The sequence below is a fragment of the Streptomyces sp. NPDC002776 genome (assembly GCF_053592195.1).
This window is the reverse complement of sequence record NZ_JBSFVG010000005.1, coordinates 348889-405112: the sequence shown is the minus strand read 5'-3', so window position 1 is coordinate 405112 and position 56224 is coordinate 348889. Positions and strand designations below refer to the sequence as shown.

Sequence of the window (56224 nt, the reverse complement as noted above, 5' to 3'; positions counted from 1 at the left end):
GGTCTCGGTGGTCCCGGTGGTCCGGTCGGTGGTGGCGGAGCCGCTGTCGTCGTCGCCTGAGTCGCCGCAGCCCGCGACGAGTGCCGCCGCGCCCGTGGCGAGGAGGATGGTGCGCCGGTTCGGACGGATGGTCATGTCGTCACTCCGAGTGTGGGGCGGAACCAGGGGGCGCGGGGCCGGTCGGACCAGCATCTTGGCACTGAAAGCACCGAAGAAGAAGCAACCCGGGAGGCAATGCCATAAATCGCGCAAGCCCGGCGGACCCGCACCGCATCTCAGCGGGCGGGCGTCGCGCCCCGGTCCGCCGGGCGCTGACTAGGCTGGACGCGCACAGAGCGATCCGTACAGCAGCAAGGGAGCCAAGCCGTGGCGGTACGAGCGGTCCGGGGTGCCGTCCAACTCGACGTGGACGAGGCCGGCCACATGGACGAGCGGGTCGGAGCCCTGCTCACCGCCGTCCTCGAACGCAACGGCCTGACCACGGACGACCTGATCAGCATCTGGTTCACGGCCACCCCCGATCTGCACAGCGACTTCCCCGCGGCCGCCGCCCGCAAGCTCGGCATCGTCGACGTGCCCCTGATCTGCGCGCAGGAGCTGGACATCGAGGGCGCCATGCCCCGCGTGGTCCGTGTCCTCGCGCACATCGAGGCCGACCTGCCCCGGGCCGAGGTCGCCCATGTCTACCTCGGCGCCGCGGCCGCCCTGCGCAAGGACATCGCCCAGTGAGAACCGCACTCGTCATCGGCACCGGCCTCATCGGCACGTCCGCCGCGCTCGCCCTGGTGAGCCGTGGCGTCGTCGTCCACCTCGCCGACCACGACCCCGAGCAGGCCCGCACGGCCGCCGCCCTCGGCGCCGGCACGGCCGAGGCGCCCGAGGCCCCGGTGGACCTCGCGATCGTCGCCGCGCCGCCCGCCCATGTGGCCGGGGTGCTGGCCGACGCCATGCGGCGCGGGGTGGCCCGGGGCTACCTGGACGTGGCGAGCGTCAAGGGCGGTCCGCGCCGCGAGCTCCAGGCACTGGGGCTCGACCTCGCGGCGTACATCGGTACCCACCCGATGTCGGGCCGTGAGAAGTCCGGCCCGCTGGCCGCCTCCGGCGACCTGTTCGAGGGCCGCCCCTGGGTGCTCACCCCGACCCGGGACACCGACACCGAGGTCCTGAACCTCGCCCTGGAGCTGGTCTCGCACTGCCGGGCGGTGCCGGTCGTCATGGACGCCGACGCCCACGACCGGGCCGTGGCGCTGGTCTCCCACATGCCGCACCTGGTCTCCAGCATGGTCGCCGCGCGGCTGGAGAACGCCGAGGAAGCGGCCGTACGGCTGTGCGGCCAGGGCATCCGGGACGTGACGCGGATCGCGGCCTCCGACCCCCGGATGTGGATCGACATCCTCTCCGCGAACCCGGGGCCGGTCGCCGACCTCCTCGCGGACGTCTCCGCGGACCTCGACGAGACGGTGCAGGCACTGCGGGCGCTGCAGTCCTCCGACGAGGCCAAGCGCCGCGAGGGCACGGCCGGTATCGAGGACGTCCTGCGCCGCGGGAACGCCGGGCAGGTCCGGGTGCCGGGCAAGCACGGGTCCGCGCCGCGGGTGTACGACACCGTGGCGGTCCTGATCGACGACCAGCCGGGCCAGCTGGCCCGCATCTTCGCCGACGCAGGCCGGGCCGGGGTCAACATCGAGGACGTCCGCATCGAGCACGCGACGGGTCAGCAGGCCGGTCTGGTCCAGCTGATGGTGGAGCCGAACGCGGTGCCGGTGCTGACGGCGGCGCTGCGGGAGCGGGGCTGGGCGATCCGCCAGTGAGGCGCGCGCGTCCGGACGAGTGACCCGCACCCAGTAACCTTGTGCGGGGCACCCTCGCGCCCCTACACCCCTCCGCACCGCACCAGGAAGGTGTCCTCCCGTGGAAAACGGCGCCGCCCAGCCCGTGATTGTCGCCATCGACGGCCCCTCCGGCACGGGTAAGTCGACCACCTCCAAGGCCGTCGCCGCCCAGCTCGGCCTGAGCTACCTCGACACCGGCGCCCAGTACCGGGCGATCACCTGGTGGATGGTGACCAACGGCATCGACATCGACGATCCGCACGCCATCGCCGCCGTGGCCGGGAAGCCCGACCTCGTCTCCGGCACCGACCCGGAGAAGCCGACGATCACCGTCGACGGCATCGACGTCGCCGCCCCGATCCGCACCCAGGAGGTCACCTCCCAGGTCAGCGCGGTCAGCGCGGTGCCCGAGGTGCGGGCGCGGATCACCGAGCTGCAGCGCTCGATCGCGGCGTCCGCGGAGGGTGGCATCGTCGTCGAGGGCCGGGACATCGGCACCACGGTGCTGCCGGACGCCGATCTGAAGATCTTCCTCACCGCCTCCCCGGAGGCGCGCGCCGCCCGCCGCAGCGGTGAGCTCAAGGGCGCCGACGTGCACGCCACCCGCGAGGCCCTGATCAAGCGGGACGCGGCCGACTCCAGCCGCAAGACCTCGCCGCTGGCCAAGGCCGACGACGCGGTCGAGGTGGACACCACCGAGCTCACCCTCGCGCAGGTCATCGAGTGCGTCGTGACCCTCGTCGAGGAGAAGCGGGCCGGGAAGTGACGGCACCGTCGGAGCGGGGTGCGGAGGTAGGGCGGCGCATCGGCGTCGGCCTGATGTACGGGCTGTGGAAGCCGCGGGTCCTGGGTGCCTGGAAGGTCCCCGCGACCGGCCCGGTGATCCTCGCCGTCAACCATTCGCACGTCATCGACGGCCCGATGGTCATCGGCGTGGCGCCCCGGCCGTCGCACTTCCTGGTCAAGAAGGAAGCGTTCGTCGGCCCGCTCGATCCCTTCATGCGGGCCGTCGGCCAGCTGAAGGTGGACCGCTCGACCGCCGACCGTACGGCCATCACCCAGGCGCTGGACGTGCTGGCGTTCGGCGGCGTGCTCGGGATCTTCCCCGAGGGCACCCGCGGCGAGGGCGACTTCGCCGCTCTGCGGGCCGGGCTCGCGTACTTCGCGGTGCGCAGCGGCGCCCCGATCGTCCCGGTCGCCGTACTGGGAAGCACCGAGCGGCCCGGACGGTTGATAAAGGCGCTGCCCGCGCTGCGCTCCCGCGTCGACGTCGTCTTCGGCGACCCCTTCGAGGCGGGCGACGGCAGCGGACGGCGCACCCGCACGGCGCTGGACGAGGCGACCGTGCGCATCCAGAAGCAGCTGACCGAGCACCTGGAAAACGCCAGGCGGCTCACCGGTCGCTAGGCGACACTTGAGTAGTGGATCACCCGAAACGGGGGGTTCCACCGATCACCACACTGAACGAGGTACGGACTTCATGAACGACCAGATCCCCTCCGAGGGCTCGGGCGAGGCGCACGACCACGGAGCACTTGGCGACGCCGAGTACGCGGAGTTCATGGAGCTCGCCGCGGAAGAGGGCTTCGACCCGGAGGACGTCGAGGGCGCCCTCGAAGCGGCGGGTCACGGCCCGCTGCCCGTGCTCGCCGTCGTCGGCCGTCCGAATGTCGGCAAGTCGACCCTCGTCAACCGCATCATCGGGCGCCGCGAGGCCGTCGTCGAGGACAAGCCCGGCGTCACCCGTGACCGGGTTACCTACGAGGCCGAATGGGCGGGCCGCCGCTTCAAGGTCGTCGACACCGGCGGCTGGGAGCAGGACGTCCTCGGCATCGACGCCTCCGTCGCCGCCCAGGCCGAGTACGCCATCGAGGCCGCCGACGCCGTCGTCTTCGTCGTCGACGCCAAGGTCGGCGCCACCGACACCGACGAGGCGGTCGTACGTCTGCTGCGCAAGGCCGGCAAGCCCGTGGTGCTGTGCGCCAACAAGGTGGACGGCCCGAGCGGCGAGGCGGACGCCTCGTACCTGTGGGCCCTCGGGCTCGGCGAGCCGCACCCGGTCTCGGCGCTGCACGGCCGCGGCACCGGCGACATGCTGGACGCCGTGCTGGAGGTGCTGCCGGACGCCCCGGAGCAGACCTTCGGCACCGCGGTCGGCGGCCCCCGCCGCATCGCCCTGATCGGCCGCCCGAACGTCGGCAAGTCCTCGCTGCTGAACAAGGTGGCGGGCGAGGAGCGCGTCGTCGTCAACGAGATCGCGGGCACCACCCGGGACCCGGTCGACGAGCTGATCGAACTCGGCGGTGTCACCTGGAAGTTCGTCGACACGGCCGGTATCCGCAAGCGCGTCCACCTCCAGCAGGGTGCCGACTACTACGCCTCGCTGCGCACCGCCGCCGCGGTCGAGAAGGCCGAGGTGGCGGTCATTCTGATCGACGCCTCCGAGAACATCTCGGTGCAGGACCAGCGCATCGTGACGATGGCCGTCGAGGCCGGACGCGCGGTGGTCCTGGCCTTCAACAAGTGGGACACCCTCGACGAGGAGCGCCGCTACTACCTGGAGCGGGAGATCGAGACCGAGCTCGGCCAGGTGGTGTGGGCGCCGCGGGTGAACGTCTCCGCGCGCACCGGCCGGCACATGGAGAAGCTGGTCCCGGCGATCGAGACGGCCCTGGCGGGCTGGGAGACCCGGGTCCCGACCGGCCGCCTCAACGCCTTCCTCGGTGAGCTGGTCGCCGCCCACCCGCACCCGATCCGGGGCGGCAAGCAGCCGCGCATCCTCTTCGGCACCCAGGCCGGCACCAAGCCGCCGCGGTTCGTGCTCTTCGCCTCCGGCTTCATCGAGGCGGGCTACCGGCGCTTCATCGAGCGCCGGCTGCGCGAGGAGTTCAGCTTCGAGGGCACCCCGATCCACATCTCGGTCCGGGTCCGCGAGAAGCGCGGCAAGAAGAAGTAGGCGTACGACGAAGAGGGCGGCCCCGGAAGGGACCGCCCTCTTCGTCGTTCAGATGCCTCTGCGGGGAACGGGCTCCAGCGCCGGATGCGTTCCCGTCCCCTGCGGCCCGATGTGTCCGACCCGCTGCCACTGCGACTGCCGGGCACTGTGCGCGCCCGCGCTGTAGGCGCTGTACGAACTGGAGAAGGACCCCGACCGGTGACCGCCGTACGAGCCCGAACTGTGCGGGATGCTCCCGAAGGCGGTGAACCCCAGCTCCTCCTCGCCGCTGCGGTCACCCGGCAGCGTCCGGAAGGACTTGACGTACTCGGCGTAGAGCGCGTCGTAGATCGGCGTGGCCGATGGCGAAACATCGTATGCGTGCACGTATGTCCAAACGACCGGGCACAGCAAGGGATGCGGCCGGGGCGCGGGCCTTCGGGGGCGCTCAGGTCCCGGCGAGAGGCAGTGCGGAAGCGACCAACTTGCCGTTGGCCGCGGCCTTGTCCAGCGCGTCCCGCAGCAGGTCCTCCCGCGGCTGCCGTCCGATGGTCCCCACCGGGGCCGCGAACATCAGCACCTGCTGGTGCTTGTTGGCCGCGGTCCGCCATCCCTCGGTGACCTGGAGCGGCTGGTGCGCCTGCCACCAGGCCACCGGCTGGCCGCCGTTGGTGCCCGGCTGGAGCACCGCGTGCAGCTGCCCCATGGCGAGCAGCACCGACCAGCCGTGCAGCACCGGCGGCACCGAGTCGATGGCCGTCACCGGCATGAACCCCTGCTCGATGAGCAGCGGCAGGAAGTCGTCGCCGAGGGCGGTGGACCCGGGCCGGACGATGGGCCCGGTCGGCTCCACGACCAGCGCCGGGTGCAACTCCCCGGCGATCAGGATGAGTCCGCTGGTCACGCCGAGCACCGCCTGCTCGGGTACGACCTTCTCCGGCTCCAGGTCGACCTGGTCGCCGGTGATGGACCGCACGGCCCCCTTGAGCTGCTCCTCGGTGACCTGGACGACCTGCGAGGGCAGGCAGCCGGCGTGGGCGAAGGCGAGGACGGCGGTCTCGTCCCCGATGAACAGGACGGTGCTGGTGCGCTCCTGTTCGGAGTCGCCCGGGGTGCGGCAGGACGTGCAGTCGTAACTGCCGGGGGCGTTCTCTCCGGCGAGCAGCCGGTCGGCTTCTTCGTCGCCGATCTCGGCGCGTACCTCGTCGCTGACGTCGAGCATGCGCGGCACGGGTGGCTCCCTCGGGATGTGGTGCGTGGCGCGGCCGGGTGGCTCCCGGCCCGTGAACCGGGTGGGCCCCGGGCTCATGAAGAAGACAACGGGTGAGCTGCGGCGGGAGTCACGCCTCAGGGCGAACGGAATCGAACCAGGCAAGGGGCTCGGTCACCTGGGGGCGGAATCGGGCATTCGTGGTCAAGTCCGCTCTAGGTCACGGCAGTTGGTTCCGCTGGGTGAGCGACAGGTCGACGAGGTGATGGGTCGACAAATCGTGAAATCGGCGAATGAAATGGGACGTCGAAGAACGGCACCCTCCGGCCCCGTCGGTCCGCCGACCGGGTGGGGCCCCCGCGCGCACCGACGCGCCGGGACGGCGCCGCGCGTGGCGCTGCTTAGCGTGGGCCGATGATCCGCACGCCGATCACGCTCGCCCTCGCGGCCGCCCTGCTGCCCCTCCTCGCCCCCGGCGCCGCCCACGCGGCACCGCCTCCGACGGCCTCCGCACCGGCGGCCCCGCTCCCGCCCTACGCCTGCGCCAAGGACCAGTGGCCCTGGGGCTGTATCGCCGAGTGCGAGAGCAGCGGACGCTGGCACATCAACACCGGCAACGGCTTCTACGGCGGACTGCAGTTCTGGCAGCCCACGTGGAAGGCGTTCGGCGGCCTGAAGTACGCCCCGCGCGCGGATCTCGCCACGCGGCAGCAGCAGATCACGGTCGCCCAGAAGGTGCTCGCCGTCCAGGGCTGGAAGGCCTGGCCCGTCTGTTCGAAGCGGTACGGGCTCAAGGGCCGGATGCACACGGTGAAACCCGGCGACACGCTCTCGTCGGTCGCCCGCATGTACGGCATCAAGGGCGGCTGGCCGGCCCTCTACAAGGCCAACAAGAAGACCGTCGGCCCCTCCCCGGACCGGCTCCGGCCGGACATGCTGCTGGTCATTCCGAAGAGCGCGACCCGCTCCGCCGCGCTCTGAGGCCCGCCCCGGGCGGATCCCGCGGCTCAGTGGCCTCACCGCTGAACACCACCGCGCCGCGGCGCAGTTCGTACACCAGCGTCGGCCGGTCGCGCGGCACGGGCGGCAGCCGCTGCTCGGCGAGGACCACGCACGCGTCCAGCCCGGCGAGCAGTCCGTACGTCCGGGCCGCCACCGCGGGCGCCATGCCCTGCGCCGGTTCGTCCACGAGCAGCACGCGCGGGCGGGCCAGCAGGGCCCGGGAGAGGGCCAGCATGCGCTGCTCGCCGCCGGAGAGGGTGCCCGCCCGGCGGGGGAGCAGCGCCTCCAGGGGCGGGTAGGCGGCCAGGGCCGCATCGAGGGCTTGGGCGGTCAGTTCGAGATTCTCGCGGACGGTGAGCGAGCCGAAGACCGCCTGCCGGTCCGGGACCAGGCACAGGCCCCGGCGGGCCCGCTCGTACGCCGGTACGCGGGTCACGTCCACGCCGTTCCACACCACCGCGCCCCCGGACAGCGGGACGGTCCCGGCCAGGGCGCGCAGGGCGGTCGTACGACCCGATCCGTTGCGGCCGAGGAGCACGGTCAGGCCCGGGGCAGGCGCGGCGAGGGTGATGCCGTGCAGGGCTTCCAGGGGGCCGTAACGCACGCGCGCGTGGCGCAGGGAGAGGGTCATACGGGGGTCTCCCGGGCGTCCAGTGCGTCGAGGACGTGGGCCGGGGGGCCCGAGGCGACGATGCGGCCGGCCGTCATGACGTGCACGACGTCCGCGAGGTCGGCCACCAGGTCCAGGTCGTGCTCCACGACGAGCAGGGCCGTGCCGTCGGCGGCGAGCGCCTTGAGGAGGCGGGCCAGGGCGGCGACCTCCCCGGTGTCCAGGCCCGCCGCGGGTTCGTCCAGGAGCAGGACGCGAGGGCTCCCGGCCAGGACCCGTGCGAGCTCGACCCGGCGGAGGGTGCCGGTGGGCAGGCCGGCGGCGGGGGCGTCCCACACGGAGTCGAGGCCCAGCAGGCGCAGGGCTCGGTCCACGGCCGCCGGGTCGCCGACGCGGCCCTGCTCCGCGCCGACGCGGATGTTCTCGGCCACGGTGAGGGCAGGGAAGACGGCCAGTTGCTGGAAGGTGCGGGCGATGCCGAGGCGGGCGCGGGTGTGGGCGGGGAGCCGGGTGATGTCCCGGTCGCCGTAGCGGATCCGGCCGTGGGCGGGGCGGAGAGTGCCCGCTAGGCAGTGGAAGAGGGTGCTCTTCCCGGCGCCGTTCGGGCCGACGATCGCGGTGATCCGCGCGGGGGCCACCTGGAGGTCCACGCCGTCGAGGGCCCGGAAGCCGCCGTAGCCGGCCCGGAGGGCGTGGGCGCTGAGGATCGGCCTGTCGGATGTGGGTGGCTGCCGGGAGGGTCTGGGGGAGTGGGCGGCCACGGCCGACGGTGCGGGTGCGACCGGCGCGGGGCCGGTGGCGGTCCTCCGCAGGTACCGGCGTACCGCCTCTCCCCGCTCCGTCAGCCTCGCCCGTCCCGCCGGCCGCAGCCGGGTCGCCGCGCTCCGCAGGGCCTCGTACGGGCCGCCCGGGAAGCGGCCCACCAGGACCGCCAGGACGCCGATCAGGGTCGCCGCCACCCCGCCCCGCGCCCCGGCGTCCAGGCCCACCAGCAGGGCCGCCGCGGCCAGCGCGCCCAGGGTGCTGTCGGCGCCGAGGACCACCACCGCGGCGAACCAGAGCAGGCCCCGGACCGGGTCGAAGGCGGCGGGGTCGAAGGCCCGCAGCCCCATGCCGAGCATGCCGCCGCCCAGGGCGGCCAGCGCCGCGCCCGAGACGAAGGCCGCGAGTTTCAGGGCCGGGACACGCACTCCGGAGGCCGACGCGCCCGACTCGTGGTCGCGCAGGGCCGCGAGGGCCCGCCCGGTACGGCCCGTGCGCAGCGCGCGGGCCGCCAGGAGGGCCGCGCCCAGCAGGGCCAACTCCAGGACGTAGTAGGCGCGGTCGTCGTCGAAGCCCGCCGGGCGGCCGAGCGCCAGGCCCGAGGTCGCGTACGGCTGCGCGAAGACGAAGCGGCTCACCCCGACACCCACCGCGAACGTCGCCAGCGCCAGCGCCAGGCCTTTGCGGCTGATCGCGGGCCAGCCGGTCAGCAGCCCCAGGGGGGCCACCAGCAGCACCGCCAGCGCCAGCGCCGCCAGTTCGGGCAGGCGGGGCAGGCCCGGGAACCGGCCCGCCGCCAGCAGGGCAGTGAAGAGGGCGCCCAAACCCGCGTAGGCCGCCTGACCGAGGGAGATCTGGCCGCCGCGGCCGGTGACCACCACCAGGGAGAGCAGCACCACGGCCAGCGCCGGTACCTGGACCGAGGTGTGCAGGTCCGCGCCCGCGAAGCCCAGCGGAAGCAGGAACAGCACCCACGCCACGATCCAGGCGCCCAGCGGCGTCGGCACGCGCGCGGTGGCCGTGCGGGGCAGGGCGTCGCGGGTGCCGACGCGGGGGAGGGCCAGCGCCGCGATCAGCAGCGCCACCACGAACAGGTTCGCGCCCACCGCCTGCAGCAGCGGCTCGCCCCAGCCCCGCGGATGCAGCCGCGTCACCTGGCTCTGCGCCACGCCGATGCCGAGCGCCGTCACCACCGCGACCGGCAGGCTCCGCATCCGGGCGGCCACCGCCACCGCCACGACCTCCATCACCAGCAGCGGCAGTCCGTACGGGTCCAGACGGACATAAGGGGCCAGCAGCACGCCGGTCAGGCCCGCCGTGAACGAGCCGAACGCCCAGCCCGCCGCGGCCACCCGGTCCGCGTCGATCCCGCCCAGCCCGGCGAGCTGCCGGTCGTCCACGACCGCGCGCAGCTCCCGCCCGAACCGGGTCCACCGGATGACCGCACCGACCGCCGCCGCCAGCACCAGGACCACCGCCAGCTGTCCCCAGGGGTCCGCCGCCACCAGCAGCTCCGGCGCGTCGTCCCGCGCCCCCTGCCCCCACAGCAGCGCCGCCCCGCCCACCAGCAGCACGAACACCCCGATCGACGCCACCAGCGTCTGCGCCGGGTCACCGCCGAGGACGGACAGCGGACGGAAGACGAACCGTTCCAGCGCCATCCCGATCGCGGGCGCCAGCACGAGCAGGGTCATCGCGGCCCCCGCCCACAGGGGCCAGCCCCACTCCACCACGAGCTGCCGCAGCGCATAGGCGCACACCATGGCGACGGCCCCGTGCGCGAAGTTGAGCACCCCCGTCGCGCGATAGGTGACGACCAGGCCGATCCCGGTGAGGGCGGCGGCGCTGCCGACCGACAGGCCGGCCAGGGTGAGGTCGTACGTCAGGGACGACATCAGTCGTCCGCCGTGGCGGGCTCACAGATCGGGCAGGGCCCCAGGTCGCCGCTGCCGACCAGCTTGGCGTCCACCGGCACCGCCTCCGCCCTCCCGCTCACCAGCGGGCAGTCCGCGCGGTGGAAGAGCGTGCCGCCCGGCACCATCAGCCGGTCCCCGCTGACCGCGAGGGGCGCGGCCGGCGAGGACCCCGACGCCTCGGCGTCCGGCGCTTCGGCGGCCACGAGCAGGCCGTACAGCTCCTCCACGCGTGCGGCGGCGAGCGCGTTGCGGCCCTGGGTGAGCAGCACCGCCGCGGCGACGATCAGCGCGGCGCCGGGGACCGTGCAGGAGGCGAGATAGGGCAGTTGCCGCTCGGCGAACCGCTCGCCCGAGACGCCGTACCAGCCGAGTACGCAGAGCACCGCGCCCGCGGCGAGAGCGGCCCAGCCGGCCCACAGGACGGGATGCACGGTCCGCAGTCGGGCTGTCCGCATCTGTGGCTCCTCAGGCTTCACACGTCATGTGTCTGTCCATGCCAGCCGATGGCTTGCACTATGCCTTCTGTCAGCTGACCCTGAAAGAACCGGGCGTGCACGGCCCGGACCGACACCCGGTGGTGAGCCAGATGGTTCTCGGGAGCGACCTCAGTCGGCGGAACACAGGACGCGGTACGGCACTGGCGGCCGCCCTGCTTCTCTTCCTCGCCCCGGCCCTCGCGGCCTGCGGCGACGACGAGGGAGGCGGCTCGGACGCCACTCCGCCCGCCCCTTCGGCCGAGCGGACGACGAGCGCCCCCGCGGCGACCGCGCCCGCCGACGCCGGGGCGGCCGAGCAGGAGATCGAGCGGAACTGGCAGAAGTTCTTCGACCCCGACACCTCCCTGGAGGACAAGGAGACCGTCCTGGAGAACGGCGACCGGATGGCCCCGGTGCTCCGGGCGTTCAGCGGCGACGAGCGGGGCGGACAGGTCGGGGCGCGGGTCAGCGAGGTCGCCTTCACCTCGCCGACCGAGGCGGACGTGACGTACACGCTCACCCTGAACGGCGCCACCGCCCTGCCGGACGCCGCGGGGACGGCCGTGGAGCAGGACGGCACCTGGAAGGTGTCCGCCAAGACGCTGTGCGCGCTGGTGCAACTGAGCGGCAATGGCTCGGCCTCGCCGGTCCCGGGCTGCTGAGGCCGTTGTCGCGGTGCTGCTGCTCGTCCTGAGCGCGGCCTGCGGCAGCCGGCTTCCGGAGAGCGACTTCGAGGACCGCGGGAGTCGGGCTCCCGCGCGGGACACCGCCCCGATCCGGGTCGGTGTGATCACCAGCGCCACCAGCCCGGTCGGCGGCGACGCCTTCACCGGCCCGCGCGACGGGGCGAAGGCCTACTTCGAGCGGCTCAACGCGCGCGGGGGCATCGACGGCCGCCCGGTCGAGGTGCGGCTGTGCGACGACGGGGGCAGCGGCGTCGGCAACAACGAGTGCGTACACCGGCTGATCGACGAGGACCGGGTGGTCGCCCTGGTCGCCACCACGGTCCTCGACTACGCGGGCGCCTCCCGCGTCTCCCGCGCGCGCGTGCCCGACATCGGCGGCCAGCCCATCGGCGCCGCCTACGACACCTGGCCGCACCTGTACGGCATCTACGGCAGCCTGGCGCCCCGCGACGGCACGGCCGGCTGGGACGGCAAGCTCTACGGCGGCACCGAGGTCTACCGCTACTTCAAGCGCGAGCACGGCGCCCGTACCGCCGCCGTCGTCTCCTACAACCAGGCCGCGTCCGCCTCCTGGGCCCGGCTCGTCGAGCGGGGTCTGCGGGCCGAGGGCTACGAGGTGGTCACCGAGCAGGTCGACTTCGCGCTGCCCAACTTCCGCGCCGTCGCGGCCGATCTGAAGGAGCGGGGCGCCGACCTCGTCTTCGACGCCATCGACAGCCACGGCAACGCCCGGCTGTGCGCGGCCCTGGACGACGCCGGCGTCGAGCTGACCGCCAAGGTGACGAACGTACAGAACTGGACCTCCACCGTGGCGGACGACTACAAGGACGCCCCGCGCTGCCGCAACGCCCTCTGGGCGACCGGGTCCAGCCGCAACTTCGAGGACACCGGCCACCAGGCCGTACGGGAGTTCCGGGAGGCCACCGAGGGGCTGAAGACGCATGCGCAGTGGCAGCTGGAGGGGTGGGCGGCCGCACGGTGGTTCACGGAAGCCGCACGGTCCTGCGCGAGGACGGGCGTCACGCGCGCGTGCGTCGACGGCTGGATGAGCCGCAGCCAGGGCTGGACCGCCGGCGGTCTGCTGCTCCCCGTCCGCTTCGAGCGGCTGGCCGAGCCGCCCGCGACCCGCCGGACGTGTCTGTCGGTGGCGCGCTGGACGGACGACCGGGGCTGGGTCTCCCAGGGGGACATGGACCGCACGTGCTTCGCGGTTCCGCAGTTGTCCTACACGCCCTGAGCGAGGGGCGCCCGGGGCCGGTGTGACAGTCAGTTGCCTGGTTATATCCGCGAGTTGAGCATTGCGGACCGTTACTGTCCGGTTGCGCTGGCAGACTCTGCGCCATGTTGGACACCTCGGCACGACTGCTGCGCCTGCTCTCGCTCCTCCAGGCCCACCGGGACTGGTCCGGCGCGCAACTCGCCGACCGTCTCGGGGTGACCCCCCGCACGGTCCGGCGGGACGTGGAGCGGCTGCGCGAGCTCGGCTACCCGGTCAACGCCAGCCCGGGCACCGGCGGCGGGTACCAGCTGGGCGCGGGCGCCGAGTTGCCGCCGCTGCTCCTGGACGACGACGAGGCGGTCGCCGTCGCGGTAGGGCTGCGCACGGCCGCGGGACAGGGCATCGAGGGCATCGGGGAGACCTCGGTGCGGGCCCTCACCAAGCTGGAGCAGGTCCTGCCGAACCGGCTGCGCCACAGGATCAGCGCCCTCAACGCCTTCACCGTGCCGATGCTGCGCGGACAGCCCTCCCCCGTCGACCCCGGCCTCCTCACCGAACTGGCCCATCTGTGCCGGGACGCCGAGCGGCTGCGCTTCGAGTACCGGGGCCACGACGGCACGCTCACCCGCCGCAGAGCCGAACCGCACCGCCTGGTCTGCACCGAGCGCCGCTGGTACCTGGTGGCCTGGGACCTCGACCGGGACGACTGGCGCATCTTCCGCGCCGACCGCATCACGCCCAAGCCCCCGCACGGCCCCCGCTTCACCCCGCGCCGCCCGCCCGCCGACGACCTCGCCGCCTATGTCTCCCAGGGCGTCTCCACGCGCGCGTACGCCACCCACGCCCTGGTCCGGCTGCTGGTGCCCCTGCGGGAGGCCGCCGAGCACATCTCGCCCTCCGCCGGTGTGCTGGAACCCGAGGGCCCGCGCAGCTGTCTGCTGCGCACCGGAGCGGCGAGCCTGGATGTGATGGTGATCCATGTGATGCTGCTGGGCTTCGAGTTCGAGGTGCTGGAGCCCGTCGAGCTCACGGACGCGATCAGGACCGCCCGGGACCGGCTTTCCCGGGCTCTGGAGCGAGCGCCGCGTACCTGGGAGGGGGCGGATCGAAGGCCGGGGACGCCGAGCGGATCCGGCGCGGAGTGGTGAACCGGTGCGCGGAGAAAGGAGTCCGGGGGAATTTTCTCGGCGCTTTCCGACCGGTATAGGGGACGCCTCCGGGACATGCGGGAATTGCGTTCGAATTCCTGTGAAAGACGTGGGCGATCGCTCGTACGTGTGAGTGAGCCGGGTCGAAACGCGTGTCGTGATCCTGTGACAGAAGCGTGACCGGCCAGGGATGAGTGACAGGGCGTGGGCGCTGCGCTGGCCCCGGCCGCCGCCCAGGGCCTAGCGTGGCGGCATGGCACCGATACCGACACCCCCCGCCGAACCCCAGGACCAGCCGGACGGCTACCTCGGCCTGGACGCCGACCGAGCCGAGCAACTCGCCCGCGAACGGGGCTGGACGACCGTACGGTCGCTGCCGCCGGGCGCGATCATCACCATGGAGTACCGCGTGGGACGGCTGAACTTCGAGGTGCGGGACGGCCTGGTGACCCGGGCCTGGAAGGGCTGACGCAGCGCGACGGCCCCGGCTCCTCGCGCAGAGGAACCGGGGCCGTCGCCGCGGGGTGGCTGTGCGTACCGGGCCCCGCTGTCCTGCGGTGGCTAGCCGCCCGTGAGGGGGCGGGCCGCCGACGTCGTACCGCGCGTGACGCGGTCGGTCTGCGGTGGTCGGCGGCTGCCGGCCGGGGTGACCGGAGTGCGCTCCGAGCGGGCCGTGTGCGGCCCCGGCGCCAGATGGACCGGCGCCCGCGGCGAACGGGCCGTGGGGGAGACGTCCTGCGCCGAGTCGCGCGGCTTGACCCGCACCGGGACCTCGACCGGAGCGGCCGGCACGGCTGCCGTACCGGCGCGGCGGGCCCGCAGCCGGTCGCGCAGATCGAAGATCACCGACTCGGCGCGGGCGATCAGCGGCTCGAACCAGGGCAGCGCCAGCAGGATCAGCAGGCCGGCGGCCCAGCCGAGGAGCACATCGCTCAGCCAGTGCGTACCGAGATACACCGTGGACAGGCCCACGCCCAGCGAGGTCACCGCCGACAGGGCGGACAGCCACCGGCGGGCCGCCGGGGTGGAGGCCAGATACGCCAGGATTCCCCAGGTCACCACGGCGTTGGCGGTGTGGCCGCTGGGGAATATATCGCCGCCCAGCCACATCTCGTTGGAGCCCACGGTGGTCGCGTAGTGCGGTCCGAGACGGCCCATGCCGAGCTTGGCGGCGCCGACCGTGACGTTCAGCAGCAGCAGCGAGGTGGCGAGCGCGAGCAGCGGCCGCAGGGTGTGCTGCCGCCAGGAGCGCCAGCCCAGCCAGGCCGCGATCATCACGGCGGTGGGGCCGCGCTGGCCGAGGACCACGTAGTAGTCGACGAATGCGTGGATCTCCGACCACTGCTGGTAGGGCCGGAAGAACATGACCTGCCAGTCGAGCCGGACCAGCCACGAGGTGATCACCACGGCCCACACGATGGCCCCGTAGAAGGCCAGGGTCGCCGCGAAAAGGGCGACCCTGTGCCGGCTCATCCTCGGCACATCGATGTGGGCCGGCCGTTCCGGCTCGCGGTCCAGCCTCGCGAACACCCGGTCCAGACGGGTGAGGTTTCGTTCGGTACGCACCCAATCGACGTTACAGCGAGTGAGCTCTCAACCCCGTCGATACCGCCGGTTTGTGATGACGATGTGATGTGGGATTCATCTCAAGGAGGGCCTTATTTCCTACGACTTCGCAATCAGCGGGCGCCGCGCCCTTCAATTCCTTTGATCATTCCAGAGCACCGTTTTATGGGGCTTACGAATTCGTTCACCGGAAGCCGGCCCGGAATTCTCCCGCCGATCATCACGGCGGACCCGAGCCGTTCAGCCAGAACGCCCCGTAGCCCGCCGAGGCCAGCGCGATCAGCGCCAGGATCGTGGCCGACCGGTGTATGCGCAGCCGGGCCAGGGCCACGGCGAGGGGCAGGAGCAGCGGGAAGGCGGGCAGCAGCAGACGCGGCTTCGAGCCGAAGTAGCTCGACGCGCACAGGGCGAGCGCCAGGACGGCACCCGCGTACACCAGCAGGGGCAGCGGCTGGCGCTGCCGGACGCAGACGACGTACAGCCACACCACGAGGCCGACCCCGACGAGCAGGGCCAGCCCGGCGAGGGCCTGCGGAAACGAGGTGAACTTGGCGGCGACGAAACGGGCGAAGGCGTAGCCGCCGTCGAAGCCGTTGCGCCAGCCGGCCTGGACCTCGAGATAGCCGAGTGGGCCCTTGCCGGTGTGGTGGCCGACCCACAGCACGTAGCCGACGGCTCCCAGGGGCGCGAGGAGCATGCCCAGGGCGCGCCGGGTGACGGACGCGCCCGGTGGGGGAGGGCCGCCGGTGGAGGAGGGGGCGTGCCCGGAGCCGTGCGCGCGGTCGGCGGGCGCCGCGCTTCGCTCTCGCACGAACGAGGCAATACCGGCCGCCCACACCGCCGCCACGACGGCGAGCCCGACCGGACGGGTCAGGCCGGCCAGCAGGGCCAGGGTGCCGGCGGTCACCCAGCGGCCCGTCAGCACCGCGTACAGCGACCAGGCCGCCAGCGCGGTGAACAGTGACTCGCTGTACGCCATCGACTGCACGATCCCGACCGGCAGCACCGCCCACAGCAGCACCGCGCAGACCCCCGCGCGGCGCCCGTACAGGCGGTCGGCGACCGCGAAGATCCCCCAGGCCGCGGCGAGCGAGGCGAGCGCCGTGACCAGGAACCCGGCGTCCGCGTACGACAGGGGTGCGACCGCCGCGAACAGCCGCTCCAGCCAGGGCAGCAGCGGAAAGAACGCCAGGTTCGAGTGCACGTCGCCGTTGGGCAGCCGCACCTCGTAGCCGTATCCCAGCTCGGCGACCCTGGTGTACCAGAGCGAGTCCCAGCGGGCGGTCAGCAGCGTGTACGCGCTCTTGTCGCGCGCCGCGCTCCACAGGGCCAGGACGAGCAGGCCCAGGGCACGCACGGCGGCGTACCCCAGGAGGGTTGGCGCCGCGCGTCGCACGCGCGCGGAAAGATCGGTCACGGGCTCGATTATCTGGGGGAGGCCACACGGGGCGGCCCGCCGGGGCGTGCCGACGGGCCTGCTCGGCGGGTGAGGGGAAGTGGCGTACGCCACACGTGTTCCGTCCGGAGTCTGAGAGCTCCACCACTAGGCACCGGCACGGACTCGCGTACTCTGACGAGTCACTCGCTTCGTTGCGCGGGCCGGAGACCACCGCTCCTCTCCGGCCGAGTCACGGGGAGTCCCCACCCCGTGAGCCCGCCGAACGCGAGGGAACATCTGGGAGGTACGTACATGTCCGGGACGACCACGGCCGCTGCGCTGCGCCGTCGGGCGGCCGGGGCCGGTGCCAACCGCTGGGTCGTCCTCGTGGTCCTCTGCGCCAGCCTGCTGCTGGTCGCCGTCGACGCCACCGTGCTGCACGTGGCGGTGCCCGCCGTCACCGAGGACCTCAGGCCCGGCGGTATAGAACTGCTCTGGATCGTCGACGTCTACCCCCTCGTCTGCGCCTCGCTGCTGATCCTCTTCGGCACGCTGGGCGACCGCGTGGGCCGCAGACGGATCCTGCTCCTCGGATACGCCCTGTTCGGCGTCGCCTCCGCGCTGGCCGCCCTCGCCGACACCGCCCAGGTGCTGATCGCGGCGCGGGCGCTGCTCGGGGTCGGCGGCGCGATGATCATGCCGGCCACCCTCTCGATCCTCCGCCAGGTCTTCCCCGACCGGCGTGAGCGCGCGCTCGCCATCGGCATCTGGAGCGCGGTCGCCGCGGTCGGCGCGGCCGTCGGACCGCTGCTCGGCGGCTTCCTGCTGGAGCACTTCTGGTGGGGCTCGGTCTTCCTCGTCAACATCCCCCTGATGCTGGTCAGCCTGCCGGTGGGCCGGCTGCTGCTGCCCGAGTCCAAGGGCGACGGCCGCGGTCCCTGGGACGTGGTCGGCGCGCTGATGGCGGCGGCCGGCCTCTTCGGGGCCGTGCTCGGCGTCAAGCGGCTCGGCGGCGGCGACTTCGACGGCGCCGGCGTGCTGCCCCTGCTGGTGGGCGCCGCCCTGCTGGTCCTGTTCGTCCGACGCCAGCGGCGCCGCGCGCATCCCCTGGTGGACCTGCGGATGTTCGCCCGCCCCGCGTTCAGCACCTCGGTGGGCTGCATCGTGCTGGCGATGCTCGCGCTGGTCGGCCTGGAGCTGATCGCGGCGCAGTATCTGCAACTGGTCCTCGGCCTGTCGCCGCTGGAGACCGGGCTGCGGCTGCTGCCGCTGACCTTCGCGGCGATGGGCGCGGGGCTCGCCGGAGCACGGATGCTGCGCCGGTTCGGGCCGCGGCGGATGGTGTGCTCGGGGTTCTGTCTGACGGCGTTCGCGGTGGTGCTGCTGACGGCGATGGGCGGCACGGACGATCCCGCGCTGATGCTGTCCGGGTTCGTCCTGCTGGGCTTCGGTCTGGAGACCACGCTGTTCGGGGCGTACGAGTCGATGCTGAGCGAGGCACCGCCGGAGCAGGCGGGCGGCGCGGCGGCGATCGGCGAGACCTCCTACCAGCTGGGCGCGGGCATCGGCATCGCGCTGCTGGGCACCGTGATGAACGCGGCGTACGCGCCCGGTCTGTCCTCCGTGCCCGGCGTGCCCGCCTCCGCGTCCGCGTCCGCGAGTCATTCGCTGGGCGAGGCCTACGAGGTGGCCGGGCAGCTGGGCGGCGCCGCCGGGGAGACCCTGCGCGAGGCGGCGCGCAACTGCTTCGTCCATGGGCTGCATGTGACGCTGCTGGTCAGTGCCGGGCTGCTGCTGCTCGGCGCGGTGATGGCGCTGAGGCTGCCGCGCGCCATGAGCTGCGAGCCGACGGCCGCGGTGGAGGTCCCGGCGCCGCGCGAGGTCGCGGAGTCCCGGGTCACGGCCTGACCCCCTGGACGGGGTGGAAGACTGCGTCGTAACGTCGGCCTTCAACCCGTGACTAGCGCTGCTAGTTTTGAGCTGCCGGAGGGTCTCCCATGCCGTTGCCCCCGTTCGATCCCGCCGATCCGCTGGGGATCGACGACCTCCTTCAGCCCGAGGACCTCGCGGTCCGCGACACCGTACGCCGCTGGGCCGCCGACCGCGTCCTGCCGTACGTGGCCGAGTGGTACGAGACCGGGGAAGTGCCCGGCATCCGTGAACTGGCCCGTGAGCTCGGCTCCATCGGCGCCCTCGGGATGTCGCTGAGCGGCTACGGCTGCGCGGGCGCCTCCGCCGTCCAGTACGGGCTCGCCTGTCTGGAGCTGGAGGCCGCCGACTCCGGCATCCGGTCCCTGGTCTCGGTGCAGGGCTCCCTCGCCATGTACGCCATCCACCGCTACGGCAGCGAGGAGCAGAAGCAGAACTGGCTGCCCCGGATGGCCTCCGGCGAGGTCATCGGCTGCTTCGGGCTCACCGAGCCGGACCACGGCTCCGACCCCGCCTCCATGCGGACGTACGCCAAACGCGACGGCGGCGACTGGGTCCTGACGGGCCGCAAGATGTGGATCACCAACGGATCCGTCGCCGGGGTCGCCGTCGTCTGGGCGCAGACCGAGGACGGCATGCGCGGTTTCGTCGTGCCGACGGACAGCCCCGGCTTCTCGGCCCCCGTGATCAAGCACAAGCTGTCCCTGCGCGCCTCGGTGACGAGCGAACTGGTGCTGGACGAGGTGCGGCTGCCCGCCGACGCGGTCCTGCCCGAGGTCACCGGCCTGCGCGGACCGCTCAGTTGCCTCTCGCACGCGCGCTACGGCATCGTATGGGGTTCCATGGGCGCGGCTCGCTCCTGTTTCGAGACCGCGGTCGAGTACGCGAAGTCACGGGAGCAGTTCGGGCGGCCCATCGGTGGCTTCCAGCTCACCCAGGCCAAACTCGCCGACATGGCGGTCGAACTGCACAAGGGGATTCTGCTCGCCCACCATCTGGGGCGGCGCATGGACGCCGGCCGCCTGCGTCCCGAGCAGGTCAGCTTCGGCAAGCTCAACAACGTCCGGGAGGCCATCGACATCTGCCGTACGGCGCGGACGATCCTCGGTGCCAACGGGATCTCGCTGGAGTACCCGATCATGCGGCACGCGACGAACCTCGAATCGGTGCTCACCTACGAGGGCACCGTCGAGATGCACCAGCTCGTGCTGGGCAAGGCGCTCACCGGACTCGATGCCTTCCGGTGAACCCCGAGGGGGCAGGGCCGGCGATCGGCCCTGCCTCAGCTCTGATTGAAGAAACCGTCCGTCCGGTGGGCGGCCGGCTCACCGTTGATGATCTCCGTGTCGGCCGGGGTCAGCAGGAACACCCGGGTGGAGACGCGCTCGATGGAACCGCGCAGACCGAAGATCAGGCCGGCCGCGAAGTCCACGACGCGCTTGGCGTCGCCGGCCTCCATGGCCGTGAGGTTCATGATGACCGGGACACCGTCCCGGAACAGCTCGCCGATGGCCCGGGCGTCCCGGAAGCTGTCCGGGGTCACCGTGCCGATCCGGCGGCCCTTCTCCTCGGCGACGTCGGCCGCCACCTTGACCCTCGGGTCGGTGACCCAGGCATCCCCGGAATCGGTCCCCTCGGAGTAGTCGTCGTCGTAGTAACGCTCGTCATCGTTGTCGTCAACGAGGCCCAGCCAGGCACTCGCCTTGCGCACCGATCCCATGGACGCCTCCTCTCACAGCGGTCTTGCTTGCTTTCCGCATCCCTATGGTCATCCATGATGCGGACGGCGCGCCAAGTGAATAGACGCCGCGCGGGGGGTTTGTGACGGTACTGGTGCACAGCGCATACGTCGAGAGCCCAAGCGCGCCAAGGGGCCTGCCACGCATGGCTGCTGACTGTGAGTGAAATATGATTCTTCGCGGCGTATGGGTGAGGCGCGGGGCGTACGGGTGAAGCGGGAGGGTGTGAAAGCGGCCACGGAGGTGGCCGATACGATGCGGCGGCTCAATGTCGTACGAACCACGGGGGAGCGTCGTGTTCGGAATAGTCAGGCCCTGCCGCCATCGGCTCGGGGAGCGTCTCGCCGGTCAGTGGATGGCTCATCTGTGCGGTCTCTGCCTGGCGTTGCGCGGGGACCACGGGCAGTTCGCACGGGTGGTGACGAACTACGACGGGCTGCTGATCTCCGTTCTGACGGAGGCTCAGGCCGGTGCGGACGAAGGGCTGCGGCGTACGGCCGGGCCGTGTCCGCTGCGCGGGATGCGGACCGCGTCCGTCGCGCGCGGGGAGGGGGCACGGCTGGCGGCGGCGGTGTCGCTGGTGCTGGCCTCCGCGAAGGTACGTGACCATCTCGCCGACGGGGACGGCCTGCTGGCGCGCAAGCCGGTGGCGGTGGCCGCGCGCCGGGTCGCTTCCAGCTGGGGCGCCGCGGGGGCGCGCGGTGGCCTTGCCGTGGGGTTCGACACCGGGCTGCTGGTCGACGCGGTGGACCGGCAGGTCGGGATCGAGGCGCTGGCCGGGCCGGGGACCTCGCTGCTGGTGGTGACCGAGCCGACCGAGACGGCGACGGCGGCGGCCTTCGCGCATACGGCGGTGCTGGCGGGGCGTCCGCTCAACGCCGAGCCGCTCGCCGAGGCGGGGCGGCTGTTCGGGCGGCTGGCGCATCTGCTGGACGCCGTGGAGGACAGGGAGGCCGACGCGGCGTCGGGGGCGTGGAATCCGCTGACCGCTACGGGGACGTCCCTGGCGGAGGCCCGGCGGCTGGCCGATGACGCGCTGCACGGGATCCGGCTGGCGCTGCGCGAGGTGTCCTTCACCGATCCGAAGCTGGCGCATCTGCTGCTGGTGCACGAGCTGCGTCGGTCGGTGGACCGGGCGTTCGGCGGCCCGTCGTGCTCGCACATGGCGGGGCCGTACGCGCCGCCCGGGGGTCCGGGTGGCCCGCCGCTGCCCCCGGAGCCGCCTCGGCGGGATCGCCGGGGACTGCTCGCGGGGTGCGCCGTATGGGCCGGATTGGCTTGTACCTGTCAGATGTGTTGCGGGGAATTCGAGGACCCCTGGTCGCGGCAGCGCCGGGAAGGGCTCTGCAACAGTTGCGATTGCAGCGGGTGCGGCGACTGCTGCAGCTGCTGCGATTGTTGCGGGAACTGCTGTGACAGCTGCGGCTGCGACGGCTGCGATTGTGGGTGCAACTGCTGAGCGGAGCCGCCGTCGAACGCCCGCAACCAGGGCGGCAGCGCAGGTCGTTCAAAAATTGACGGCCGAAAGGCGCTCTTGCGCGGGCCGGGCGTGCCGCCGAATACTCCCCCACAGCGCTTGTCAGGGGCACGGCGTGTTCGGAATCCGGACACCCCGGCTCCTGGCTGCGCCTCACGGGCCCGAAACCCCACGAGGGCCCCCGACTTCCCATGTGGAGGAACGAAAAGTGAGGATCAAGCGCACCACCCCCCGCAGTGGCATGACGAGACGGACCCGGCTGATCGCCGTATCGACCGGCCTCGTAGCCGCCGCAGCCGTCGCGATCCCCAGCGCGACCGCGGCCGACGCCCCCACCACCTTCAGCTCCGCCGAGCTGAAGAGCGCGAGCAGCTCCGTGCTCAAGGCCGACGTGCCGGGCACCGCCTGGGCCGTCGACAGCAAGACCAACCGTGTCGTGGTCACCGTCGACAGCACGGTCTCCAAGGCCGAGATCGCCAAGATCCGGCAGCAGGCGGGCAGCGACGCCGACGCCCTGACCATCAAGCACACCCCGGGCAAGTTCCAGAAGTACATCGCCGGCGGTGACGCCATCTATGCGAGTAGCTGGCGCTGCTCCCTCGGCTTCAACGTCCGCAACAGCGCGGGCGCCGACTACTTCCTGACCGCCGGTCACTGCACCGACGGCGCGGGCACCTGGTACGCCAACTCCGGCCGTACGACGGTCCTCGGACCGACCGCCGGTTCCAGCTTCCCGACGAACGACTACGGTCTGGTGCGCTACACCAACACCTCGATCGCCAAGTCGGGCACCGCCGGCAACACGGACATCGTCCGGGCGGCCAACCCGAGCGTGGGCACCAGCGTCATCCGTGACGGCTCCACCACCGGTATCCGCACCGGCCGGGTCACCGCTCTCAACGCGACCGTCAACTACGGTGGCGGTGACGTCGTCTACGGCATGATCCAGACCAACGTCTGCGCCGAGCCCGGCGACTCCGGTGGCCCGCTCTACGGCAGCAACGGCACCGCGTACGGTCTGACCTCCGGCGGCAGTGGCAACTGCTCCTCCGGCGGCACGACCTTCTTCCAGCCCGTCGTGGAGGCCCTGAACGCCTACGGGATGAGCGTCCACTAGAGACACCCCGCTCTCCGCTCCGCAGCCGGCAGCAACCGAGCCCCCGCACGCAGTGCCGTGCGGGGGCTCACCCATGTCCGAGGCGCGAAAGGCGATTTCAGGACAGGAGCAGACCTCACGCGCCGCATACGAGTTACTCGCTCGTAGTGTTTGCAGTGCGAAGCCGCCTGGGGTGACCGTGCACGGTCAAGGCGGCGGGGGTGCGGTGTGGTGGCCGTGTGCACGTCCGGAAGTCGACCTTGTGTGCGGCCTGTGCGCCTCGGAATAGTAGGCGCCGATCAACCGGCACGGACGCGGCTTTTTGCTGTACGCCGCCTCCGTGTCCGTACGCCTTCCGGTTCGCGGGGCCCCCACAGCCTCCGGACCGACCCCCCACAGGAGGACGTGAGTTGAAGCACCGACGCATACCCAAGCGGCGGGCCGCCGCGGCAGGTGCGGGCATCGCCGCACTGGTGGCCGCGGGTGTCACCTTCCAGACTGCGAACGCCAGTGAGCCCTCGCCGGACGCCACGCCCGAGACCCTGTCGGTCACGGCGGCCGGAAAGCTCGCCTCGACGCTGGTCGAGGATCTCGGGACCGCCGCGGCCGGCACCTACTACGACGCGCAGGACAAGAACCTCGTCGTGAACGTGCTGGACAAGGCCGCGGCCGAAACCGTCGAGGCGGCCGGCGCCGAGGCGCGGGTCGTGGCGAACTCCCTGGCGGAGCTCAGGAGCGCGCGCGGCACGCTCAAGCAGGACGCGACCATTCCGGGCACCTCCTGGGTGACCGACCCGACCACCAACAGAATCGTCGTCACGGCCGACCGCACGGTCTCCGACGCCGAGTGGCGCAAGCTCGGCGAGGTCGTCGACGGGCTCGGATCGGTGGCGGAACTCCAGCGCACCAAGGGGGAGTTCAAGCCCTTCATCGCGGGCGGTGACGCCATCACCGACGGCAGCGGCCGGTGCTCCCTCGGCTTCAACGTGGTCAAGGGCGGTGAGCCGTACTTCCTGACCGCGGGGCACTGCACCGAGGGCATCACCAACTGGCGGGACGCGCAGGGGAACGCGCTCGGGGCCAACGAGGTGTCCAGCTTCCCGGACAACGACTACGGCCTGGTCAAGTACGCGGGTGAGGTCGAGCACCCGAGCGAGGTCAACCTCTACAACGGTTCCACGCAGGCGATCTCCGGTGCGGCCGAGGCCACGGTCGGCATGGAGGTCACCCGGAGCGGCTCGACCACGCAGGTGCACTCGGGGAAGGTGACCGGGCTCGACGCCACGGTGAACTACGGCAACGGGGACATCGTCAACGGGCTGATCCAGACCGATGTCTGTGCCGAGCCCGGGGACAGTGGCGGCTCGCTGTTCTCCGGTGACAAGGCGATCGGTCTCACGTCCGGGGGGAGCGGTGACTGCACCTCCGGTGGGGAGACGTTCTTCCAGTCGGTGACGGAGGCGCTGTCCGCGACGGGTACGCAGATCGGCTGACGGTTCTTTCCGCTTCGTGAAGTCCCGCCCCTCGCGCGAGGGGCGGGGCTTTTGCGTGCGGCGGGTGTCTGTCGTTCGTGGCGGGTGTGTGTCCCTTTCTGGCGGGGCTACCTTGCCTCCGTCGGTAGTCGTTCGTCCTTCCGCTTCTTGCGCCGCGTTGCCGCCAGCAGGGTGATCGCGATGCCTGCCGCCGCCCAGGCCGACAGGACCAGCAGGGCGGCCGTCGTGGCGTTGCCGTCGAAGTAGGCGATCGAGCGGGCCACCCAGGTGCCGGCGCCCGGGGGGAGCGCCGGGCCGATCGCCTGCCAGAACGGTGGCAGGAGCGGCAGCGGCAGGGCGCCGCCCGCGCTCGGGTTGCCCGCGATCACCACGAGCAGGATCGCCAGGCCGATGCCGACGATGCCGAAGACCCCCTGGAGGGCGAGCGTGGCCGCCCCCACCGCGAAGGTGACCAGGGCGCCGAGCCCCCACAGCGCCACGACGCTGCCGGGCAGCGCGTCCAGGATCGGCCCCACGATCACCGCACCGCCCAGCCCGCCGGCGATCGCCACCAGCGCCATCACGACCAGCCGGATCACCGCACGGCGCGGGTTGGCGGGCCGGGCGCCGGTGCTGATGGCCAGGATCGAGGCGCACAGATAGCCCCCGACGCACCAGCCGACGACCACGTAGAAGGACGACAGCCCGTCGAAGTCGTCCGGTGAGGCCGGGGCCACGTCCACCGTCCGGAGGGTCCGCTGCTGGGAGGACTCCAGGGTGGTGAGGTACCGCTCCAGGGTGGTGGCGAGGACGGCGCCGCCGCCGCTCGCGACCAGGAGGGTGTCGGTGGTCCGGGCCGGGTCGACGATCAGCGCCCCGTCGATGTCCCGGTTCATGATCTGCTCCCGGGCCGTCGCCTCGTCGGCGACCGTGCGCGGGTCCAGCGGTGAGCCGGGCAGCCGGTCCAGCCGGGTCACCGCCTGCTCGGCCGCGGCCCCCGGCGCGACCACACCGAACGGCACGTCCTTCGCCTTCGGATCATGGAGGGCTCCCACATAGGACGCGATGAACAGCAGCTGGAGGGCGATCACGCCGAGGACGAGCAGCGTGGCACGCGGGGTGACCGCGTCCTTCACCTCACCGAGAAAGCCGTTCTGTGTCATGTCCCCACAGTCCGAGGGGGAGGGCGTTTCCGCAGGTGGGGGAGGGCCGAACGGTTGTCGTACAAGCGTTCGAGTTTTGGTCTATGGTGGAGATGAGGCAGTCGGGAACTGATGTTCGATATCGGAGGTGTGGATGCCCGGGTTCACGCATCTGCACACCGTCTCCGGGTTCTCCCTGCGCTACGGCGCCTCGCATCCGGAGCGGCTGGCCGAGCGTGCCGCCGAACGGGGCATGGACGCCCTCGCCCTCACCGACCGCGACACCCTCGCGGGCACGGTCCGCTTCGCCAAGGCCTGCGCGAAGGCGGGGGTGCGCCCCCTGTTCGGCACGGAGCTGGCGGTGGAGCCCGTCGAGCCCCTGCGGGAGGAGAAGCGCCGCGCCCCGGTGCGCGGGGGCGCCTTCGTCGACGAGTCGACACCCCGGGTCGCCTTCCTCGCCCGGGACGGCGCCCGCGGCTGGGCCGACCTCTGCAGAATCGTCACCGCATCGCACGCCGGCGACGGCTCACCGCTGCTGCCCCGGGCCGCCAACCGGGGCGACGGCCTGACCGTCCTGCTCGGTCCCGACTCCGACGTCGGCCGCGCCCTCGCCGCCGGCCGCCCCGACCGCGCGGCCCGGCTGCTGGCCCCCTGGCGGGAGGTCTACGGCGACGCGCTGCGCCTGGAAACCGTCTGGCACGGCCGCAACGGCACCGGACCCGGCTCCCTGCGCCTTGCCGCGCGTACCGTCGGCTTCGCCGCCGAGCAGGGGATCCGGCCGGTGCTCAGCAACGCCGTCCGCTACGCCGACCCCGGCCAGGGCCCGGTCGCCGACGTCCTGGACGCCGCCCGCCGGCTCGTCCCCATCGACCCCACCAAGGAACTGGACTCCGGTGAGGCCTGGCTCAAGGACCCCGGGGCCATGCTGCACGCCGCCGAGCGGATCGTGGAGGCCGCGGGCTTCCGGCGCGACACCGCCCACCGGCTGCTGGAGCAGACGCGGGCGACGGCCGCCGAGTGCCTGGTCGACCCCGAGGACGACCTCGGCATCGGCACCGTCCACTTCCCCGAACCGCACCTCGTCGGCGCGGGGCACCGTACCGCCCAGCGGGTGCTCGCCTCCCGGGCGGCGGCGGGCATGGTGCGCAAGGGGTATGCCGGCCGGCGCGCCTACTGGGAGCGGATGCACCGGGAGCTGGACATCATCGCCCATCACGGCTTCGCCACCTACTTCCTGACGGTCGGTCAAGTGGTGGACGACGTACGGGACATGGGCATCCGAGTCGCCGCGCGCGGCTCCGGCGCGGGCTCGCTCGTCAACCATCTCCTCGGCATCGCGCAGGCCGACCCCGTCGAGCACGGGCTGCTGATGGAGCGCTTCCTGTCCAAGCGCCGGCTCGTCCTGCCCGACATCGACATCGACGTGGAGTCCGCCCGCCGTCTGGAGGTCTACCGCGCGATCATCGGCCGGTTCGGCACCGAGCGGGTGGCGACGGTCGCGATGCCGGAGACCTACCGGGTGCGCCACGCCATCCGGGACGTGGGCGCGGCCCTGTCGATGGACCCCGCCGACATCGACCGCATCGCCAAGTCCTTCCCGCACATCCGGGCCCGCGACGCCCGGGCCGCGCTGGCGGAACTGCCCGAACTGCGCGCGCTGGCGGGGGAGAAGGAGAAGTACGGGCGGCTGTGGGAGCTGACCGAGGCCCTGGACGCCCTGCCGCGCGGAGTCGCCATGCACCCCTGCGGCGTGCTCCTCTCCGACGCCTCCCTGCTCGCCCGTACGCCGGTCATGCCGACCAGTGGCGAGGGCTTTCCCATGGCGCAGTTCGACAAGGACGACGTGGAGGACCTCGGGCTGCTCAAGCTGGACGTGCTCGGGGTGCGGATGCAGTCGGCGATGGCGCACGCGGTCGCGGAGGTGGAGCGGGCGACGGGGGAGCGGATCGACCTGGACGGAGTGGCGCCGGGCGATCCGGCGACGTACGAACTCATCCGCTCCACCGAGACGCTCGGCTGCTTCCAGATCGAGTCGCCGGGGCAACGGGATCTGGTCGGGCGGCTTCAGCCGGCCACCTTCCACGATCTCGTCGTCGACATCTCGCTCTTCCGGCCGGGGCCGGTCGCCGCCGACATGGTGCGGCCGTTCATCGAGGCCCGGCACGGGCGGGCGCCGGTCCGCTGTCCGCACCCGGATCTGGAGGAGCCGCTGAAGGGGACGTACGGAGTCGTCGTCTTCCATGAGCAGATCATCGACATCGTCGACATCATGACCGGCTGCGGACGCGCCGAGGCGGACCGGGTGCGGCGCGGGCTCTCCGACCCGGAGTCGCAGGGGCGGATCCGGTTCTGGTTCGCGCAGCACGCGGCGGCCAAGGGGTACGACGCCGAGACGATCCAGCGGACCTGGGAGATCGTCGAGGCCTTCGGGTCGTACGGCTTCTGCAAGGCGCACGCGGTCGCCTTCGCCGTACCGACGTACCAGTCGGCCTGGCTGAAGGCGCACCACCCGGCCGCCTTCTACGCCGGGCTGCTCACCCACGACCCCGGGATGTACCCGAAGCGGCTGCTGCTGGCGGACGCGCGGCGGCGGGGGGTGCCGATCCTGCCGTTGGACGTGAACCGGTCCGCGGTCACCCACCGTATCGAACTGGTGTCCGAATCCCCGGCGGTGTGGGGGCTGCGGCTCGCCCTCTCCGACGTGCACGGCATCAGCGAGGCCGAGGCGGCGCGGATCGCGGCCGGGCAGCCCTACGCCTCCCTGCTGGACTTCTGGGAGCGGGCGCGGCCGAGCCGGCCCCTGGCCGGACGGCTCGCGCGGGTCGGCGCGCTGGACGCCTTCGGCGCCAACCGGCGTGATCTGCAACTGCACTTGACCGAGCTGCACCGGGGAGCGCGCGGGGCGGGCGGTGGCCAGCTCCCGCTGGCGGGCGGGCGGAAGACCGCGCCCGCCGGGCTGCCCGATCTGTCCTCCGCCGAGAAGCTCAGCGCCGAGCTGGGTGTGCTGTCCATGGACGCCTCGCGCAATCTGATGGACGACCACCGGGAGTTCCTGGAGGAGTTGGGCGTGGTCAGCGCGCGCCGGTTGCGCGAGGCGCGGCACGGGGAGACGGTGCTGGTGGCGGGCGCCAAGGCGGCCACCCAGACGCCGCCGATCCGGTCCGGCAAGCGGGTCATCTTCTCCACTCTCGACGACGGCACGGGCCTGGTCGACCTCGCCTTCTTCGACGACTCCCACGACGCCTGCGCGCACACCGTCTTCCACTCCTGGCTGCTGCTGGTGCGCGGGGTCGTCCAGCGGCGCGGGCCGCGCAGCCTCAGCGTGGTGGGCGCCGCCGCGTGGAACCTCGCCGAGCTGGCCGAACTGCGGGCGCAGGGCGGCCTCGACGTGGTCGCGGCGCGGCTCGCGGAGCCCGTGCCCGAGGGAAGGGGCGACGCCACCGGCGGCCGGCGCATCCAGCTGCCGACCGGATACGAGATGCATCCGTGGGCCGATCTGCGTCCCGCGGGTCAGGAGCCCTCGCAGACAAGGAAGTTGTGGCACCAGAGTCCGGGGAGTGCGGGATGACCATCCTCTGCGTACGTTTCCACCTGCCGCCGATGTACGAGGCGGCGCTGCCCGGCCTGCTCGGGTTGCTGGAGGAGTTCACGCCCGTCGTCGAGGCGTTGCCGCCGGACGGGGCGCTGGCCGATCTGCGGGGTGCCGAGCGGTACTTCGGGCGCAGCGCGGTGGAGCTGGCCTCGGTGATCCGGGTACGGGCGCTCGCCCGGTACGGCGTGGACTGTGTGATCGGGGCGGGGCCGGGGACGATGCTGGCGCGGATGGCGCTGCGGGAGGCCCGGCCCGGGGTGACCTGTGCCGTCCCCGAGGAGCGGGACGGCGTGGTGGAGTTCCTCGCGGACAAGCCCGTCACCGCGCTGCCGGGGGTCGGGACGGCCACGGCCCGCACGCTGTGCGAGTACGGCCTGGACAGCCTCGGCCGGGTCGCCGCCGCGCCACTCTCCACGCTTCAGCGGCTGGTCGGCGCGAAGGCGGGGCGCGAGCTGCACGAGAAGGCGAACGGGGTGGACCGCGGGCGGGTGGTGCCGAACGGGGCGGCGCGCTCCCTCGTCACCGAACGGCCCTTCGAACGCGACGAGTTGGATGCCGACCGGCACCGTCGCGCGCTGCTCTCGGCGGCGGAGGAGCTGGGGGCCCGGCTGCGGGCGCTGGACAAGGTGTGCGGGACGCTGACGCTGACCGTGCGGTACGCGGACCGGTCGGCGACGACGCGCAGCCGGTCGCTGAAGGAGCCGACCGCGCACTCCGCCGCGCTGACCCGGGTGGCGTACGGGATGTACGAGGGGCTGGGGCTGCAGCGCGCCCGGGTGCGGGTGCTGGCGCTGCGGGCGGAGGGGCTCGACCCCGCCGAGCAGGCCTCCCATCAGCTCAGCTTCGACCCTGTCGACGAGAAGGTCCGCAGGATCGAGGAGGTCGCGGACCGGGCCCGGGCGAAGTTCGGCCCCCGGGCGATCATGCCGGGGACGCTGGCGGCGTGAGCGGCCAGGGTGCGCTCCGAACTGTTGTCGGCTCGGGGCTAGTTGGCCCACGGGGGCGTGAGGCGGGTGCCGTCGGGCAGGTCCGCCGTCAGGCCGATGGAGGTGGTGACCCACGTCAGGGCGGTCTGCTCGGTCGGGTTCTCGACGGCCAGGGTCGCGCCCGGGTTGATGATCAGGGTGTCGCCCGCCGTGATGTCGGTCGTGGTGCCGTCCAGCGTGATCCGCAGGTTGCCGATCAGGACGTGCAGGATCTCCTCCCGGTTCACGGTGTGCGCCGGTGCCTTCGTGCCCGGCGGGATCTCGCCGCGCCAGGCGCACAGCTCCTTGCTGCCGGTGCGGGGTGTGGCGTACGAGACGAAACGGGCGCCGTGGATCTCGTGGGTGACGGCGTCGGTCGAGCGGATGACGGGCATGGATCTCCCCCTGGGAAAGCGAATGGTCAAGTGGGTTGACTGGTTGTGCAGCACCTATAGTCAAGCTGCTTGACCTTTTCGTCAAGGGTGTTTCAATGCTTGCGTGCAGAACTCCGATGCTCCCCTGCAGAACTCCGAGGCCCTCTCCCTGTCCTTCGCGCTGCTCGCCACCGCGGGTGAGCTGGTGCGACGGATCAACGACGGGGTGGTCGCACGCGGTTTCGAGGGGAGGTCCGCCTACGGGTTCGCGTTCACCCGGATCGCGGCGGGCGGGGCCACCGTCACCGACCTCGCCGGGCATCTCGGGGTCACCAAGCAGGCCGCGAGCCAGCTGGTGGACGAGCTCGTGCGCAAGGGGTACGTCGAGCGGCGGCCCCACCCGCGGGACGCGCGCGCCCGGCTGCTGGTCCTGACCGAGCGCGGGTGGGCCCATACACGGGCCGCGGAGGAGGCGGCGGCGGACGTCGTGCGGGAGTGGAGCGCGGCGCTGGGGGAGGCGGAAGTACGCGCGCTGGGGGAGCGGTTGCTGCACATCGCCCCCAAGGGGCCGGTGCGCCCCTCCTGGTGAGGGCCCATCAACTACCACTGGAAGTTTTTACTGACGCGTAACTTCCCCCTTGAACTACTCACTCGTAACTTGACAAGTGAACCAGTATCCCGTGATCCGGATCACAGGGCGTAAGGCCATCGCACCTCCCTTGAGCCGCAAGGAGATCACCCGATGCTGCCCTGGAAGAGACTGCTCAGACCCCTGACCGCGCTGCTGCTGACCGCCGCGGTCGCCGTCGTCCCCGCCACCACCGCGCAGGCCGCCGAGGCGCCGAGCGGCGGATGGAACGACTACTCCTGCAAGCCGTCCGCCGCCCACCCCCGGCCCGTCGTCCTGGTGCACGGCACCTTCGGCAACTCCGTCGACAACTGGCTGGGCCTCGCGCCCTATCTGACCCAGCGCGGCTACTGCGTCTTCTCGCTCGACTACGGCCGGCTGCCGGGCGTGCCGTTCTTCCACGGCCTCGGCCCGATCGACAAGTCGGCGGAGCAACTGGACGCCTTCGTCGACAAGGTGCTCGCCGCGACCGGCGCCGCCGAGGCCGACCTCGTCGGCCATTCGCAGGGCGGCATGATGCCCCGCTACTACCTGCGGTTCCTCGGCGGAGCGGCCGAGGTGAACGCCCTCGTCGGCATCGCGCCGGACAACCACGGCACCGACCTGTCCGGCCTGACGAACCTGCTGCCGTACTTCCCCGGCGCCGAGGACCTGCTCTCCACCGCCACCCCCGCCCTCGCCGACCAGATCGCCGGCTCCGCGTTCCTCACCAAGCTGAACGAGGGCGGCGACACCGTCCCCGGCGTCCGCTACACGGTGATCGCAACCAAGTACGACCAGGTGGTCACGCCGTACCGCAGCCAGTTCCTCGACGGGGCGAACGTACGCAACGTCCTGCTCCAGGAGCTGTGCCCGGTGGACCTGTCCGAGCATCTGGCGATCGGTCTCTTCGACCGGATCGCCTTCCACGAGGTGGCCAACGCCCTCGATCCGGCGCGGGCCCGGCCCACCACCTGCGCGTCGGCGTTCAGTTGAGCCCGCCGGGGGCCTGACCGGCCTGAGCCGCCGGTCAGGCCCCCGGAGTCAAGGAGTCAGCGGCCGTGCCGGGCACCGCCGACCGCGCGCCGCCGGACCGACAGGAACAGGGCCGCCGCGCCGACGGCCAGCGCCCCGGCGCCGCCCATCGCGAGGTAGGAGGTGCTGCTGTCGCCGCCGGTCTCGGCGAGGTTCTCGGTGGCACCGGCCGCCTTCGGCTGGTTGGCGACGGCCTCCGGGGCCGCCTCGGTGGGCGCCGCCGTGGTCTCCGCGACCGGCTCGGCCGAGGTCTCGGCGTCCTGGTCGCCGTGGCCGTTGTGCTCGATCGTCGACTCGTCGGCGCCGTCCTCGATCTGCTCCTCGGAAGGCGCGGAGGCGATGGGCGCGGCGGGGGCCGCCTCTTCCGCCTCCTCCTCCGCGCCCTCCTCCGTCGTACCGCCGCCGCTCGTGGCACCGAAGGTGACGTCCGAGCAGGAGTAGAACGCCTCCGGGCTGTCCGAGCGCTGCCACACCGCGTACAGGACCTGCTTGCCGGAACGGTTCGGCAGGGTGCCGGAGAAGGTGTAGAAGCCGCCGGACGCGGCCGGGTCGGTGACCGTCGCCACCGGGTTCTGCAGGTCCAGGTCGTCCCAGGCCAGCGGCTGGGCGGGGTCGTAGCCCTCCTTGGTGATGTACACGTTGAAGGTGCCCGTGTGCGGGGCGGTCACGCGGTACTTGAAGGTGTACGACCCGCTGCGCACGCCGGTGGCCGGCCAGTCGGCCCGGGCCAGGTCCAGGCCCTTGAACGCGTCGTTGCCCGCGCTGCACAGCTCGCCGTCGGCGATCAGCTCCTGGTGCCGGCCGCCGACGTCGCCGATCCGGACGCCGTTCCAGTCGTAGAGCGCCTGGCTCCCCCCGGCCGCGACGGCCGCCTTGCACGCCGCGGACGCCGGACTCTCCGGGCCCTCCGCGTAGCACTGCGACACCCGGCTGACCGGGTCGCCCATCGAACCGTGCGCGGCGGCGGGCGCGGCGGCCAGCGCGGTCAGTGCGAGCGGCGCGACGCCGACCACGGCGACGGAGGCGGCGGTGGCGACCCTGCGGCGTGCGGGCATGAGGAACTCCTGGGGAACGGTCGTCGGTTGCTTGGCGGAAACCCGAGGGGGTGATCAGCAAGCTAGCCCGAGAAAACCGTGGAATCGCCTGCTGGAGGCGGGTGGAGGAGATCCTTATGGTCCCTTTAAGGGAGTGCTCAGACTGCGCTCAGGTAGGCGCGCGGACCGTCTGTGCGCCGACAGCGAAGCCGTCCCCCCGACGCCCGGGGCGGGCGCGGGAGGACGGCTGCTGGAGTTCGTGGCTGCTGGGGTGAAGGGCCGGTCAGCCGTCCGGCCACCATGTGCGCGCGATGTCCTTGCGGACCTCGGGTCGTCCCGCGGGACGATCGTCGGCCTCCTCGCCCGCCATCCGGCGCGAGTCCGTCTTCTTCAGGGGCTTCTGCACGGTCATGCGGCGCATGGCTGCCTCCTTCAGTGCCTACCGTGTTCCGCGTTGTCACGGAGGTAGACCCTTGTGCCGAGGGTTCCTCATCGGCGGCGTTCTGTCAGTGGCCGTTCTCACGATTCGACCGTGAGTGGCGCGCGTCAATCCTGGGCACGCGTCCCGGAATTGTTACCCCAAGTGACTCGCTGATGACGCTGCGCGAATCTCGCGGGCCCGGTCAGGCCAGCAGTGCCTCGAAACCCCCCTCCACGGCCAGCTTCTCCAGAGTGTCGAGGGCGGCCAGTGCCGCGGCCGCCGCCTTGGGGTCCGATTCCCGCAGACCGCTCTCTTCGAACTCGTCCTCGTCCAGCCGTCGCACGTCCGTCCCGTCCGCCGAGCGCCACAGGTCCAGGTCGAGGTCCTCCACGGTCAGCTCCGTGCCGACGAGCGTCGCCGGGCGGGCGATGTCGCAGTACCAGCCCTTGAGGGTGCCGTGCGGGCCGCGTACCTCCATCACCGCGTACCAGCGGTCCCGCCAGTAGTACTCGGTGAAGACGTCACCCGGCTCGAAGCGCACGAACCCGAAGTCGCGGACCTTGGTGCCCGCGAAGTCCGCCCGCACGACGATCCGGGTGCCGTCGTCCTGGAGCAGCTCGGCGGGGTAGCGGATCTTCTGCCGGCCGCCCTTGAGCAGGACGACGTCCACCGTGGTTCCCGGCTCAGCCGAGTTCACGGACATAGCGCACCTCCGTCGCGCAGACCTCGTATCCGAACCACCGGTTGATCGCGAGCATCGGCTCGTTGCCGGTGTCGTTGCCGGTGAAAGCCTCCGTGTACCCGGCCGCGCGCGCCCGGTGCAGGGAGTCGTTCTTGGCGAGCTTGGCCAGGCCCCGGCCGCGGAAGGCGCGGGCCGTGCCGGTCATGCCGGTGTGGTACCGGGTGCCGCCGTCCGTGCGGGCGGCGGTGAAGGCGGCGGGCACGGAGTCCACCAGGGCGATCGTGGTCAGCTCCAGGTTGGTGAGCGGGTGGTGCCAGGTCTCCTCCAGCCACGACTCGTAGTCCGTGAGCTCGGCGGCGCCGGCCTCGCTGGGTTCGTCGGCCGTCGTCTCCGCGTCCAGCGCGTACACCGGGCGCGGATCGCCCGCGAAATCGGAGGCGGGGCGCAGTTCGACGCCGGGCGGGGGGTCCTGGAGCGGCGGAAGCGTGCCGTGCGCCAGGTCGAGCCGCAGGAAGTGGGCGGAACGGCCCACCCGGTAGCCGCGGGCCTCGGCGAAGGCCCGGTTGCCGGGCTCGTCCAGGACCCAGGCGAGCAGCCGGGTCGCGCCGAGACCGGCCAGATACTCCTCGGCGGCGCGGACCAGGAGCGCGCCCGCACCGCGGCGGGTGCGATCCGGGCGCACGTACACGTTGACGAAGCCCTGGACCGGACCGGGGTTCTCGTGCAGCAGGCCGACCTGCGCGGAGCCGATGATCTCGCCGTCCTCCTCCGCGACGAGCGGCCGGTAGCGGGCGTCGGGATGCAAGTGGGCGAGGTCGTGGGCCAGGGAGTCCGGGGTGATGAGGTAGAAGGGCAGCGCGCTGCGCCGGACAGCGGCGAAACCCTCCAGGTCAGCACGGACTCCGGGGCTGATCTCGCGCACGATGACGGTCATGGGGCGCACGTTACGGGCGGTCCGCACCCGTGTGCCTCTCATTTTCCCGCCGGTACGGGACAATCGGTGCCGTGACCTTGAAGATCCACATCGATGACAGCGCGCCGCCGTACGAGCAGGTGCGGGCCCAGATCTCCGAGCAGGCGCGGACCGGAGTGCTGCCGGTGGGGTACCGGCTGCCCACGGTGCGGGGCCTCGCGGAGTCGCTGGGGCTCGCCGCGAACACGGTCGCCAAGGCGTACCGGGCGCTGGAGACGGACGGCGTGATCGAGACCCGGGGTCGCAACGGAACCTTCGTGGCCGCGGCCGGCTCCGCCGCGGAACGGGAAGCCGCGACGGCCGCCCAGGCGTACGCGGAGCGGGTGCGGCGGCTGGGGCTGGCCGAGGGGGACGCCCTGGACGCCGTACGGGACGCGCTGCGGGCGGCCTACGAGGAGTGATCTAGGAAGCGGGCACCCGGTCGGGCGTCCGGGTCACCGTCAGCCCCGCCTTCGCCGCCAGCCGGGCGAACACCGCCGCGTCCCGCACCGCCGCCCCTGTGGGGTCGTTGTTGAAGTACGCGTACACGTCCCGGCCGTCCGGCCAGGTGTCCGCGATCCGGGCCGCCCACGTCGCCAGCGACTGCCGGCCGTAGCGGGGCCACGGCTGGGCCCGGCCCTGGTGGAAGCGGACGTAGCCCCAGTCGGTGGTGCGCCACAGCGGGGTGACCGGGCGGGCCTGGATGTCCGCCCAGCACAGGGCCGCGCCCCGCGACCGCAGGACCTCGCGCACCGACCGCGTCCACCACGAGTCGTGCCGCGGTTCCACCGCCACCCGGGTGCCGGACGGGAAGCAGGCGAGGCACGCGTCCAGCAGGCCCGGGTCCCCGCGCAGGGTCGGGGGGAGCTGGAGCAGCACCGGGCCCAGCCGGTCGCCCAGTCCCCGCGCGTGCGTCATCAGGCGGTCCACCGGCTCCTCCGGCTCCCGCAGCCGCTTGATGTGCGTCAGATAGCGGCTCGCCTTCACCGCCACCACGAAGTCCCCGGGCACCCTCTCCCGCCACGACTCGAAGTTCTCCCGCGACGGCAGCCGGTAGAACGCGTTGTTGAGCTCGACCGTCGTGAAGTGGGCCGTGTACTCCTCCAGCCAGAGCCGCATCGGACAGCCCGGCGGGTACAGCACGTCCCGCCAGTCCTTGTACTGCCACCCCGAGGTGCCGACGTAGACGGTCATACCTTCATGAAAGCACTACAGGTACAGGCCCGCGTCCGCCCCCGGCCGCGGCTCCGGCAGGGACGTCGGGGAGGTGCCCCGACGCAGCGCGAACAGCTCCGCGAGGGTGGCGCCCTCGCGGCCCACGCCCTCCTCGGTGCCCAGCCAGCCCACCGCCTCGGTGCGGGTCAGCGGGCCGACCTCGATCCGGGCCAGACAGCGGCCGGGGCGGACCACGGCCGGGTGCAGGCGCTCCAGGTCCTCGTTCGTGGTGACGCCGACCAGGACGTTGCGGCCCTGCCCGAGCAGTCCGTCGGTGAGGTTCAGCAGCCGGGACAGCGCCTGGCCCGCGGTGTGCTTGGCCTCGCCGCGGATCAGTTCGTCGCAGTCCTCCAGGAGCAGCAGCCGCCAGCGTCCCTTGCCGGTGCCGTCCTCCTCGCCGATCGCGATGTCCATCAGATAGCCGACGTCGCTGAACAGCCGCTCGGGGTCCAGGACGCAGTCCACCTGGCACCAGTCCCGCCAGGACCGGGCGAGCGTGCGCAGCGCGGACGTCTTGCCGGTGCCCGGCGGGCCGTGCAGCAGGAGCAGCCGGCCCGCGATGTCCTCCGGGGTGGTCTTCATCAGGCGGTCCATCGCGTCCGCCACCGGTGCCGTGTAGTTGACGCGGACCTCGTCCCAGGTGCCGGCGGAGATCTGGCGGGTCGTGCGGTGCGGGCCGCGCCTGGGGGAGACGTACCAGAAGCCCATGGTCACGTTCTCCGGCTGCGGTTCGGGTTCGTCCGCCGCGCCGTCCGTGGCCTGGTCGAGGATCTTCTCGGCCAGCTCCGCGCTGGTCGCGGTGACCGTGACGTCGGCGCCGCGGTTCCAGCGGGAGACCAGCACGGTCCAGCCGTCGCCCTCGGCGAGGGTCGCGCTGCGGTCGTCGTCGCGGGCCATCCGCAGCACCCGGGCGCCGGGCGGCATCAAGGTCGCGCCGGACCGTACGCGGTCGATGTTCGCCGCGTGCGAGTAAGGCTGCTCGCCCGTCGCGAAGCGGCCGAGGAACAGCGCGTCGACGACGTCGGACGGCGAGTCGCTGTCGTCGACGTTGAGCCGGATCGGCAGAGCGTCGTGTGGGTTCGCAGACATGCCGTCATGATCCGGCACGAACGCTCCTCGCGCACCGGAATTGCCCCGGACGCCGTCCCCGGGCAGGGCCGCGGAACTGTTCTCCGCAGAAGCCTGCCCTCGCGCCCGTCACCCCCGTACCGTTGCCCTCGATGGGACGACATGGGTGGAATTCGGGGGCACGGCGGTGGCGGCTCACCGCACTGCTCGGTGTGGGGGTGGCCGCGCTGGCCCTGGTGGTGACCCTGCTCAACTCGCTGCCCGGAGGCGGCGCGAGCACCGAGGGCACCACCCGCGACGGCGACAAGGTGCACGGCACCCCGACCACCCCGCCGGACGCCACGGACCCGGAGGTGGGCTGGGGGTTCACCCACACCCAATTCAGCGCCGACGAGGGCGACGCGGCGGCCGTGCGGCGGGTCGAGCAGCGGCTGCCCGACGGGATGCCGCAGATCCAGCACATCATGGGCTGGGGCGCCGACAACCCCGAGCCCGTGCGGGGCCGTTACGACTTCGAGGCGATGGACCGCCGGATCGACTTCGTCCGCGCCTCCGGCGGCACCCCCGTCGTCACCCTGTGCTGCGCCCCGGACTGGATGAAGGGCGGTGAGGCGGGCGTCGACAGCACCGACTGGCGCCAGGCCGCCCTGGAGACCGCGCCCGAGCCCGAGCACTTCGACGACTTCGCCGCGCTCGCGGCGACCGTCGCCCGACGCTATCCGGACGTCCGGCACTTCATCGTCTGGAACGAGTTCAAGGGCTTCTGGAACGACGCCGAGGGCCGCTGGGACCACGAGGGCTACACCGAGCTGTACAACCTGGTCCACCGGGCGCTGAAGAAGGTCGACCCGGACATCATGGTCGGCGGACCGTATCTGGTGATGGACAGCCTCGATCCCCGCGAGGAGCACGCCTCCCCGAGCTTCAGGGGCAGTTGGGGCGCGCTGGACCGACGGGTCCTCGACGCCTTCTCCTACTGGAACGAGCACAAGGCGGGCGCGGACTTCGTCGTCGTGGACGGCTCCAGCTACACCCGGGACGACGAGCTGCTGCCCGACGAGTTCGCGGCCACCGACAAGTTCACGGCCGTCGGGGAGTGGGTGCGCCGGCAGACCGGCGGTGAACTGCCGCTGTGGTGGGCCGAGTACTACGTCGAGCCCGCCGACGGCGACGACAACCGCCACGACTGGTCCGAGGCCCGGCGCGCCGCCGTCCACGCCACCGGACTGATCGCCATGGCCAAGGGCGGTGCCACCTCCGGCTTCTACTGGAACCCGCAGGCCGAGGAGGGCACCGACTGCCCCGGCTGCCTGTGGACGCCCACCAGCGGCGCGGACGGCGGGCGGACACTGCCGCTGTACGGCCTGCTGGTCCGGTTCGCCGCGGAGTTCCCGCCGGGCACCGAGTACCGGACGCTCTCCGGCTCGCCGCAGATCAAGATCCTGGCCACCTACCGGACGGCCCTGGTCGTCAACACCCTCGACCGGTCCACGACCGCCACGGTGGACGGCAGGCGTCTGAAGCTGCAGGCCTACGAGGTCAGGTGGCTCGACCGGGCCACCTGACCCCTACTCGATCGTCAGGAACCGCTGCACCAGCGACGCCAGCAGCACCGCCAGCAGCGGCAGCGAGAACCAGAAGCTGCCCTGCAGCCACCGCAGTTGGCGCACGCTCGGCCGCGCCGCCACCCGGACCACCTCGCGCGCCGCCAGCAGCACGATCAGCGCGAGCGCCGCCAGCGCCCCGACCACCGACCAGGGCGTCCAGGTCACCCGGGGTCCGATCGGCCCGGGATCGGCCTCGGGGACCTCGCCCGCGGGCTGCTTGCGCAGCGCGTACATGGTCACGTCCTCGTTGACGAAGACCTTCTTCAGCTCCTGGCGCCGGTCCAGGTTCCGCAGGAGCCGCGGCTCCCAGCTCTCCGAGTAGCCGACGTCCATCCGCAGGTACGTGACCTGACCGCGGTTGATCATCAGATACGAGTTCGGGCCCGCGTCCTTCAGCGCCTTGACCAGGCCCGACACCAGCACCGGGTCGACCGGCGCGAGCGTCGGCAGGTACTCGACCTTCTCCATGTCCCGCGCGCCCCACGGCATCGACGGCGTCACGACGTTGACCGGGTCGTTGCTCAGCCACAGCAGCCGCACGCTCGGATCGTCATGGGCGTACACGTACTCCATGGCCGCGACCTCGCCCGGCCGGACCCGCTCGAACGGCTCATTGCCCCAACGGGCCACCAGGAAGCCGCCCATGAGCACCAGGCCCGCCAGGAACGCGGCCAGTGGAGCGAGGCTCACCCGGTCCTTGTCGCGCTCCTTGGCGGTGACGCCGGTGCGCGGGAACAGGGCGAGCCCGGCCAGCAGGGCCGCGCCGGGCAGCGCGAACATGAAGACGCGCAGCGCCATCTCGCCGCCGTAACTCTGCATGCCGAAGCCGAGGAACGGGACGAAGGTGAGGACCAGCAGGGAACGCTCGCGGTACTTGTGGTCGCGGCGGCGCCACCAGCCCCAGCACGCCATGGCCATCACCGAGCCGGCCAGCAGCACGCGCGTGTACAGCACCAGGGTGTGGGTGGAGCTGCCGCCCTCGATCCGGCCGGAGACCGACGAGGACACATTGGAGCCGACGCCCCCGACGCCGCCGAAGAGTTCGTCGAAGTGTCCCGACCAGTACGGCTCGGCCATGAAGCCGATCCAGGACACCACCATCACCCCGAACAGCACGGGCAGGCCGCGCAGTTCGCTGCGGCCGACCAGCACCAGCACCGCCAGCACGCCGAGCATCACGAACGGGGTCAGCTGGTGGGCGGGCACACTCACCGCGAACAGCCCGATGACCACCAGCAGCAGCACCGCCCGCTGCCGCCGGTCCGTCGGCTCGACCTCCAGCTCGCCCGGCCGCACCGTCGTCCAGATCACCCGCGGCGCCCGGAACCACACCAGCAGGATCGCCGCGAACACCAGATAGAGGAGATAGGTGAAGCCCTGCGGCGAGAAGTAGTCCTGGCCCACCCAGCCGCTCAGCACGAACACCCAGACGCCGGTCCAGCGCGCCCGCCAGCTCGCCCGCAGGGAGCGGGTCAGCAGGAACATCGGGGCCAGGTACAGCAGTTGCATGGTCAGCGGCCACCAGCGGATGACCTCGGTGAGATCCGAGACCCCGCAGGACCGCGCCACGAACGCGGCGACCGCGAAGAAGCCGGGCCAGCTCCAGCGCGCGTCCAGGTCCGGTACGGCGGACCCGGTGCGGTCGATGTGGTCGAGGAAGCCCAGATGCTGCCAGGCCGTGGCGAACCGCGGCTCGGTCTCGATCAGCGCGGGCAGGGCGTGCAGCGAGACGACGGTCGCCAGCAGGGTGACCAGCAGCAGGGCCCGGTGCTCACGGCCGAGCCAGAGCAGCGAGGCGAAGACCGTGACCAGCAGCCCGGCCCCGACCAGCGTCGGCAGGGGCAGCACGGAGACCAGGCCGAGGCCGCCCATCTCGTCCAGGTCGGCCTCGCCGAGCCGCAGCGCGGGCACCCAGTACAGCAACAGGGCGGCGGTCAGCAGGCAGCCGAGGACGCCCCCGGGCCGGGTGGGCAGCGCGGTCGGGCCCGCCGTGGCCGGGGGCTCCTCCCGTACGGGCTCCGGCACCTGCGGTACGACCGCTCTCTCCTCCGTCTCGAACGGCGCGTCCACCTCCGGCTCGCGTCTTTCCGCCGGGAGCCCGGCCGCCCAGGTGGGCCGCCGTACCGCGGGCAGCCCGGTGGGCGGGGTGCCGGGCCCCGGCCGGACGTCGGGGCGGCGGTCCAGGTGGTCGAAGTCGACGTGGATGCCGAGCGCGAGGGTGTCGCTGTCCAGCACCCGGGCGGTGCCTCGACCGGCGGACTCATGTGCCCGCGCGCCGCCGTGGGCCGCCGGGCCCTCGGGCACCTCGTCCTGGGTGGTCCGCACCGTCCGGTACAGCTTGGGCGCGGCGATGGCCACGATCACCGCCAGCGCGCAGATCTCGGCGACCCCCGCACCGGTCAGCCCCATCCGGGGGAGCAGCAGCAGGGTCAGCCCGAGCACCAGCGCGCACAACAGGCCCTGGAGCCAGGCCAGTCCCGCGGTGCGGCTCTGCGCGCGCAGCACCGCGAAGTACGTCTCCATCACGACCCGCAGCAGCCCGCCGAGGGCGAACCAGCGCAGCAGCGGGGTCGCCGCGTCCGCGTACCCGGGGCCGAACACACCGAGGATCCACGGCGCCCCGAAGAACAGGACCGCCGCCACCGGGATCATGATCTTCGCCATGCGCTCGAGCGCGGCCCGGGTGTTGGCGGCGAGCCGGGCCGGATCGTGCGAGCCCTCGACGGTGAGGGAGGCGCCCATGTTGATGGCGAGCAGGTTGACCGTGCCGCCGATGGTGGCGGTGATGTAGAAGTAGGCGTTGTTCTCGGAGCTGACCTGCGCGGCCACGATCACGGGGATCAGATAGACCACGGCCAGCGAGAACAGCGAGCCGGTGTAGTCGCCCGCGAGGAACCTGCCGATCTCCGGCAGCGAGGGCTGCTTGGCGTGCTCCTCGGTCGACTTCACATGCCGGGGCACCAGCCGCCGGAACACCAGCCAGCCCAGCGGCAGCACCGAGATCGCGATGGCCGCGACCCAGGAGACGAACACCCCGGTCGTCGGGACAGCCGCCGCGAAGGCGACCAGCACGCCCAGCTTCACCGCCGAGAACGCGGTGTTGCCCACCGGCACCCACAGCGCGCTGCGCAGCCCGGTCAGCACCCCGTCCTGGAGGGTCAGTAGATTCCACGCGACGACGGCCACGATGAACCCGAGCCCGTTGACCGGCCCGTCCAGGAACCGGTACGACGGCCCCCACAGGTCCAGCGTGACCAGGAAGACGCCCGCCGCCAGCGCCACGATCACCGAACTGCCCGCATACGTACGGAAGATCAGCCGTCCGGTGGCCCGGCCCGCGACCGGGATGAACCGGGCCAGCGCCCCGGTCAGGGTCACCGCGGTCAGGCCCGCGAGGAACTTCATCGCGGCGATCGCGGCCGACCCCTGGCCGACCGCCGACTCCGAGTAGTAGCGGGCCGCGGCCAGCCAGAAACCGAGACCGAGCACCGCGGAGATGCCGGTGTTGAGCATCAGGGCGTAGGCGTTGCGGAACAGCTGGTTGCCGCGCCCCGAGTGCTCGGGCGGCTCGGTCTCGGACGGCGGGGTCTCGGTCGTGGTCGTCGTGTCAGACACGGGAACGGATGGCCTTCCGGCGGACCTGTCGGGCTCTGCGGACCATGGCGTAGCCCTTGGTGAGGGCGCGGTCCCGGGCGAACGTACGGGTGAGCGCGCGGCCTTCGAGCAGCCGCAGGAACTCCTCGGCGCCCGTACCGCGCCGCACGGTGACCCGGCGCAGCGCGTACGGTCCCTGCCGGCGCCGGGCGAGGGTGTTGCCGACGGCGAGCGCCTGGGCGTACCCCGTCTCGCGCACCGCCTCGCGCACCCGGCGGCTGGAGTAGCCGTACGGGTAGGCGAACGAGGCCGGGGCCGCGCCGAGGAGGTCCGAGACGATCTCCTTGCACAGGATCAGCTCCCGGCGCAGCGCGTCGTCCGGGAGCTGGTCGAGTTGCGGGTGGGTGTGGCTGTGGCCGCCTATCTCGACCCCGGCGGCGGACAGTTCCCGGACCTGGTCCCAGTCGAGCATGGTGTCCGGGGCGCCGCCGGTGCCGTACGGGCCGCGCAGCCAGCCGGTCGAGACGAACACGGTGGCCGGGAAGCCGTGCTGGGCGAGCACGGGCAGGGCGTGCCGGTGCACGCCCTCGTAGCCGTCGTCGAAGGTGATCAGCACGGGCCGGGCGGGCAGCGGGCGTCCCGTGCGCCAGCAGGCGGCCAGCTGGGCCGTGTCGAGCGGGGTGAGGCCGAGGTCCGCGACGGCCGCCATCTGCTCGGCGAACGCCCTGGGCGTCACCGACAGCGTGCGGGTGGCCTCGCTCGGCTCCGCCGACACGGCGTGGTACATGAGGACCGGAACACCTGGCTCACCCATCCCCGCCCCCTCGGTCGTCGCCGATCGGAGCCACCGAATACGTCACCGCACCCCGGCGCGCCCGCACGCTCCCGACGACATACCCACCGGCCGCGGTGAGCACCCCGGCGACGATCGCGCCCGCCCGGCGCGCACCCCCCGGCCGGGCCAGCACCGCGTCCCGCAGCCCGCGCACCACCCCGGCCGGCAGCACCCGGGTGGTGTACCGGCGCTCGGACTCCAGTCCCTTGTCCGCGCCGACACTGCGGGCCACCAGCGCCTTCGACAGGCCCTCGGCGTAGGCGCGGGTGCGGAAGTACCCGAAGTGCGCACGCGCCTCGGGCACCCGGTGGTGGATCACCGCGCGGTCGTCGATCAGCAGCACGGCGTCGGGCCTGGCCCGGCTGAGCCGGATGCACAGCTCCGTCTCCTCGCAGCCCAGCGGCCGTTTGTCGCCGTCGCGCCCGATACCGGTGGCGAAGCCGCCCGCCGCGTCGAACGCCGTACGCCGGAAGGAGGCGTTGCCGCCGAGGACGTTGCGGACCCGGACCCGCCCCGCCGGCAGGCCGCGGTAGGTGCAGCCGACCACCCAGTCGAACTCCTCGGGGAACCAGGCCGGCCGGCGGCCCGAGGCCCAGATCGGCTCGGTGCGTCCGCCGACCGCCATGACCCGCGGGTCGGCGTAGGCGGCGGCGAAGTGCCGGAGCCAGTCCCGCTCGGCCACGGCGTCGTCGTCGAGGAAGGCGATCACCTCGCCGCGGGAGGCGGCGATACCGGTGTTGCGGCCGGCGGACAGGCCGCGGGGACCCGCGTTGGCGAGCACCCGCACGTCGGTGGCTTCCTTGTACTCCTGGGCCAGGCGCTCCCGCAGCGGGTCGTTGTGGTCGACGACCAGCAGCGTCTCCAGCGCCGGGCGGGACTGCGCCCGCACCGAGGCGACCGCCGCGAGGATGTCCTCCCAGCGGTCCTCGGTGTAGACGCAGATCACCACGGAGATGCCGGGACCGCTCAAGACACCTCTCCCCGGACCGAGTCGAGCAGCACGGAGCGCTCGGTGCGGCGGCGCAGGGCCCGCCGGTTGGAGCGTTCTCTGAGGATCACGTTGAGCACCCGGAACCCGTCCCGCACGGCGCGCAGATTGCTGGTGCCGTGGATGCGCAGGTACTCGTGGCTGGGTATCTCCTGCACCTTCAGGCCCGCCTTGACCACCCGGATGTTCATCAGGGTCTCCACCTCGAAGCCGGTGCAGTCGAGGTCGATCTTGTCCAGGCAGTGCCGCCAGAAGGCGTTGTAGCCGTAGCACAGGTCGGTGTAGCGGGCGCCGAACTTGCGGTTGACGATCGTGCACAGCGCCCAGTTGCCGAGCTTGCGGACGAAGGTCATGTCGTCGGTGCCGCCGCCGTTGGCGAAGCGGGAGCCCTTGGCGAAGTCGGCGCCCGAGACCAGCGCCGAGACATAGCTGACGATCTCCTGCCCGTCGGCGGAGCCGTCCGCGTCGACCATCACGATGATGTCGCCGGAGCACGCCTCGAACCCGGTGATCAGGGCATCCCCCTTGCCCTTGCCCCGCTGCTCCACGACCTTCACGTCCGGCCACAGCGCGCGGGCCACCTCGACGGTGCCGTCGGTGGAGTTGCCGTCGACCAGCACCACTTCGTGGATCCAGTCCGGCAGGGTCTTGAAGACGTACGGAAGGTTCTCCGCCTCGTTCATGGCCGGGATCACCACGCTCACCGGCGGCGCTATCGCCAGATGCGAGGAGACGGGCCGGTAGGTCCGGGCCGTGCGGTATTCGTACGCGTCACCCGTAAGCGCCGGGCGCAGAACTGAGCTCATGAGTCTGGTCCCTCTCGTCCGGTGGACCGCCCGCCCCTGGGGGGCCCGGTTGTGTGTCCGGTTCGAAAGGGGGGTTATTACTGGCATAGCTCATCGGCTCCCGCGAAGCGGCAGCCGATTGCGCGGCACGCCTCGGTCACCCGTACTCGAAGTACGCCGACCGAGTGCGGCACCCCCCTACCGCGCCCCGCGCCGGCTGCCACCGCGGCCCTGAGCCCTCCCCTGGTCCGCTGAATGGTGGTCCGATGCGGGTGAGATGTACGACGATATTGACGATTGCGCCTGTATGGCAAGACCAGGAACGAGGCCTCACGTTTTTGACGGTTTATCCGTTACAACCGACCTGACCTGATCTTTCCCACCTTCTTGAGCAGCCGGTCGGCGGGCTCGAACAGCTCCGGCCGGGACACCACGACATTGCGCAGGGCCCGTACCGGGGCACGTCGTGCCCGGTGTCCGAACGCCACCAGATGACGTCGCGTCACCCATCCCTCGGCCACGCTCAGTTCACGCGACTTCAGGGAGTCCTTGTATTCCTTCCGGCCCCGGCCGAGGTCCAGCTGGGCGATGCCGTCCGCGGCGGCCGCCTCGGCCATCCGCAGGTGCAGCACCAGACCGGGGGAGTACTTCGAGAACGCCGGGTCGTACGCCGGGAACCAGCAGGCCAGCACCCGCTCGCTGCGCAGCCCGAAGTGCGCCGCGATCGGCTTGTCCCCGGCGTACAGCACCGACAGGACCCCGGCGAACGACTCGGTGCGGGTGTGGAACAGCTGCTCCACCAGGCGGGTGATCCAGTCCTGGGCGAACCGGTCGCTGCGCCCGGTCCTGCGGTACTGCGCCGACTTCCAGCCCATCAGGGTGCGCAGCGCGGCCGGGTCCCGCTCGTCGTGCACATACCGCACGCCCGGGTGGTCGCGCCCCAGCCTGCGCTCCTTGGCGAGCGTGGTCCGGGTGAACTTCGGTGCCCGCTCGCGGAGTTCGCGGAGATACGCCTCGTACCCCTGCTCCACGTCCATGACCGGTGACGGGAAGGATCCGGTGGCCCCGGCGCGGAACGCCGGCTGGCCCTCGACGAGGTGGTCGAACTCCCAGACCGCGAGCCCGCAGGCGCGCATCAGTTCCCTGGCGTCCCAGGTGAACCCGGGCCGGTGCACCACGCCCTGGGCGTCGGAGACCCCGAGCCCGATGGCCCGGCCCACTCCGCCGGCCGTGCGCTGGTAGGCGAAGTACGCGGCGGGCTCGCCGGACTCCCGTACGACGGCGATCCGCACGCCGGAGCGGCAGCGGCCGACGGCCAGCGCGAACTCGGGTGACAGGAACGGGTTCGCCAGCTCGGGCGAGCCGTGCAGATGGGCCTTGGACTGCATCGCCGTCCACGCCGTCCGGTCAGCGGCCGTCAGCTCGCCGGGACGGTACACGCTGATGTCCACGTCAGGGATTCCGCCTTCTTTCCGTACGGCCGCGCAGCCGCCGCGCCAGAACCAGCAGGAAGAGCAGGGAGCTCAGCGCGGTCACGGTCACGATGCCGCCGGTGGCCGACCACTGGTGCAGGGCCAGCATCCCCTGGGCCACCAGCATGTTGACGACGACCGCGCCCGCCAGGGAGGCGAGCGTCCGGCCGAAGGGGTCGAGCCCGCGCAGGGCGGCGGCGATGGCCGCGGCCGGTGCCGCGAGCAGGAAGAACAGCGTGAGCGGGCCGCGCAGCGGGGAATCGCTGTCGGCCAGCGCGAGCAGCGCTCCGGCCGCCCCCACGGCCGTCGCGGCGCCCGCCAGCAGCGGCGCCAGGTCCTCAGGTCCCGGTCGCACACGCTGAACGCCGTCCGATGAAGATGTCTTCAGCCTGAACGTCTGCATTGGCGACTTTGCCCCCCGAAGCGCCGGATGCCGGACTTCAATGTGGCGCAGGCCCGCGACGGCGTCAAGACGGCGAGGGGGGCGCACAACTGAATTGTTGACATGCACACTTCCCGTCAACACGCGTAGCTGCTACCACAGTTATGGCAGAGATCCTGCTAAAGGGAGGTTCCATGAGACGTTCCCGAATCGCCGCTTACGTCAGCTCACTCCTCCTCGCCGTCGGCGCCGTGCTCACCGGCGCCGGCCCGGCCCAGGCAGCCCCCGGCCCGTACGTGGCCCTCGGCGACTCCTACGCCTCGGGCGTAGGCGCCGGGAGCTACATCAGCTCCAGCGGTGACTGCAAGCGCAGCACGAAGGCCCACCCCTACCTCTGGGCGGCCGCCAACTCACCCTCGTCGTTCGCCTTCACCGCCTGCGCGGGCGCTCGAACGGGTGATGTTCTGGCCAACCAGCTGGGCCCGCTCAGCTCCAGCACCGCCCTGGTCTCCATCAGCGTGGGCGGCAACGACGCCGGGTTCGCCGACGTCATGACGACCTGTGTGCTCCAGTCCGACAGTGCCTGCATCTCCCGCATCAACACCGCCAAGGCGTACGTCGACTCCACGCTCCCCGGCAAGCTCGACAGCGTCTACTCGGCGATCCGCGCCAAGGCCCCGTCCGCCCGGGTGGTCGTGCTCGGCTACCCCCGCTTCTACCAGCTCGGCCAGGCCTGCCTCGGCCTGTCGGAGACCAAGCGCAAGGCCATCAACGACGCGGCCGACTACCTGGACGCCGCCGTCGCCCGCCGCGCCGCCGCGTACTCCTTCACGTTCGGCGACGTCCGCCCCACCTTCACCGGCCATGAGATCTGCTCCGGCAGCTCCTGGCTGCACAGTGTCAACTGGCTCAACATCGGCGACTCGTACCACCCGACCGCGGCCGGCCAGTCCGGCGGCTATCTGCCGGTCCTCAACCGCACGGCCTGATCCTTCAGTCGCTCGGTGAGGGTGCAGGGGAGACCCCGTCCGTCGGGGTCTCCGTCACACAGGTCACCGAGAAGGGCACCGGTTCCGACGTCGTCTCCACCGGGTCCCGCACCTCGACACTGATCTCGTTCTCGAACGTACCGCTGTCCGAGTCTTCGGCGGATGTCGTCACGAACGCGCGGTCCTCCTTGGTGCGGGAGCCGCCCTCGGGGAACGACAGCGTCTTCCAGCCCTGGTCCATCACCTCGCCGTCCCGCGACACCCAGCGATAGCTGACCTCCGCGGGCAGCCGGCCCACCGTGAACGTCGCCGTGAAGGCCGGGGCCTCGGCCTCCGGCGGCGGGCAGGCACCCTCGTACTCCGTGTGCGACCCGGCCAGGGAGACCTCCACCGACTGCGGCGGCGGGCTCGACTCCGTCCGCGTCTCGCTCGGCGTCGGCTCCGGGGTGCTGTCGTCCTCCGACTCGGACGGTGTCGGCTCCGGCTCCGTCTCCGCCTGGCTGGTGGTGCCGCTCCCGGCGCGGTCGCCGTCCTTCTCGCCGTTCAGCAGCGCGTACATCAGACCGGCCAGCGCCAGCGCGAGCGCCGCGAGACCGGCGACCAGGACGACGGCGGCACGGCGGCTGCGGGCGGGGCGCTCCTCGGCGGTGGGGTGGGCGGGAGCGGTGGCCGTCGCGGAGTAGGGCAGGGGCGGGGTCGGCGACGGCGGCCGCTGCCCGGCGGGGGTCGGGGCGTACGGCGACGCCCGGACCGTCCCCGCCCGCGGGGTCCCGCCCGCGCCGACGATCCGCAGTTCCTGCTCCGCCCGCTCCGCCGGCAGCCGCTCGGCGGGGTCCTTGCGCAGCAGCCCTTCGATCACGGGCGCGAGCGGACCGGCCCGGCGCGGCACCGGCAACTCCTCGTCGACGATCGCGCGCAGGGTGGAGAGCGGGGTGTCCTGGCGGAACGGGGAGTTGCCCTCGACGGCCGCGTACAGCAGCACGCCGAGCGACCACAGGTCGGACTCCGGTCCCGGCCTGCGCCCCAGCGCCCGCTCCGGGGCGAGGAACTCGGGCGAGCCGATCACCTCACCGGTCATCGTCAGCGCGGAACTGCCCTCCACCGTGGCGATCCCGAAGTCGGTGAGCACCACGCGGCCGTCGTTCGACAGCAGGACGTTGGCCGGCTTCACGTCCCGGTGCAGCACCCCGGCCTCGTGCGCGGCCCGCAGCGCCGCCAGCACCTCGGCCCCGATGTGCGCCGCGCGCTGCGGGGCCAACGGGCCCTCGGCGTCCAGGAGTTCGGCCAGCGAGATACCGCGGACCAGCTCCATCACGATCCACGGCCGGCCGTCCTGCACGGCCACGTCGTACACCGTCACCACATTCCGGTTCGCGACCCGGGCCGCGGCCCACGCCTCGCGCTCCAGACGGGCGTACAGCCGCTCCACATCGGCGGTCGGCAGACCGTGCGGGGCCCGCACCTCCTTGACGGCGACCTCGCGGTGCAGCACCTCGTCCCGGGCGCGCCAGACCGTCCCCATGCCGCCCTCGCCGAGGGGGGACAGGAGACGGTAGCGGCCCGCGATCACTCGTTCACTGCCCGGTGCGTCGGACACGGGCGCCCCCATTCGCATGCGCGCGAAATCACCTTTTCCTCACAAAGTAGCTCAACCGAGTGCGGATGCCGCCCCCTTGCACACCAATCCGACCCCAAGAGCTACGACGACCACCGCGGATACCAGCGGTGCGGTACGGCGGACCAGGGCCGCCGACGGACGGGCGGCCCAGCGCGGGCGCCGCTCCAGCGTCCCGCTCGCCCCGGCTCCCAGGCGCACCACGGCGAACCCCGCGGCGCCGAGGGTGAGCGCGAGCCCGACGCCGTACGCCACCACGAGCAGCAGCCCGAACCAGGCGTGCCCGAGCGCCGCGGCCCCGACCAGGATCACGACGGCCGAGGGACTGGGCACGAGCCCTCCGGCGAACCCGAGGAGGATCGTGCCGCGCACGGTCGGGGCGGTGGCGTGGGTGTGCGTATGACCCCCGTGGCTGTGGACGTGGGTGTGGGTGCCCGGGTGGGCGTGCTGGTGGGTGTGCGCGCCGACCAGGACGGGCGTGCGCGCGGGCACGTGCGCCGAGGCGTGCGGGTGCCGGTGGCTCCGGCCGCGCCAGGCCCGCCGTACGAGCGTCGCGCCCGCGGCGGTGACCAGGGCGCCGCCGGCGATGCCCAGCCAGGCGATCACGGCCGGTGCCGCGGTGGACCCCGCGGTGATCAGCAGCCCCAGAGCGACCACGCCCAGCGTGTGGGTGACCGTCACCGAGGCGGCGAGCGGCAGGACGTCCTTCAGCCGGGCGCGTCCACCGCGGGCCGCGGCCACCGCCGCCATGAGCGTCTTGCCGTGGCCCGGAGCGAGGGCGTGCAGGGCGCCGAGACCGACCGCGACGCACAGGGCGAGGGCGGCGAAGCCGACGGTGAGGTCGTGGCGGGCCACCAGGGAGTCCAGGGCCCGCGTCCAGCGGTCGGCGCCGCGCGGCAGCACCGAGGCGGCGGGCGCGTCCCGCTCCTCCCCGGCCGGCGCGGGACCGCCCGGCCGCACGCTCAGGGAGGCGGCCCGGGTGTCGGCGGGGGAGGACAGCAACTCCTGCGGATAGTCGCTGAGTTCGCGGGAGAGTGACTCCTCGGGTACGTCGGAGGCGGTGAGCGTCATCCGGTCGCCGCGCGCGGTGACCTCCCGCCAGCCGGGCCCCGACCCGGCACCGGCGGCCCGGAAGTCCAGCGCGAGGCTGTCGGCATCGGGCAGCGGAGCCGACAGCACGCACTCGACCCGGAGCGTGTCGAGCCCGGCCTGTCCGGGCCCCCGGCGGGCGTGACCGGTCTCCACGGTGAGGGCGACGCTCCGGCCGTCGACGGTGAGGGCGCTGTCCCGGGCTGCGGTGGCGCACGTGAAGTTGCCGAGGGGGTGCGCGCTCGCGGACGGGGAACCGGCCAGCACCAGCGCGCCGACAGCCGTGAGCAGGGCCGCGCCGGAGGCGACCGTTCGACGGAGGGTCACTCGCCCGCCTCCAGGTTGAGGGTCGCGGCACTCGCGCGTCCCGCGCCGCTCCTGGAGATTGGTGTCATGCCGTCCGTCCTCGGTTCAGCTTCTCTGACGCACCGGGATTCGGAGTGGGGCGCCGGGCGGATTGGTCCGCGCCGAAACTGATCCGGCGCCCCGCCGACCCGCGTTTTCGGCCCTCCGATCCGTAACCCCATCCGGAGGTGGGTGCGTTGCGAATACCTCGTGGGACGGGACGGCCGAGATGCGGTCTCGCGGGAGGGGGAGGCGAGTTGGAGGCGGACGAGCTGCTGATGCTGGTGGCCCGCGGCGACCAGCGGGCCTTCGAGGAGCTGTACGGGATCGTGTCGGGGCCGGTGTTCGGTCTGGTGCGGCGGGTCGTGCGGGACCCGGCGCAGTCGGAGGAGGTGGCGCAGGAGGTGCTGCTGGAGACGTGGCGGTCCGCGGGACGGTTCGACCCCGGCCGGGGCAGCGCCCTGGCGTGGATCCTCACCCTCGCCCATCGCCGGGCCGTGGACCGGGTGCGCAGCGCCCGCGCGGCCGGCGAACGCGAGCAGCGCGAGGCACGGCGGTCCCATCACCCCGCCTTCGACCAGGTGTCCGAGGAGGTCGAGGCCGGCCTGGAGCGCGAATGGGTGCGCCGCTGCCTCGACCGGCTCACCGCCCTGCAACGGCAGTCCGTCACCCTCGCCTACTACGACGGCTACACCTACCGGGAGGTCGCCGAACGGCTCTCCCTGCCGCTGGGCACGGTCAAGACCCGGATGCGGGACGGCCTGACCCGGCTGCGCGAGTGCCTCGGAGGTGCCGCATGAGCCTCTTCGGCCGTGAGCACCTCCACTCCCTCGCCGCCCCCTACGCCCTCGACGCCCTGGAACCGGGGGAGCGCGTGCGCTTCGAGAAGCACCTGGCCACGTGCGCGCGCTGCGCCGCCGACGTACGGACCCTGACCGAGGACGCGGTACGGCTGGCCTGGTCGACGGCCGCGCCGCCGCCGGCCGCGCTGCGCGAACGGGTCCTGGCCGCCGTACGGACGACCGCTCAGGAGCCCGTGCGGGCGCGGGAGCCGCAGTTGCCGCCGCGTGTGTGGGGGACGCGGCCGCCGCCGGGCCGGGTGCGGGAGCGGCGGCCGCTGTTCGTGCCGTTCGCCACCGCCACGGCCGCCGCTGCCCTCGTCGTCGCCTCCTTGTTCGCCGTGCAGGCGAACCGGCAGCAGGAGCAGCTGGACGCCGAGCGGGCGCAGGCGCGTGAGATCGCCCACGTTCTCGCCGCCCCCGACGCGCGCGCGAGCACCGGGCGGGACGCCGAGGGCCGGAGCATCGGGGTGATCGCTTCCGTGTCGGAGGGGAGCGCGGTCGTCACCCTCGGCGGCTACGCCGACCTTCCGGGCGACCGGGTGCGCCAACTGTGGCTCATGCGCCCGGGCGCGCAACCGCGCTCCCTCGGGCTCTTCGACGGCAACACGCCCTTGGTCGCGTCCGGCCTCGACACCTCCGCCACGTCACTGGCTGTGACCGTCGAGCCGGACGGGGGATCGCCGCAGCCCACTACACAGCCGGTTGTCCAACTCGCCCTGAAATCGGTTGGATTCGGAGAGTAATCACGGACGAGTCGTCAACACCCTTACGGGGAAGGTGAATCCTGTGACCGCGATACACGAGTGCCCCGAGGGGGCGATAGGGTTACCCTGCCCGGGCCGGGTGGACTCGTACGGGTGGGGAGTGACATGGATCAGATAACAGTGCGCAGCAGGGCCAGGGTCCCTGCGATCACCTGCGGGAGCAGCGCGACCAGTTCGCGCCTCGACCGCCATCTCTCGGTGCTGGGTGGCCCTGCCGTACCGCAGCGGGAGGCGGCCGAGGCGACCCTGCTGATGCGTGAGCTGACCGCCCGTGAGCCCGTGCGTCAGCAGAGCGACCGGCGGGCGCGGGTCCGTCGCGTCTCGCTCTTCGCGCCGCTGCGCCGACTGCGCCGCTCGCTGTTCGGCGGCCACTAGGCGTTCGCGCCCCGCGCTCAGGCGGCCACACCGTCCCGGCGCAGCGCTGCGATCTCGTCGTCCGTCATTCCCACGGCGCGCAGCAGCTCCTCGGTGTGCTCCCCGAGCGCGGGCACGTCCCCCATGCGTGCCGCGTCCCCGCCCGGCAGCGTGATGGGCGGCAGCAGTGCCCGGAGCGGTCCCACCGGCGAGCCCACCTCCCGCCACCGCTCCCGGGCCGCCAGCTGCGGATGGTCCGCCACCTCGTGCAGATCCCTCAACCGCGCACACGCCAGACCCGCCCCCTCCAGGCGCGCCAGCGCCTCGTCCGTGCCGAGCGCGCCCAGCGCCTGCCCGACCAGCTCGTCCGTGCGCTCCCGGTGCGCCACCCGCGCCGCGTTCGTGGCGAAGGCCGGGTCGGTGGCCAACTCCGGGCGCTCCAACACCTGTTCAGCCAGTCGCCGCCACTCCCGGTCGTTCTGCACCGACAGCAGCACCCGGCCCCCGTCCGCCGTCGGATAGGCGTCGTAGGGCGCGATGACGGCGTGCGCGAGGCCGGTGCGCGCCGGTGCCGTGCCGCCGTGCAGCGCGTGGTGCAGCGGATGCCCCATCCACTCCGCCAGCGACTCCAGCATCGACACCTCCACCGGGCCGCCCCGCCCGGTCACGCCCCTGCGCACCAGCGCCGCGAGCACCCCGGAGAAGGCGTACATGGCCGCCGCGATGTCCGCCGCCGGGATCCCCGCCTTCACCGGCTGCCCCGGCGTCCCGGTCACCGACACCAGGCCCGCCTCGCACTGCACGAGCATGTCGTAGGCCCGCTTGTCCGCGTACGGGCCGTCGGCGCCGTACCCCGAGATGTCCACGGCGATCAGCCGCGGATGCGCGGCGCACAGCGTGGCCGCGTCCAGGCCGAGCCGGGCGGCGGCGCCCTGGGCGAGGTTCTGCACGAAGACGTCCGCGTCGCGCACGAGGCGCCGTACGACGTCCAGGCCGCGGGGGTCCTTCAGGTCCACGGCGAGGGACTCCTTGCCGCGGTTGCACCACACGAAGTGCGAGGCGAGCCCGCGGGCCGCGGTGTCGTAGCCGCGCGCGAAGTCGCCGCCGTCGATCCGCTCGACCTTGATCACCCGAGCGCCGAGATCGGCGAGCTGCCGGGTGGCGAAGGGGGCCGAGACGGCCTGTTCGACGGCGACGACGGTGATCCCGGCGAGGGGCAGCGGCTGCGGTTCCATGCGGGCGATCATGCCCGGTGGGGGCTGGTCGGCGCCATGGGCCGCTAGATCAGCGCGAGCTGCCCCTCGGGGCCCTCTTCGGGGCCGTCCAGTACCGAGGCCGGGCGGCGTGCTGCGTCCGGTACCGGGAGCACGCCCGCCTCGCGCAGCTCGGTCGCGGTGATCCGGGACGCCAACTCCTCCTCGAAAGGCCGGAGTTCGGCCAGCAGCGCGAGGATGGTGATCAGCTCCAGCAGCTCCGACGTCCACACTTGCGGCCAGGTCGGCGGGCGGATCGCCGCCAGGGTGCCCGGCTGCGCCGCCTCGGCCGTACGGACCGTGAACCACCGTTCCAGCACGCGGACGCCGTCCGCCTCGTAGTCCCAGGCCTCCGGCGGCACCGGGGAGATGCGGCCCTCGTCCAGGTGCAGGGCCTCCTCCTCGCGGTCGTAGACGAGGGTCAGCGGGCGGGAGGGCAGCGGGGCGCGGACGTACGGGCGGCGCCCGCCGGGGAGTCTGGGGCGGTCGCCGTCGCGGCGCATCAGCCACAGGAGACGGTGGCCCGACTCCACGCCCCGCGCCCAGAGCCCGGGGTCGTCGGGGAGGGGGACCGTGAGGTCCGGGCGGGCCGCCGTGAGGGTCCAGGCCAGGAGGTCGGCGGGGGTCGGGGACAGGCCCAGGCGGGTCGCCAGGTGGTCCAGCAGGCCCGGGGCCAGGTTGGGTTCCGTGCCGCCGGGGCGGCGGTACAGGGGGCGGATCCGGCCCGGGCGCAGCAGGGGGAGGAGGGCGGTGGCGAGGAGCCGGCCGGGGGTCTCGACCAGGAACGTCTGGTGGTCGTCCGCCACCCGCCACAACTCCGGCCGGGCCGCGTCGATCAGCCGGTGGTCCGGGATCAGCCACTGCTCGTCGAAGGGCGCGCACAGCACCCGCACCGGCTCCGGGCACGGCCCCGAGGCACGGAGCAGCTTCTCCGTACCGCCCGGGTGGCCCGGCAGTTGAGCCACCGCCGAGTGCAGGGTGCGGGAGCGCGTCGGCTCCAGCAGCGCTTCCCGGTCGGGGCCCTCGGCCTTGACGAAGGCGTCCCAGCGGGCCTTCAGACAGGCCGCGTCGGGGCCCGTCGGCCACCCCCGCCCCAGCCGCAGCGGTGCGACGGACCACGGCATGAGGTCCGCCAGCGGCGGCGCGTCGTCGTGCGTCACGCTGGGCATCGTACGACGTGGCCGATTACGTCGCGTCGAGGGTCACCGTGAACGAGAAACGGTCACCCCGGTAGTTGATGACCGCCACATCCAGCACCCGGCCGCCCGAATCGTACGTAATGCCCGTGTAGTGCAAGATCGGGCTCAGCAACGGCACTTCCAGCAGCCGGGCCGTCTCCGGCTCCGCCAGCCGCGCCTCCACCGTGTCCGTGATACGGCTGATGTCCGCCCCGACCACATCCCGCAGCACCTTCGTCATCGGCCAGCGCGCCAGGTCCGCCGGATCGATACGGGCGGCGAGTTCGGGGCGGACGTAGTTGCGGGCGTGATTGGTCGGCTCGCCCGTCTTCTCGTCGCTGCGCAGCCGGTGGTACGTCCCGACCTCGCCCGGATCCGGGAAGTACTCGGCGAGTTCGGCGGGGACCGGCCCCTTGCCGTGGTCCAGCATCCGGGTCGTCATCCCCGACTGCTGGGCCACGATCGCGTCCACCGACCCCAGCAGCCGCACCGGCGCGCCCCGCTGCACATGCGGTTCGATGAACGTGCCCCGGCGCCGGTGCCGGGAGATCAGCCCCTCGTCCTCCAGCTCCTTCAGCGCCTGCCGCATGGT

Annotated in this window: 53 protein-coding genes (2 of these 53 running past the window's edge); 25 read left to right on the top strand and 28 right to left on the bottom strand. The window is 72.6% G+C overall.

The genetic code is table 11. The features are described from left to right. Positions 1-135 carry the start of a Rieske (2Fe-2S) protein gene (locus ACWD11_RS13925; protein ID WP_451283095.1) on the bottom strand. It extends 309 nt beyond the left edge of the window, so only the first 135 of its 444 coding nucleotides appear in the window; the start codon lies at positions 133-135; its stop codon lies off the left edge, out of view. A 231-nt stretch (positions 136-366) separates the two neighbouring features. On the opposite strand from ACWD11_RS13925, the gene aroH reads away from it, so the two are divergent. From aroH to der, 5 genes are all read left to right on the top strand, one after another. Next, positions 367-729 carry a chorismate mutase gene (gene aroH / locus ACWD11_RS13920; protein ID WP_451283093.1) on the top strand — a complete coding sequence of 121 codons (363 nt, stop codon included), beginning with the start codon at positions 367-369 and terminating at the stop codon, positions 727-729. Further along, positions 726-1811, top strand: a complete 1086-nt coding sequence (locus ACWD11_RS13915; RefSeq protein ID WP_451283091.1) for a prephenate dehydrogenase — start codon at positions 726-728, stop codon at positions 1809-1811. The genes aroH and ACWD11_RS13915 overlap by 4 nt, the downstream gene beginning before the upstream one ends. A 100-nt stretch (positions 1812-1911) precedes the next feature. Further along, complete coding sequence (cmk, locus tag ACWD11_RS13910; protein ID WP_451283089.1) at positions 1912-2598, top strand: (d)CMP kinase; 687 nt, start codon at positions 1912-1914, stop codon at positions 2596-2598. A gap of 53 nt (positions 2599-2651) precedes the next feature. Continuing rightward, positions 2652-3239: a lysophospholipid acyltransferase family protein gene (locus ACWD11_RS13905; RefSeq protein ID WP_451283135.1), complete on the top strand. Its 588-nt coding sequence runs from the start codon at positions 2652-2654 to the stop codon at positions 3237-3239. Between the two features lie 73 nt (positions 3240-3312). Beyond that, positions 3313-4788, top strand: a complete 1476-nt coding sequence (der, locus tag ACWD11_RS13900; protein ID WP_389419488.1) for a ribosome biogenesis GTPase Der — start codon at positions 3313-3315, stop codon at positions 4786-4788. Between the two features lie 48 nt (positions 4789-4836). Here the strand turns inward: der and ACWD11_RS13895 are convergent, their stop codons facing one another. Together ACWD11_RS13895 and ACWD11_RS13890 are read right to left on the bottom strand one after the other, a co-directional pair. Beyond that, entirely contained in the window at positions 4837-5154 is a 318-nt protein-coding gene (locus ACWD11_RS13895) for a hypothetical protein (RefSeq protein WP_389419487.1), read from the bottom strand. Between the two features lie 61 nt (positions 5155-5215). Then, positions 5216-5998 carry a hypothetical protein gene (locus ACWD11_RS13890; protein WP_389419486.1) on the bottom strand — a complete coding sequence of 261 codons (783 nt, stop codon included), beginning with the start codon at positions 5996-5998 and terminating at the stop codon, positions 5216-5218. Between the two features lie 393 nt (positions 5999-6391). On the opposite strand from ACWD11_RS13890, the gene ACWD11_RS13885 reads away from it, so the two are divergent. Further along, the gene (locus tag ACWD11_RS13885; RefSeq protein WP_451283086.1) at positions 6392-6958 is read left to right on the top strand and encodes a transglycosylase family protein; all 567 of its coding nucleotides are present in this window, start codon (positions 6392-6394) and stop codon (positions 6956-6958) included. Here ACWD11_RS13885 and ACWD11_RS13880 read toward each other — a convergent pair. The 3 genes from ACWD11_RS13880 to ACWD11_RS13870 are packed head-to-tail and all read right to left on the bottom strand — an operon-like array spanning position 6921 to position 10722. Then, positions 6921-7610 (bottom strand): ATP-binding cassette domain-containing protein, encoded by a 690-nt coding sequence (locus ACWD11_RS13880; protein WP_451283084.1) that lies wholly within the window; start codon positions 7608-7610, stop codon positions 6921-6923. The genes ACWD11_RS13885 and ACWD11_RS13880 overlap by 38 nt on opposite strands. After that, positions 7607-10246, bottom strand: a complete 2640-nt coding sequence (locus tag ACWD11_RS13875; RefSeq protein WP_451283082.1) for an ABC transporter permease subunit — start codon at positions 10244-10246, stop codon at positions 7607-7609. The genes ACWD11_RS13880 and ACWD11_RS13875 overlap by 4 nt, the downstream gene beginning before the upstream one ends. Then, positions 10246-10722, bottom strand: coding sequence for a hypothetical protein (locus ACWD11_RS13870; RefSeq protein ID WP_451283080.1), 477 nt, complete (start codon positions 10720-10722; stop codon positions 10246-10248). The genes ACWD11_RS13875 and ACWD11_RS13870 overlap by 1 nt, the downstream gene beginning before the upstream one ends. 131 nt (positions 10723-10853) lie before the next feature. On the opposite strand from ACWD11_RS13870, the gene ACWD11_RS13865 reads away from it, so the two are divergent. The 4 genes from ACWD11_RS13865 (at position 10854) to ACWD11_RS13850 (ending at position 14265) form a co-directional block, all read left to right on the top strand. Continuing rightward, positions 10854-11405, top strand: a complete 552-nt coding sequence (locus ACWD11_RS13865) for a hypothetical protein (protein WP_389419481.1) — start codon at positions 10854-10856, stop codon at positions 11403-11405. Further along, positions 11374-12666, top strand: coding sequence for an ABC transporter substrate-binding protein (locus ACWD11_RS13860; RefSeq protein WP_451283078.1), 1293 nt, complete (start codon positions 11374-11376; stop codon positions 12664-12666). The genes ACWD11_RS13865 and ACWD11_RS13860 overlap by 32 nt, the downstream gene beginning before the upstream one ends. 104 nt (positions 12667-12770) lie before the next feature. Next, complete coding sequence (locus ACWD11_RS13855; RefSeq protein WP_451283076.1) at positions 12771-13796, top strand: helix-turn-helix transcriptional regulator; 1026 nt, start codon at positions 12771-12773, stop codon at positions 13794-13796. Between the two features lie 253 nt (positions 13797-14049). Next, positions 14050-14265, top strand: coding sequence for an I78 family peptidase inhibitor (locus tag ACWD11_RS13850; RefSeq protein WP_389419478.1), 216 nt, complete (start codon positions 14050-14052; stop codon positions 14263-14265). A 92-nt stretch (positions 14266-14357) separates the two neighbouring features. Here ACWD11_RS13850 and ACWD11_RS13845 read toward each other — a convergent pair whose 3' ends face one another. Then, positions 14358-15362, bottom strand: coding sequence for a phosphatase PAP2 family protein (locus ACWD11_RS13845; RefSeq protein ID WP_389419477.1), 1005 nt, complete (start codon positions 15360-15362; stop codon positions 14358-14360). Positions 15363-15582: 220 nt separating this feature from the next. Then, positions 15583-16779 carry a glycosyltransferase family 39 protein gene (locus tag ACWD11_RS13840; protein ID WP_451283073.1) on the bottom strand — a complete coding sequence of 399 codons (1197 nt, stop codon included), beginning with the start codon at positions 16777-16779 and terminating at the stop codon, positions 15583-15585. Positions 16780-17052: 273 nt separating this feature from the next. Here ACWD11_RS13840 and ACWD11_RS13835 point away from each other — a divergent pair, with 273 nt between their 5' ends. Continuing rightward, on the top strand, positions 17053-18648 hold the full coding sequence (locus ACWD11_RS13835; RefSeq protein WP_389419475.1) for an MFS transporter: 1596 nt from the start codon (positions 17053-17055) through the stop codon (positions 18646-18648). 89 nt (positions 18649-18737) lie between these two features. Next, positions 18738-19916: an acyl-CoA dehydrogenase family protein gene (locus tag ACWD11_RS13830; protein ID WP_451283071.1), complete on the top strand. Its 1179-nt coding sequence runs from the start codon at positions 18738-18740 to the stop codon at positions 19914-19916. Positions 19917-19951: 35 nt separating this feature from the next. Here ACWD11_RS13830 and ACWD11_RS13825 read toward each other — a convergent pair whose 3' ends face one another. Continuing rightward, positions 19952-20389, bottom strand: coding sequence for a cell division protein SepF (locus ACWD11_RS13825; RefSeq protein ID WP_389419473.1), 438 nt, complete (start codon positions 20387-20389; stop codon positions 19952-19954). 314 nt (positions 20390-20703) lie between these two features. On the opposite strand from ACWD11_RS13825, the gene ACWD11_RS13820 reads away from it, so the two are divergent. The 3 genes from ACWD11_RS13820 (at position 20704) to ACWD11_RS13810 (ending at position 24474) form a co-directional block, all read left to right on the top strand. Beyond that, positions 20704-21867 (top strand): DUF5685 family protein, encoded by a 1164-nt coding sequence (locus ACWD11_RS13820; protein WP_451283070.1) that lies wholly within the window; start codon positions 20704-20706, stop codon positions 21865-21867. Positions 21868-22093: 226 nt separating this feature from the next. Next, the gene (locus tag ACWD11_RS13815) at positions 22094-23002 is read left to right on the top strand and encodes a S1 family peptidase (RefSeq protein ID WP_451283068.1); all 909 of its coding nucleotides are present in this window, start codon (positions 22094-22096) and stop codon (positions 23000-23002) included. A gap of 389 nt (positions 23003-23391) precedes the next feature. Further along, positions 23392-24474, top strand: coding sequence for a S1 family peptidase (locus ACWD11_RS13810; RefSeq protein ID WP_451283066.1), 1083 nt, complete (start codon positions 23392-23394; stop codon positions 24472-24474). Between the two features lie 107 nt (positions 24475-24581). On the opposite strand, the gene ACWD11_RS13805 is transcribed toward ACWD11_RS13810, so the two are convergent. Further along, entirely contained in the window at positions 24582-25616 is a 1035-nt protein-coding gene (locus tag ACWD11_RS13805) for an ABC transporter permease (protein ID WP_389419469.1), read from the bottom strand. A gap of 133 nt (positions 25617-25749) precedes the next feature. Here ACWD11_RS13805 and ACWD11_RS13800 point away from each other — a divergent pair, with 133 nt between their 5' ends. Further along, on the top strand, positions 25750-29163 hold the full coding sequence (locus ACWD11_RS13800) for a DNA polymerase III subunit alpha (protein ID WP_451283064.1): 3414 nt from the start codon (positions 25750-25752) through the stop codon (positions 29161-29163). Next, on the top strand, positions 29160-30134 hold the full coding sequence (locus ACWD11_RS13795) for a DNA polymerase Y family protein (RefSeq protein WP_389419467.1): 975 nt from the start codon (positions 29160-29162) through the stop codon (positions 30132-30134). Before ACWD11_RS13800 ends, ACWD11_RS13795 begins: the two co-directional genes overlap by 4 nt. A 38-nt stretch (positions 30135-30172) precedes the next feature. Here the strand turns inward: ACWD11_RS13795 and ACWD11_RS13790 are convergent, their stop codons facing one another. Then, positions 30173-30547, bottom strand: a complete 375-nt coding sequence (locus ACWD11_RS13790; protein ID WP_389419466.1) for a cupin domain-containing protein — start codon at positions 30545-30547, stop codon at positions 30173-30175. A 124-nt stretch (positions 30548-30671) separates the two neighbouring features. Here ACWD11_RS13790 and ACWD11_RS13785 point away from each other — a divergent pair, with 124 nt between their 5' ends. Continuing rightward, a complete protein-coding gene (locus tag ACWD11_RS13785; protein WP_389419531.1) occupies positions 30672-31115 on the top strand; it encodes a MarR family winged helix-turn-helix transcriptional regulator in 444 nt (147 codons plus the stop codon). Positions 31116-31268: 153 nt separating this feature from the next. After that, positions 31269-32129 carry an esterase/lipase family protein gene (locus ACWD11_RS13780; protein ID WP_451283062.1) on the top strand — a complete coding sequence of 287 codons (861 nt, stop codon included), beginning with the start codon at positions 31269-31271 and terminating at the stop codon, positions 32127-32129. A 56-nt stretch (positions 32130-32185) separates the two neighbouring features. Here ACWD11_RS13780 and ACWD11_RS13775 read toward each other — a convergent pair whose 3' ends face one another. The 4 genes from ACWD11_RS13775 to ACWD11_RS13760 all read right to left on the bottom strand — a co-directional run bounded on the left by ACWD11_RS13775 (position 32186) and on the right by ACWD11_RS13760 (position 35239). Further along, positions 32186-33223 carry a lytic polysaccharide monooxygenase auxiliary activity family 9 protein gene (locus tag ACWD11_RS13775; protein WP_451283060.1) on the bottom strand — a complete coding sequence of 346 codons (1038 nt, stop codon included), beginning with the start codon at positions 33221-33223 and terminating at the stop codon, positions 32186-32188. 262 nt (positions 33224-33485) lie between these two features. Beyond that, the gene (locus tag ACWD11_RS13770) at positions 33486-33623 is read right to left on the bottom strand and encodes a hypothetical protein (RefSeq protein ID WP_389419463.1); all 138 of its coding nucleotides are present in this window, start codon (positions 33621-33623) and stop codon (positions 33486-33488) included. Positions 33624-33825: 202 nt separating this feature from the next. After that, positions 33826-34326 carry a DUF402 domain-containing protein gene (locus ACWD11_RS13765; RefSeq protein ID WP_389419462.1) on the bottom strand — a complete coding sequence of 167 codons (501 nt, stop codon included), beginning with the start codon at positions 34324-34326 and terminating at the stop codon, positions 33826-33828. Next, positions 34307-35239 carry a GNAT family N-acetyltransferase gene (locus tag ACWD11_RS13760; RefSeq protein ID WP_451283058.1) on the bottom strand — a complete coding sequence of 311 codons (933 nt, stop codon included), beginning with the start codon at positions 35237-35239 and terminating at the stop codon, positions 34307-34309. Before ACWD11_RS13760 ends, ACWD11_RS13765 begins: the two co-directional genes overlap by 20 nt. Positions 35240-35310: 71 nt before the next feature. On the opposite strand from ACWD11_RS13760, the gene ACWD11_RS13755 reads away from it, so the two are divergent. Further along, complete coding sequence (locus ACWD11_RS13755; protein ID WP_451283056.1) at positions 35311-35679, top strand: GntR family transcriptional regulator; 369 nt, start codon at positions 35311-35313, stop codon at positions 35677-35679. A 1-nt stretch (position 35680) separates the two neighbouring features. On the opposite strand, the gene ACWD11_RS13750 is transcribed toward ACWD11_RS13755, so the two are convergent. After that, entirely contained in the window at positions 35681-36451 is a 771-nt protein-coding gene (locus tag ACWD11_RS13750) for a DUF72 domain-containing protein (RefSeq protein WP_451283054.1), read from the bottom strand. A gap of 15 nt (positions 36452-36466) precedes the next feature. Then, entirely contained in the window at positions 36467-37561 is a 1095-nt protein-coding gene (locus tag ACWD11_RS13745; protein WP_389419458.1) for a DUF5925 domain-containing protein, read from the bottom strand. Between the two features lie 131 nt (positions 37562-37692). Here ACWD11_RS13745 and ACWD11_RS13740 point away from each other — a divergent pair, with 131 nt between their 5' ends. Further along, positions 37693-39105 (top strand): GH39 family glycosyl hydrolase, encoded by a 1413-nt coding sequence (locus ACWD11_RS13740; protein ID WP_451283052.1) that lies wholly within the window; start codon positions 37693-37695, stop codon positions 39103-39105. Positions 39106-39108: 3 nt separating this feature from the next. On the opposite strand, the gene ACWD11_RS13735 is transcribed toward ACWD11_RS13740, so the two are convergent. From ACWD11_RS13735 to ACWD11_RS13710, 6 genes are all read right to left on the bottom strand, one after another. Continuing rightward, positions 39109-42762, bottom strand: a complete 3654-nt coding sequence (locus ACWD11_RS13735; RefSeq protein WP_451283050.1) for a lipopolysaccharide biosynthesis protein — start codon at positions 42760-42762, stop codon at positions 39109-39111. Beyond that, complete coding sequence (locus tag ACWD11_RS13730; RefSeq protein WP_451283049.1) at positions 42755-43528, bottom strand: polysaccharide deacetylase family protein; 774 nt, start codon at positions 43526-43528, stop codon at positions 42755-42757. The genes ACWD11_RS13735 and ACWD11_RS13730 overlap by 8 nt, the downstream gene beginning before the upstream one ends. 19 nt (positions 43529-43547) lie before the next feature. Then, entirely contained in the window at positions 43548-44546 is a 999-nt protein-coding gene (locus tag ACWD11_RS13725) for a glycosyltransferase (protein WP_451283047.1), read from the bottom strand. Beyond that, entirely contained in the window at positions 44543-45370 is an 828-nt protein-coding gene (locus ACWD11_RS13720; protein WP_451283045.1) for a glycosyltransferase family 2 protein, read from the bottom strand. Before ACWD11_RS13720 ends, ACWD11_RS13725 begins: the two co-directional genes overlap by 4 nt. Positions 45371-45702: 332 nt before the next feature. After that, the gene (locus ACWD11_RS13715) at positions 45703-46800 is read right to left on the bottom strand and encodes a GNAT family N-acetyltransferase (RefSeq protein ID WP_451283043.1); all 1098 of its coding nucleotides are present in this window, start codon (positions 46798-46800) and stop codon (positions 45703-45705) included. A 1-nt stretch (position 46801) separates the two neighbouring features. Then, on the bottom strand, positions 46802-47176 hold the full coding sequence (locus ACWD11_RS13710; RefSeq protein WP_451283041.1) for a hypothetical protein: 375 nt from the start codon (positions 47174-47176) through the stop codon (positions 46802-46804). Between the two features lie 221 nt (positions 47177-47397). Here ACWD11_RS13710 and ACWD11_RS13705 point away from each other — a divergent pair, with 221 nt between their 5' ends. After that, positions 47398-48192, top strand: coding sequence for an SGNH/GDSL hydrolase family protein (locus ACWD11_RS13705; RefSeq protein ID WP_389419450.1), 795 nt, complete (start codon positions 47398-47400; stop codon positions 48190-48192). Positions 48193-48196: 4 nt separating this feature from the next. Here the strand turns inward: ACWD11_RS13705 and ACWD11_RS13700 are convergent, their stop codons facing one another. After that, positions 48197-49807, bottom strand: coding sequence for a protein kinase domain-containing protein (locus tag ACWD11_RS13700; protein ID WP_451283039.1), 1611 nt, complete (start codon positions 49805-49807; stop codon positions 48197-48199). A 33-nt stretch (positions 49808-49840) separates the two neighbouring features. Further along, entirely contained in the window at positions 49841-51223 is a 1383-nt protein-coding gene (locus ACWD11_RS13695) for a nickel transporter (protein ID WP_451283037.1), read from the bottom strand. A gap of 275 nt (positions 51224-51498) precedes the next feature. Here ACWD11_RS13695 and ACWD11_RS13690 point away from each other — a divergent pair, with 275 nt between their 5' ends. From ACWD11_RS13690 to ACWD11_RS13680, 3 genes are all read left to right on the top strand, one after another. Beyond that, positions 51499-52041, top strand: a complete 543-nt coding sequence (locus tag ACWD11_RS13690; RefSeq protein WP_389419447.1) for a sigma-70 family RNA polymerase sigma factor — start codon at positions 51499-51501, stop codon at positions 52039-52041. Beyond that, complete coding sequence (locus ACWD11_RS13685; protein WP_451283035.1) at positions 52038-52826, top strand: anti-sigma factor; 789 nt, start codon at positions 52038-52040, stop codon at positions 52824-52826. The genes ACWD11_RS13690 and ACWD11_RS13685 overlap by 4 nt, the downstream gene beginning before the upstream one ends. A gap of 126 nt (positions 52827-52952) precedes the next feature. Further along, positions 52953-53222 (top strand): hypothetical protein, encoded by a 270-nt coding sequence (locus tag ACWD11_RS13680; protein WP_389419445.1) that lies wholly within the window; start codon positions 52953-52955, stop codon positions 53220-53222. 17 nt (positions 53223-53239) lie between these two features. On the opposite strand, the gene ACWD11_RS13675 is transcribed toward ACWD11_RS13680, so the two are convergent. The 3 genes in view from ACWD11_RS13675 to ACWD11_RS13665 are tightly spaced (at most 44 nt apart) and all read right to left on the bottom strand, a layout consistent with a single transcriptional unit that may run on beyond the window. Next, positions 53240-54436 (bottom strand): CaiB/BaiF CoA transferase family protein, encoded by a 1197-nt coding sequence (locus ACWD11_RS13675; RefSeq protein WP_389419444.1) that lies wholly within the window; start codon positions 54434-54436, stop codon positions 53240-53242. A gap of 44 nt (positions 54437-54480) precedes the next feature. Beyond that, a complete protein-coding gene (locus ACWD11_RS13670; RefSeq protein ID WP_451283033.1) occupies positions 54481-55623 on the bottom strand; it encodes a type ISP restriction/modification enzyme in 1143 nt (380 codons plus the stop codon). A gap of 16 nt (positions 55624-55639) precedes the next feature. After that, positions 55640-56224 carry the 3' portion of a GntR family transcriptional regulator gene (locus ACWD11_RS13665; protein ID WP_451283031.1) on the bottom strand. Its footprint extends 165 nt past the window's final position, so the window shows 585 of its 750 coding nt (coding positions 166-750); its start codon lies off the right edge, out of view; the stop codon is at positions 55640-55642.

Excerpts from the sequence above, each read along its gene's own strand:
- ACWD11_RS13740 (WP_451283052.1), top strand. The coding sequence starts at position 37,693 with ATGGGACGACATGGGTGGAATTCGGGGGCACGGCGGTGGCGGCTCACC.
- ACWD11_RS13775 (WP_451283060.1), bottom strand. The coding sequence starts at position 33,223 with ATGCCCGCACGCCGCAGGGTCGCCACCGCCGCCTCCGTCGCCGTGGTC.
- ACWD11_RS13750 (WP_451283054.1), bottom strand. The coding sequence starts at position 36,451 with ATGACCGTCTACGTCGGCACCTCGGGGTGGCAGTACAAGGACTGGCGG.
- ACWD11_RS13745 (WP_389419458.1), bottom strand. The coding sequence starts at position 37,561 with ATGTCTGCGAACCCACACGACGCTCTGCCGATCCGGCTCAACGTCGAC.
- ACWD11_RS13765 (WP_389419462.1), bottom strand. The coding sequence starts at position 34,326 with ATGTCCGTGAACTCGGCTGAGCCGGGAACCACGGTGGACGTCGTCCTG.
- ACWD11_RS13905 (WP_451283135.1), top strand. The coding sequence starts at position 2,652 with ATGTACGGGCTGTGGAAGCCGCGGGTCCTGGGTGCCTGGAAGGTCCCC.
- ACWD11_RS13875 (WP_451283082.1), bottom strand. The coding sequence starts at position 10,246 with ATGTCGTCCCTGACGTACGACCTCACCCTGGCCGGCCTGTCGGTCGGC.
- ACWD11_RS13800 (WP_451283064.1), top strand. The coding sequence starts at position 25,750 with ATGCCCGGGTTCACGCATCTGCACACCGTCTCCGGGTTCTCCCTGCGC.
- ACWD11_RS13860 (WP_451283078.1), top strand. The coding sequence starts at position 11,374 with ATGGCTCGGCCTCGCCGGTCCCGGGCTGCTGAGGCCGTTGTCGCGGTG.
- ACWD11_RS13670 (WP_451283033.1), bottom strand. The coding sequence starts at position 55,623 with ATGCCCAGCGTGACGCACGACGACGCGCCGCCGCTGGCGGACCTCATG.
- ACWD11_RS13850 (WP_389419478.1), top strand. The coding sequence starts at position 14,050 with ATGGCACCGATACCGACACCCCCCGCCGAACCCCAGGACCAGCCGGAC.
- ACWD11_RS13680 (WP_389419445.1), top strand. The coding sequence starts at position 52,953 with ATGGATCAGATAACAGTGCGCAGCAGGGCCAGGGTCCCTGCGATCACC.
- ACWD11_RS13830 (WP_451283071.1), top strand. The coding sequence starts at position 18,738 with ATGCCGTTGCCCCCGTTCGATCCCGCCGATCCGCTGGGGATCGACGAC.
- ACWD11_RS13825 (WP_389419473.1), bottom strand. The coding sequence starts at position 20,389 with ATGGGATCGGTGCGCAAGGCGAGTGCCTGGCTGGGCCTCGTTGACGAC.
- der (WP_389419488.1), top strand. The coding sequence starts at position 3,313 with ATGAACGACCAGATCCCCTCCGAGGGCTCGGGCGAGGCGCACGACCAC.
- ACWD11_RS13855 (WP_451283076.1), top strand. The coding sequence starts at position 12,771 with ATGTTGGACACCTCGGCACGACTGCTGCGCCTGCTCTCGCTCCTCCAG.
- ACWD11_RS13760 (WP_451283058.1), bottom strand. The coding sequence starts at position 35,239 with ATGACCGTCATCGTGCGCGAGATCAGCCCCGGAGTCCGTGCTGACCTG.
- ACWD11_RS13730 (WP_451283049.1), bottom strand. The coding sequence starts at position 43,528 with ATGTACCACGCCGTGTCGGCGGAGCCGAGCGAGGCCACCCGCACGCTG.
- ACWD11_RS13700 (WP_451283039.1), bottom strand. The coding sequence starts at position 49,807 with ATGCGAATGGGGGCGCCCGTGTCCGACGCACCGGGCAGTGAACGAGTG.
- ACWD11_RS13790 (WP_389419466.1), bottom strand. The coding sequence starts at position 30,547 with ATGCCCGTCATCCGCTCGACCGACGCCGTCACCCACGAGATCCACGGC.
- ACWD11_RS13770 (WP_389419463.1), bottom strand. The coding sequence starts at position 33,623 with ATGCGCCGCATGACCGTGCAGAAGCCCCTGAAGAAGACGGACTCGCGC.
- ACWD11_RS13880 (WP_451283084.1), bottom strand. The coding sequence starts at position 7,610 with ATGACCCTCTCCCTGCGCCACGCGCGCGTGCGTTACGGCCCCCTGGAA.
- ACWD11_RS13675 (WP_389419444.1), bottom strand. The coding sequence starts at position 54,436 with ATGGAACCGCAGCCGCTGCCCCTCGCCGGGATCACCGTCGTCGCCGTC.
- ACWD11_RS13685 (WP_451283035.1), top strand. The coding sequence starts at position 52,038 with ATGAGCCTCTTCGGCCGTGAGCACCTCCACTCCCTCGCCGCCCCCTAC.
- ACWD11_RS13780 (WP_451283062.1), top strand. The coding sequence starts at position 31,269 with ATGCTGCCCTGGAAGAGACTGCTCAGACCCCTGACCGCGCTGCTGCTG.
- ACWD11_RS13885 (WP_451283086.1), top strand. The coding sequence starts at position 6,392 with ATGATCCGCACGCCGATCACGCTCGCCCTCGCGGCCGCCCTGCTGCCC.
- ACWD11_RS13870 (WP_451283080.1), bottom strand. The coding sequence starts at position 10,722 with ATGCGGACAGCCCGACTGCGGACCGTGCATCCCGTCCTGTGGGCCGGC.
- ACWD11_RS13705 (WP_389419450.1), top strand. The coding sequence starts at position 47,398 with ATGAGACGTTCCCGAATCGCCGCTTACGTCAGCTCACTCCTCCTCGCC.
- ACWD11_RS13865 (WP_389419481.1), top strand. The coding sequence starts at position 10,854 with ATGGTTCTCGGGAGCGACCTCAGTCGGCGGAACACAGGACGCGGTACG.
- ACWD11_RS13805 (WP_389419469.1), bottom strand. The coding sequence starts at position 25,616 with ATGACACAGAACGGCTTTCTCGGTGAGGTGAAGGACGCGGTCACCCCG.
- ACWD11_RS13795 (WP_389419467.1), top strand. The coding sequence starts at position 29,160 with ATGACCATCCTCTGCGTACGTTTCCACCTGCCGCCGATGTACGAGGCG.
- ACWD11_RS13835 (WP_389419475.1), top strand. The coding sequence starts at position 17,053 with ATGTCCGGGACGACCACGGCCGCTGCGCTGCGCCGTCGGGCGGCCGGG.
- ACWD11_RS13720 (WP_451283045.1), bottom strand. The coding sequence starts at position 45,370 with ATGAGCTCAGTTCTGCGCCCGGCGCTTACGGGTGACGCGTACGAATAC.